The organism is Dysgonomonas sp. BGC7, assembly GCF_001261735.1.
Taxonomy (GTDB): Bacteria; Bacteroidota; Bacteroidia; order Bacteroidales; family Dysgonomonadaceae; genus Dysgonomonas.
Window position 1 is genome coordinate 288,358 of sequence record NZ_CVRP01000001.1, and the last position, 57,671, is coordinate 346,028.

Consider the following 57,671-nt stretch of genomic DNA (forward strand, 5'->3'; position numbering starts at 1 on the left):
TCGGCACAAAAATCTAAAACTCTTTCAGTACAGGGAGGTTTTGAAGGTGAGTTCAAAGTCACAGATTTCTTGAAGGTGAATTCTCGTTTTGGTGCAACTAAATTCTATTATAAAGACCGTCAGTTCGAAAATAAAGAGAACGCATGGTTGGCAGTAAACCCTACTAAAACATCAGCAGATTATCAGGCTAGTAAAGCGGCCAATCCCGGAAAAAATAACTGGGCTAGTAACTCTTTGAGACTTGAAGAACTGGAAACATTCCGTTGGGTATGGGAAGCTTTTGCAACATTCAATAAAGATTTCGACAAACATCATGTTGAGGCTGTAGTTGGTACTTCTCGTGAAAAATCTGGTATAGGTAATAACTCTGTATTCAAAGTTTATGATGTTCCTGAGAAGTCACAATATTGGAGTATTGGTAAGGCTTCTGGTGCATATGCTATGGATGTGGAAAGAGAATATGACTATACTCCTCGTGCTCTAGCTTCATATTTTGCTCGTGTTCAGTATAATTATGATAATAAATATTACCTATCAGGAACGGTAAGACGTGATGGTTCAAGTACTTTTAAATCAAATGAAGATTATTGGGGCACATTCCCTTCTATCGGTTTAGGCTGGACTATCTCGAAAGAAAGCTTTATGCAGGATATTACTGTTCTTAATTATTTGAAATTGAGAGGTACATGGGGAAAATTGGGTAATCAGGATGTACCATTGAATGTTAATCAAATATATACATCTACAGGTAGTGCAAATTACAATTATGTATTTGGTCCTAGTCAGAGTTTAGTATATGGAGCAGCATTTGGTTCTCCTGTAATGCCTTTATCTTGGGAGGTTACCAGAGAGTGGGGCGTAGGTTTCGACTTTTCACTTCTAGATGATAGATTAACAGGTAATTTCGACTATTATAACAAGTTAAATACAAATACTATTCTGAAAGTAAAACCGGTACAAAATACTTGGTATGAAAAAGAATTCTATGCACATGGTGCTAAGGTAGAAAATGCTGGTTTTGAGGTTGGTCTTGGTTGGAGCGACAAATTGGCTAATGGTTTAATCTATGAAATATCAGCAAATTATTCATATAACAAAAATGAAGTAAAAAATGTGACTCCTACTTATGATGGTGATACCGGAGGTAGCTTGAGTGACGGCCAAATTACTAAACGTTTGAGAGAAGGTGAACCTGTATATGCATGGTGGCTGTTAGAAGCTGATGGAGTATGGCAGACTCAGGCTGAAATTGATGATCCAAATAATGCAAAATTAGGAACTCCTAAAGTTGGTCATTTGAGATATAAAGATCAAAATGGTGATGGTATGATTGATGACCGCGACAAAGTTTATATGGGTTCATATCTTCCAACATCTAACTATGGTATCCATGTTGGTTTAGGCTATAAGAGCTTCGACTTTAGTATAGATGGTTATGGTGTTGCCGGAAATAAAATATATAATGGATTGAAACACGGTCGTATAGACGGAGGTGAAAATATCACTTATGAAACTTATAAAAACAGATGGACAGGAGCAGGTTCTACGAATGAGCATCCCGGAGCTAACAGAGATAGCTATTCATCCAGCTATTTCCTAGAGAGCGGAGCATTCTTCCGTATCAATAACATTACTTTAGGATATACACTAAATGATTTGGTATTCTCAGGTTCTAAGTTGAGATTTTATGTAACTGCTCAAAATCCATTTATGTTTACAGGATACTCAGGATTTTCTCCGGAAATATCTGGTTATTCTACCGATACACAGGTGCCTGTGGGTGACCCAAGTAGAACAGCAGGTATTGAGTTAACAGCTTATCCGACAACTCGCAATTTTATTTTTGGTCTTAACCTGCAATTTTAACAACACGCTAAAAGTATAGAATCATGAAAAAAATATACATAGGAATTATATCATTTGCCCTCTTGTTATTTGCCTCAGGCTGTAGCGACTTTTTGGATGTAAATTCTCAGGAGAATGTTGAAGAGGATGATAAAGATGAAGTATATACTCCCGAAATGTTTGTAAATGGAGTATATGGAATGTTTACCGATTGGGATTACGCATTTTCATTTCTTGCCATTACTGAAATGATTTCAGATAATGCTGATAAAGGCAGTTCTCCCGGTGACCCGGGCGGTGATAAAGATTTGTTCGATAATCTAACTTTTACCAGTGGGGCCGGATCAATTGATGCGATGTGGACAAAATGGTATAAAACTATCGGACGTGCTACAAAATCTATCGAGTTTACAGAGAGCACTCCTATTGAGGATGCAAAATATAAGAACAGATTGATTGGCGAAGCTAAATTTCTTAGAGCTGTAAGTTATTTCTATTTGGTCAGAGGTTGGGGTGATGTTTCTATTCAGAATAAAGATGTAACATCAAGAGCTCCTAAAGCAGATGTTTATGCATATATCGAACAAGACCTGAAAGATGCAATGAAAGTATTACCCGAAAAATATACAGATAGCAAAGATCTTGGTCGGGCTACAATGGGTGCAGCACAAGGACTTTTATCTAAAGTATATTTATATCAGGGTAAATGGCAGGAAGCATATGATAATGCATCAGCCGTTATATCTAATACAGCATACGGTTATAGCCTGATAGATTACTCTCTTATATGGAGAGCAGAAGGAGAAAACAGTTCGGAATCTTTATTTGAAATTCAAGCTAGTGGAGGTTCTCCTGCACACGGTATTCAGCAGTATTCAGAAACTCAGGGTGCTCGTGGAGGAACAGGCTGGGGCTGGGGATTCAATACTCCTACTCAGGATTTATTAAATGCTTTCAATGCAGAGACAAGTACTCAATCTGGAGTTACAGGTGATGTTATTCGTCGCAATGCAACTATTATGTTCAACAATTCTATATTGTATGATGGTTATGAACTTAAAAACTGCGAAAACCCGATGTATAATATGAAAGCTTATTCCAGTGCGAATAAAGGTGCAGCAGATGGAGATAAAAACTTAAGATATCTTCGTTTGGGAGAAATCTATCTGATAAAGGCTGAAGCTGCTAACGAATTAGGTTTAGTTACAGGCGAGAATGGAGCATTGGCTGCATTAAATAAAATCAGAGATAGAGTGAAGCTTAAAGAAGTAACTACAACCGATAAAGCTGAATTGCGTAAAGCTATCTGGCACGAACGTCGTCTTGAGCTGGCTTTCGAACACGATCGTTGGTTCGACCTGATCCGTACAGGCGAAGCTGAAACAGTAATGAAAGCTCACGGCAAACCATTTATTCATGGTAGACATGAATTGTTTCCTATCTCGAACACACAATTATTAAATACTCCTTCTTTAGGACAGAATCCGGGCTGGAGCTAATTATAACAGATATGTTGCTGCACATTTAGGCAGTGTGCAGCAATATTCTTTGTCTTATCTATGTCGGCTTGAAAGGAAAAGATTGGTTTTATTAGGTTATTGGTATTCAAGGGTTATAGGTAAATAGGTTTTTTAAGGTATAATAAAGAAAATGATGGTAAAGGTTAAACTACTATTTGTAATCTTTTTGGCTTGCATGGGAGGGGTTATCTCCATGCAGGCTCAAAAGAAAGATCCTAAGATGGATAAGTTTATTAACGACTTGATGGGTAAAATGACGCTGGAAGAAAAAATAGGCCAGCTCAATTTGCCTAGCTCCGGAGATATTACTACCGGACAAGCTAAAAGCAGCAATATTGCTGAGAAAATAAAGAAAGGACAAGTCGGAGGACTATTCAATATAAAGGGAGTTGAAAAAATCAGGGATGTACAGCGTATTGCAATGGAAGAAAGCCGTCTGAAAATTCCATTGATTTTTGGAATGGATGTTATTCATGGATATGAAACAGTATTCCCTATTCCTCTCGGACTTGCTGCTACTTGGGATATGAAGGCTATAGAGCAATCTGCTCGTATTGCAGCAGTAGAGGCTAGTGCAGATGGTATTAGCTGGACTTTTAGTCCTATGGTAGACATTTCACGCGATCCTCGTTGGGGACGTTTCTCGGAAGGAAGTGGAGAAGATCCTTTCTTAGGTGGAGAAATTGCCAAAGCGATGGTATATGGTTATCAGGGCAGAGGAGACAAAATGTATGCTACGAACTCAAATATAATGGCATGTGTAAAGCATTATGCTCTTTATGGTGCCGGAGAAGCCGGACGTGATTATAACACTGTAGATATGAGTCGTATACGTATGTTTAACGAATATATGTATCCATATCAAGCTGCTGTCGATGCAGGTGTTGGTAGTGTAATGGCTTCTTTTAACGAAGTGGATGGTGTACCTGCTACTGCAAGTAAATGGCTGATGACTGATATTCTGAGAAAGAAATGGGGCTTTGACGGATTCGTTGTTACAGACTATACTGGTATCAGCGAAATGATTGATCATGGTATTGGCGATCTGCAAACCGTATCGGCTCGTGCATTAGCTGCCGGTATAGACATGGATATGGTGAGCGAAGGTCTTCAAACTTTGGGCAAATCGCTGAAAGAAGGTAAAGTGACTCAGGATCAGATTGATCAGGCTTGTCGCCGTGTATTAGAAGCAAAATATAAACTCGGTCTGTTTGCCGATCCTTATAAATATTGCGATGTAAACAGAGCTAAAAAAGAGATCTATACGCCAGAGCATCGTGCTGTTGCTCGTAAAATAGCGTCTGAAAGCTTTGTGCTATTAAAGAATGCAGATAATACCCTTCCTCTGAAAAAACAAGGAACTATTGCTGTGGTAGGTCCATTGGCAAATACCCGTTCCAATATGCCGGGCACATGGAGTGTAGCTGTAGATCTTACTAAGCCAGCTACAGTTGTAGAAGGAATTAAAGAAGTAGCAGGTAATAATGCTAAAGTAGTATATGCCAAAGGGAGTCATCTAATAAGTGATGCTGCTTACGAAGAGAGAGCTACTATGTTTGGACGTACATTAAATAGAGATCAGGAAACCCGTTCTAATGAAGAGATGTTGAGAGAGGCATTAGAGATATCTAAGAATGCAGATGTTATCGTTGCTGCTTTGGGCGAATCGTCAGAAATGAGTGGAGAATCTAGTAGTCGTACCGATTTGAATATTCCTGATGTGCAACAGGCTTTGTTGAAAGAACTGTTGAAAACAGGTAAACCAGTAGTATTGGTTCTGTTTACAGGTCGTCCGCTTACGTTGACATGGGAACAAGAAAATGTACCTGCTATACTTAATGTATGGTTTGGTGGAACGGAAGCTGCTCATGCTATTGGCGATGTTCTATTCGGCGATGTCAATCCTAGCGGAAAGCTAGCTGCTACTTTTCCTAAGAATGTAGGGCAGATACCGTTATTTTATAATCATAAGAATACAGGGCGTCCTCTTTTGGAAGGTAAATGGTTCGAAAAATTCCGTAGCAACTATCTGGATATAGACAACGATCCTTTATATCCTTTTGGTTATGGTCTTAGCTATACAGCATTTACTTATAGCGATATAAAACTAAGTTCTTCGAAACTGGATAAGAATGGAAAACTTACAGCGAGTGTAACGGTTACTAATACCGGAAAATATGATGGGGCAGAAGTAGTTCAGTTGTATATCCGCGATATAGTAGGTAGTGTTACACGTCCTGTAAAAGAATTGAAAGGCTTTGAGAAAATATTTGTTAAGGCAGGTGAATCTAAGACTGTAGATTTCTCTATCAGCCCTGAACTATTGAAATTCTATAACTATGATCTCGAGTATGTTTTCGAACTCGGAGATTTCGATGTTATGATAGGAGGAAATAGCGCAGATGTGAAAAGTGCGAGATTTATATTGAATTGATTGTTTGGTAATGATTAACATTAACTCAGAGAAGAGTTTGTAGTGATTTCAAACTCTTCTCTTTTTTTTCAACAAGAGATGAACATGAAAAACTTATATATATACTTAATTCTGTCAGGTTTTGTTCTCACTGCATTTAGCTGTAAGAATAAGAACGATGAGAAAGATTCGCAAGGCGGAGAAGAGACAACAATTTCCGATGAGGCATTGTTGGATAGTGTACAACGTCGCACATTCAATTACTTTTGGGATGGAGCAGAGCCTACCAGCGGTATGGCAAGAGAGAGGTATCATGTAGATGGCGTGTATCCTAAGAATGATAAAAATGTAGTAACTTCGGGAGGAAGCGGCTTTGGTATCATGGCTATTATTGCCGGAATAGATAGAGGGTACGTTACTCGCGAACAGGGATTGGAACGTATGACACGTATCGTTTCTTTTCTCGAAAAAGCAGACTCTTTTCATGGTGTATATCCTCACTGGTGGAATGGTGAAACTGGCGAAGTAAAAGGATTCAGTGATAAGGATAATGGCGGTGATCTGGTAGAGACTTCATTTTTGATGCAAGGTCTGCTCGCTCTTAATCAATATTATATAAATGGTACAGATGCAGAAAAAGCCCTAGCTGCGCGCGTAGATAAACTATGGCGCAATGTGGACTGGAACTGGCATCGCAATTCTCAAAATGTATTATATTGGCACTGGAGTCCCGATCACTCATGGGAAATGAACTTCCCTATAAGAGGGTATAATGAATGTCTTATAACATACATCCTTGCTGCTTGTTCTCCAACTCATGGAGTTCCTGTAGAAGTGTATGATGAAGGCTGGGGCGAAGGTGGTAAAATAGTTGGACCTCACGAACTTGAAGGATATAGATTGAATATGCGCTATCAGAGTAATAGTGGAATCGGGCCCTTATTCTGGGCGCATTATTCTTTCTTAGGTCTGAACCCCAATGGATTGAAAGATAAATATGCTGACTATTTTGAAGAAATGAAAAACTATACCCTTATCAATAGGGCATATTGCATACGCAATCCTAAAGGATATAAAGGTTATGGAGAAAACGCATGGGGGTTAACAGCCAGCTACTCTGTGCAAGGATATGCGGCACATGAGCCTAGCGAAAATGGAGATCATGGAGTTATAACTCCTACTGCTGCACTATCTTCTATTGTGTATACTCCTCAGGAATCTATGAAAGTAATGAGGTATCTGTATGGAATGAAAGATAAAGTATGGGGAGAGTATGGATTTTATGATGCTTATAGTGAAACAGATAATTGGTATCCTCAGCGTTATTTGGCCATAGATCAGGGCACTACTGCTGTAATGATAGAGAATTATCGTTCGCAGCTATTGTGGAGTCTATTTATGAATCATCCTGATGTACAGAAAGGATTGAAAAAGTTAGGCTTTGAATCGCCTTCTTTGAAATAACCATTATATGTTGGAAGGCTATATTTTCTTTTATGGCCTTCCTTTTTCTTTAATAATTATCTATACTCGAGCCTTGTACTATATTAATATATATTCTGACAGGATAAATGGAAGTAACAAAATGAAACAGTAGAAAATCCGTTACTTTCGTTACTTTTTAGTTAAAATTGAAGTCCTTGATCTGAGAGAAAATTGATACCAAGAGAGAACATAATGAGACAAATTAGAAAAAATATACTTCTGCTATTACTGTTAATGGCTGTTTTTTATCTTCCGGCACAACAGAAGACATACTGTAATCCAATAAATATAGATTATGGATACGGTCCTATCCCGAATTTCCTTACTTGGGGAAAGCACAGGACATCTGCCGATCCGACGATTGTAAATTATAAAGGAGATTATTATCTTTTCTCTACCAATCAAACAGGCTATTGGTGGAGCAGCGATATGCTCAATTGGAATTTTGTGTCGCGTCAGTTTCTGCCCGAAGATGTAAAAGACCAGATTCCTAACAAATGGGACGATCTTTGTGCACCTGCCGCATGGGTACAGGGAGATTCTCTTTGTGTTTTCGGATCTACCTATTCTCGCTTGTTTCCTATTTGGGTGAGTACAAATCCTAAAGGAAATGAATGGTCAAAAGCTGTTGAGCATTTTGATATAGGAGGATGGGATCCTGCCTTCTTTGTCGACGATGATCAAAAGCTATATATGTATAACGGTAGTAGCAATGTATATCCGCTATATGGAATAGAACTCGACAGAGGTACATTTAAACCTATTGGCACACGCAAGGAATTATTGCTTCTCGATTATGATAAAATAGGCTGGCATCGTTTTGGTGAACATATGGATAATACCTTCCTAAAACCTTTTATGGAAGGAGCATGGATGACAAAACATAATAGTAAATATTATTTACAATGGGGAGGTCCCGGAACCGAGTTTAGTCACTATGGAGATGGGGTTGCCGTGGGTGATAGTCCACTCGGGCATTTCGAACATGTTTCGTTGCCACTTAGTATGAAAGCCGGAGGATTTATCCGGGGAGCAGGACACGGAGCTACGTTTACCGACCGTTGGGGCAATTACTGGCATACATCTACAATGGTAATAAATGTAAAAAATAATTTTGAACGGCGCATTGGCATCTGGCCTGCGGGATTTGACAAAGATGATGTCATGTATTGCAATACCGCATTTGGAGATTATCCCCATTACATACCGGATGGTAAAACAGATCATCTGAAAAGCCGTTTTACGGGATGGATGCTTTTAAACTATAATAAACCTGTTCAGGTATCGTCTACTCTGGGGGCTTTTTATGCTAATAATATAGTAGATGAAAATATAAAGACATATTGGAGTGCCAAAACAGCAGAAAAAGGAGAATGGTTGATTTCCGATCTGGGAGAGGTTTCTACGGTTCATGCTGTTCAGATCAATTATGCCGATCAAGATGCTGAGTTTATGGGCAAGCAGTATGATATTTATCATCAGTATAAAGTTTATTATTCATTAGATGGGAAAAAATGGCAGTTGCTTGTCGATAAAAGTAAAAATACGAAAGATGTGCCTCACGACTACGTAGAACTGGTAACACCAGTAAGAGCCCGATACCTGAAAATGGAGAATATTCATATACCTACAGGTAAGTTTGCTATTTCCGGATTTCGAGTATTCGGATTCGGATCGGGAGATAAACCAAAATCAGTAAATCAGTTTATGGCTCTTCGTGGCAATGATACTGATAGGCGCAACCTGTGGTTTAAGTGGCAACCGGTAGAGGATGCCTATGCTTATAATATTTATATCGGAACAGAGCCGGATAAATTATATAATTGTGTTATGGTACACAATGTAAATGAATATTATTATCAGGGTATGGATAAGACAAAAGCATACTATTTTGCAATAGAATCAATTAATGAAAATGGTACATCCGAATGGGTAAAGACTGAAGCTTTATAGGTATATTTGTGCTATTAGAGACTACTAATAACTTTAATATTTAGAATATATGAAAAGACATTTATTTACTTTCATTTTACTGATTTGCTCAGTATCTCTGTTTTCTCAATTCCACAGTGCTTCATTTATGGTAAATGGCTATAATTTACCCTATCAGGTAATGTTTCCGGGAAATTATGATGAAACCAAACAATATCCTTTGTTGATATTTTTACATGGAGCAGGAGAAAGGGGGAGTGATAATGAAAAGCAGCTTACTCATGGACGACAGTTTTTGATAGATAATTTTTATTCTCAGAATCCGGCTATAGTTATAGCTCCTCAATGTCCTGAAAATTCATACTGGGCAGGAATAGTAAGACATCAGATAGGAGATAAGATGACTATAACTTTTGGTATGACAGACAGGCCTACCGAACCTATGCAGACTTTGATGTCATTAATCCAAAATTGGCTCTCGTCGGGTAAGGTAGATACAAGCAGAGTATATGTAGGCGGCCTTTCTATGGGAGGAATGGGTACATTGGAGTTGTTATGGCGTATGCCACAGGTGTTTGTAGCAGCATTTCCTATTTGCGGAGGTGGTGACTTGTCTAAACTACCTGTTTATGCTAAGAATACAGCAGTTTGGCTTTTTCATGGTGATTCGGATTCTGTAGTTCCTGTCGAAAATTCCAGAAGTATTTATACAGAATTAAAGCGTCTTGGTTGTGATGTCGAATATACTGAATATAAAGGAGTAAATCATAATAGCTGGGATAATACATTTAAAGAGACACAACTAGCACCTTGGTTGTTCAATCATCAGCGATGAATAGACTAGAATATATCTATACAGTATGTTGGTTTAGTTTTATGTTTTCTTTGTAATTTTATCTTTAACTTTGCGACAAATATATACTAAACCACAATTTGATATATGAATCACTTAGAAAGTGCCTTAACAGATAATAAGAAAGGACAGAAGCTCTTTATCTGTATATTTATACTAGTAGTAACATTTGTTGGAGCCAGTATTATAGGCTCATTCCCATTGATAATAGCTGTTGCTGTGAAAACAGCGCAAGAGGGGTTGGGTTTCGGATTCGATCCTTCCGATCCCTCTACCTTGGGTTTGTCGTCCAATTGGGTGTTTGCGTTAATGGTTTTTCCTTTAGTGTTGGCTTTCTTTATGCTAGTCATATTTATCAAGCTAATAGACAAAAAAAGCATACAGCAGATTATTAATGGAACAAGTAAAATACGATGGAGGCGTTATTTTGTAGGAGCAGGGGTTTGGACATGTTTGATGATTATATCATTAGGTATCTCATATCTGCTCAACCCATCTGTGTTCATTCTTCAGTTCAATATTTCGTCTTTTATCCCGCTTCTAATCCTTTCCTTTCTATTTCTCCCTTTTCAAACAGCTTTCGAAGAATTAGCTTTTCGGGGATATCTTGCTCAAGGTATTGGTGCCTTTACCGGAAGTCGATGGCTGGCTCTTATAATTCCTTCTGTATTATTCGGGTTGCTTCATATTGCAAATCCTGAAGTGAAAGAGTTTGGCTTTGCTATTATGATGCCTCAATATATTCTAATGGGCTTGATGTTTGGTCTAATAAGTATATTCGACGATGGTATAGAATTGGCAATGGGAGTTCATGCTGCTAACAATATATTTATAAGCCTATTTATGACTCATCCATCATCTGCTTTCCAAACTGCAGCAGTATTCAGAGTTACGGAAGTAGACCCTGTGGGCGGACTTATTGAGATCATCGTTTTTGGAGCTATCATATTAGCTGTATTCTATAAGCTTTATGGCTGGAAATTCTCTGTTATGAAAGAGAAGGTAGGATGCGATAAAAGTATAGCTGTTGCTACAGAAGACGATATTTAAGAGATTATACAGTTATAAAAGGAAGGATGACCGACAATCAATCATCCTTCCTTTTCTTATATTAGATCAGTTCCCTGATGATGTATTACCATATGTCTGCACGTTTTTCTTTCGGAATATATAAAGAGTCTCCTTCTGTAATATTGAAGGCATCGTACCAAGCATTGATATGTGGCAAAGTCCCGTTTACTCTCCATTTACCCAAAGAGTGAGGATCAATTTTTGTAAGGCGAAGAATTTCCGCATCGCGAATATTACCCGCCCATAAACTAGCATAGGAAAGGAAAAAGCGTTGAGCTGGAGTAAAGCCGTCTATTGGGGTGCTATTTTTAGCTTCTTCTGTTTTTGTAAAGGCATTGTATGATATTTGCAAGCCTCCGAAATCACCAATGTTTTCGCCTAGGGTAAACTCCCCGTTTGCAAACACTCCCGGCAGTACTTCTATTTTGTTGAAGTGATTTACTAGTACCTGCGCCCGTTCAGTAAACTTCTTAGAGTCTTCTGGTGTCCACCAATTAGCTAAATTCCCATTTTTATCGTATTGACAACCTTGGTCATCGAATCCGTGAGACATTTCATGTCCTATCACGACACCAATTGCGCCATAATTTACAGCGTCATCTTCGTTCAGATAGAAGAAAGGAGGTTGCAGGATTCCTGCGGGGAAGCATATCTCGTTAGTTGTAGGGTTGTAGTAAGCATTTACCATTTGAGGAGGCATATGCCATTCTTCAGTGTCTACCGGCTTATTGATTTTATTCAACATCTCAATATAATTGAATTCATTAACCCTGACGATATTTGCCCAATAGCTATCATCTCTCTTTATTTCGAGGCTAGAGTAGTCTTTCCATTTGTCTGGGTAGCCGATCTTAACATGGAATGCTCTTAGCTTTTCCTGAGCTTTCTCTTTTGTTACATCGCTCATCCATGTCAAATTATTAATACGCTCTCCTAATGTTTCTTGCAGGTTCGAAACCAGCTTAAGCATACGTGTCTTAGCTTCAGCAGGGAAATACTTAGCCACATACATTTGCCCTACAGCCTCGCTTAATGAACCATCTACTGTATTTACAGCACGTTTCCATCTTGGTTGCAATACCTTTTTTCCACTAAGCTGTTTGCCATAGAAATCGAAGTTTGCATTAACAAAATTATCGCTTAATTCTGTAGCGGCTGTATTTATTACACACCAAGAAAGATATGCTTTTGTATCTTCTATATGAGAAGAGTGTATTAATTTAATTGCAGCAACAATTGGCTCTATCTGTGATACATTGAGCTCATCAAATCCTTTTGCTCCTACTGCCCCGAAAAACTCATTCCATTCAAAATCAGTTACTTTCTTGTTCAGATCTTCTACCTTCATTTTATGATAGTTGAGCTCAGGTTTCCTCGTATCTTCTTTTTTGAAGTGGGCTTTTGCTAATTCGGTTTCAATCCTCATAACTGCATCGGCTGCTTTTTGAGCATTGTCGACAGAGTATCCGCTATTTTCAAATTGAGTTTTAATCAACTGAAGGTAACCCTTGCGAATAGCTACTGAAGTAGAATCTGTGGCAACATAATAATCACGTTCTCCGAGTCCCAGCCCATCCTGATAAAGATGAACTATATTCATTGAGCTGTTTTTGTCATCAGGGCCTACATATACGGCAAAAAATGGATTGCTGGCATATTTGCGTATTTCTCCTGTTAGCTTTACAATGTCCAGAACTGTAGATGCTCCGTTTATTTTATCCAGTTGTGGTTGTATCGGACTAGCTCCTTCTTTGTTTAGTTTTACACTATCCATTCCCAGAGCAAACAAGTCTCCTATTTTTTGTTCCGACGATCCTTGCTTATGCTGGGCTTTTCCTAATTCTTCGATAAGTCCTTTAACCTGCTCTTGATTCTTTTCAGCCAACTGATCGAATGAGCCGTAACGGGAATACTCGTCTTTTATAGGATTGGCTTTTGCCCATCCTCCCGTGGCATATTGATAAAAATCATTGCCCGGAACTGCTGTTGTATCCAGATTGGAAATGCTAAATTTAACTTCTTCCATCGAATTTTGATTATTTGTCTTGTCCTTGCAACTGAATGATGCAAAGGCGAGAACTGCAAATGGTAAATAATGAATTGTTCTCATATAATATAATTAAAATATATATTCTCTAATTGTTTGAACTAGTATCTGTTTCCCTTTTTTAAGCAACCTCTTGTCGTTTTCGTAAAATGAAATTTTAACTAAAAACTGACAAAGTTGTACTCTTTTTACTTACTTTTTTATTTGCCATTTTTTCTTTCTATTATCGGTTTGTTTATCTGTATATAGATAAACTTAAATGATTCTGGCGGTAAAATAAAAACTTCGTATTCAACTAAAATCTGATATTTTAAACTCGTTTATTGATTGCCGGATAGCTGCTCTAATTCAACAGTTAACGTCTCCCAACGGTTCATATCTTCTTGTAATTCTTTTGTAAGTAAGCCATGTTTTTCGAATAAAGAAGAATCAGAGGCACCCTCGGGTGTTGTCAGTTTCTCTTCTATATTGCCTATTTCTATTTCTTTATTTTCTATGCTGAGCTCTATTTCCTCTATCTGTTTTTCCACTCGCTTTATTTGTCTGGCAAGTTCCTTTCGTTCTTCGTATGATAGATTGTTTACAGGCTTTGTGGTTTCTACTTTTTCGGAGGTAGCGGAATTTGGTGAAGTATTGTTGTTTACCTCCAATTCTTTTAGGCTATCCATCTTCTTTTTTTCAAGAAACTCATAAATTCCTCCAAGATGCTCAACTACATGCTGGTTGCCAAATTCATATACTTTGTCTACCAATCCGTTCAGAAAATCACGGTCGTGCGATACTACTATCACCGTGCCGTCAAACTCTTTCAAAGCCTCTTTCAATACGTCTTTCGATTTCATGTCGAGATGGTTGGTAGGCTCATCCAATATTAAAAGATTAACAGGTTCTAATAGCAGACGTATCATTGCCAAACGACTGCGTTCACCCCCTGAAAGCACTTTTACCTTTTTGTCGGAAGCATCGCCCCCAAACATGAAAGCTCCAAGAATATCTCTTATCTTGGTGCGTATGTCGCCTACAGCAACATAATCTATGGTTTCGAATACAGTTCTGTTCTCATCCAGCAACTGAGCTTGGTTTTGTGCGAAATAACCTATTTTTACGTTATGCCCCAGTTCTAGTTTTCCCTTAAAGTCTATTTCTCCCATAATACATTTTACAAGAGTCGACTTTCCTTCTCCGTTTTTACCGACAAAGGCGACTTTATCTCCTCTGTGTATGGTGAGTGTTACATTTTTGAAAATGAGATGATCTCCATAGCTTTTCTCTACATTTTCGGCAACGACGGGATAAGAGCCGGAACGAGGCGCAGGAGGAAATTTAAGATTGAGCATTGCATTGTCTTCATCATCAACTTCGAGACGCTCGATTTTGTCAAGTTGTTTGATACGAGATTGTACCTGAACGGCTTTTGTCGCTTTGTAACGAAAGCGTTCGATGAATTCTTCCGTTTTCTGTATTTGTTTTTGTTGATTCTCAAAAGCTCTTATCTGTTGCTCACGATGTTCTTTTCTCAGTTCCACATATTTGCTGTATGGTACTTTATAGTCATAGATGCGTCCGAGCGAGATTTCGACAGTTCGTTGGGTAACAGCATCTAGAAAAGCCCGGTCGTGCGATACTAGCACAACAGCATTGGCTCGTGTGGAAAGAAAATTTTCGAGCCATTGAATAGATTCTATATCGAGGTGATTGGTAGGTTCGTCGAGGAGCAGAACATCGGGGCGTTGAAGTAGCAGTTTGGCTAATTCGATACGCATGCGCCATCCACCGCTAAACTCGCTTGTAGGGCGTTCGAAATCGCTTCTTTTGAATCCTAAACCAATTAGAGTTTTCTCTATTTCTGCCTGAAAGTTATTACCTCCCGACATAAGAAACTGTTCGTTCAGATAGGAAGACCGTTCGATAAGATTGTGATATGCTTCCGACTCATAGTCTGTTCTTTCGGCAAGTTGCTGATTTACATTGTCTAACTCAGCTTCTATCTTGTGGATATGTTCAAATGCGAGCGATGCTTCTTGAAACACGGTGTTACCTTCTTTCAGCGTCATGTGCTGAGGCAGATATCCTATCGTAGTATCTTTGGGAGCAGAAACGTTGCCTTTTGTGGGAGGCTGCATACCTGCAAATATTTTGAGCATAGTAGATTTACCTGCTCCATTTTTCCCGACAAGGGCTATTCTCTCTTTTTTATTTACAACAAACGATATATCATCGAACAGGGTAAATCCGCCAAACTCTACGGTCAATCCTTCTACTGAAATCACAACTAATTCATTTTAAAATCTATGCAAAAGTAGCTATTTTAAGATGAAATGTAGTTACTGTTTCAGCTTTTTCTGGCCTTGCGCCTTTCTTCGGCTTGCTTTTCTTTTTCTTTGCGCTCTTGCTCTCTGGTCTTTTCCTTTTCTTCCCGTTCTTTTTCTCGTTGGCGTAATCGTTCTTTTTGTTCTTGTTCTTTAGTCTTGCGTTCTTCTTCTCTGGCTTTTTCTTTAGTTTTACGTTCTTGTTCTAATTGGCGGAGGCGTTCTTCGTTAGCTCTTTGTCGTTCTTTGCGCTCATCTTCCTTCTGTTTACGCTCGTCCTCCTTAGCTTTTATAGCAGCTTTTTCCGCTTCTTTTTTCTTCTGTTCGTCAAGTTTTATTTGTTGCTTGCGTTCATTCTCTACCGATTTTATCGAATCTTGTATTGCCTTTTCAGCTTTGGCAACGGAATCGTTATATGCTTTTTCTATTTTCTTTATAGAGTCGAGCTTGCTTCTTTCTATTGCTTTCAGCTCTTTCTGTCTTTGTTTTTCTGCTGCTTTTTCTTCTTTAATGGCGGCCTTTTCTTCTTTAGTAAGGTTGTCGCTGTTGTTGAATTTCTTGAAAAGATTCTTAATGCCATCTACCGGATTGCTTATGATATCCTCTACAGTTTCTATAGCATCGTTTACCTTACCTGCTTTTTCCAACTGGTCTTTAGTTAGCAGATCATCTGCGTTTATTTGTTTATCGTTGTCTGTTTTTACAGGTTTTTCATCAACTTCTTTTTGCTTGTTGTTGTCTGCTGATACCGGAGCATCTTTTTCTTTAATTTGCGTTCTATCTTTTTCTTTAATGTCAGGTGCAATTGTTGATTGCTCTTTAGGCGTGTCAACTATAGTTTCCTCTACAGTCTCTACCTCTACATTCTCATTATTCCAATGTCTGACGATGGAAGGCAGGTCATCTTTATGATGCTCGGCGAAGAATATTTTATATTGTTCCATCCCTAAGCGAGGTAACATCTTAGTGTAATTCTCGACAGATATAGGGACAGCAATTATTGTAGTATCTATCTTAGTCATCAATCCGCCCGAAGCAAATGCTTTATATAGATATGATCTGATATTGGAAAACGACTTGAATCCTTTTATTTGTAAAATATCGTATGGAGGTTCTGTGTCGAAGTTAAGGTCGAAGGTCTGAATTACATAATTTGAAAAGTTGTAATCAGCTACTTCGTAGAGTAATTCGTTTCGGTCTATTGTGTTCGATTTGAACATTAGCATCAACAGATACTCTGTGTCGATACTGTCTGAGAAAGCCAATGTCTTTCCTTCTTCATCTGCTGTAGCATTATCAGAGAGATACGCCTTGCTCCAGTCGAATTCTGTGATAGGAGATCCGTCAGATAGTATAATCTTGCCGTCTTTTATTCTGTCTAGGATTTCGTTGGCCAGAGGTGTTACATCCGATTTCGGATATTTTGCTATTAACTCTTTCAGATTATCGCTCAGACCTTTAATATCTTTCGTCTGTGCATAAGATAGCGCGTTGAGAAGTGCAAACTTAGGCATCAGGTCTGTGAACGGATATTTAGTATTTATTGTTTGATAGTTTTCTCTCACAACCTTTGTGTCTGCATTCTGGTAAGCATTGTAAGCCGCATTGTAGAGTGAATCTTGCAAGATAGGCATATGTCTGAAGTTCCATTCATAATCAGGATCTGACAATGGTGTTGCATAATGGCTTTCCGGAAATTCAGATAGTAACCTGTTTCTATAATCAGCCATCATGTCCCTGTTTCCCATCTGCATATATATAAGGAATAGCTGATAATATATTTCTTCGAGATTAGGCGTTTGAGGAAATCGTCTTATATCTGTACTAAAGGCATCTATGGCCAGATACATATCTTCGAGTTTGTTTTTGTAGATTTTCCCCATATTGAACAGGGCATTTTCTATCAATACATTTGATTGAGTTACAGCTTCGGGGGTAAGAGGTAGCTGCTGCAAGTAATAATCGACAGAATATATATCTTCTACAATTGGCGAATCAGATGTTGTCGGAGAAAGATCGTCCTTAATGACAATATCTGTTTGTTTTTCTGCAATAGAGTCTGTTTCATTCTCTACGTCCGATAGGGAAGAAGAAAAGCTTGTTTTGCTACCTCTTCGCCAATCATCTTCTAATTTTCGTTTTCCCCATTGTCTTTGGAATGCTATTTTACCTTGACTGACAGCTTGCTCGTTATAGAAATAAAAAGAAGTTGGGGTACTTTGCTGTTGTCCCGAGGTATTTTGCGGTAGTGTCTGGGCTGGTTTTTGCGGATTGTTTTGTTCAAAAAGAGATGCTTTTTCCAAATCGCCCCACGATCCTATTCTGTTTTCCCTTTCTGCGCTTTGTTTCTCTCTTTCTGCTTGTTTCTGTTTCTCTTCCTCTTCTTTTTTTAGTTGCTCTATCTTTTGGTTAATTATGGTAAGTCGCTCTCCTTCTGGCAAACTAGCCAGATGTTGCAAGCTATCTTGTTCGTATACTGTTTTCACATGCACCACTAGCTCGTCCAGAACATCGGAACGAAGGGCTACTCGAGGATAATCGGGATGAGACTTCTTTAATACAGAAAGAGGATCCTGATAGCAAGGTTGAGCTTTTACAAACTCACGTTGATTGAAGTAAATGTCGCCAAGTACTACTTGTGCAATAGTTTTGTCGTATCCGTTGCGTGTGCTTTCCTGTATGGCCTTTCTGTAGTTCTCTATAGCTCGGGTAGTATCGGAATTGTTGATGTATATATTTCCTATACTGTAATATATCTGATCTAGATAATCTTTGTTTTTAGAGCTTTTGGCCATTTTGTTCAATGACGAAACAATGCCATCTTTTCCTTTCGATGTGTCTAACTGAGATTGCTGCAATTTGGCATTGAAAGTAAATTTGTAAGGGGTATTCATGCCTTGTACAGAGCTGAAAGCATTGTTGGCTTTTTCTTTATCTCCGATTTCTGCATACAGTTGCCCAAGCAGATATTTCATCCTTAGCTTCTGATACTTGTCCTTCTCCTTCTTTATGGCATATTCCAAAAATGGGACAGATCCGGCTAGCTCATTTGTGCGAATAAGAAAATTTGCTTTAACTGCCGAATAAAGAGCTTTTTGTTTTTCGGGAGCACCTCCGGCCAATTCCATTTTGTGCAAAATGTTTCCGGCTTCGTATATCCATCCCATTTCTGTGTAAGCACGGGCTATCCACAGATTACATTCAGCAACAATATCGGGGTTGGAGCTGTATATTTTGGTTATATACATAAAAGTAGTGATTGCCCGTAGATAGTTTCCATCATGAAACTCGGCTCTTGCTAGTAACAGCCAGACCTTATCCATGAAGGGAGTGTATTCTTTTTGTTGCAGCCAAGCCTGATATTCTGCATCGTTGCGGCGATTGGGATCTCGCTTAGGCTTGGTTTTTATCGAATGTAGTTTTATCGCTTTCGTCGTTTTATCTATTGTTGTTGTAAAACTACCTCCGCCAGATTGGATGTCGGTTGTGTCCGAGTTGTCAGGAAATATGTAAAGCATTTCCGACAAATTCTCATCACTATTTTGTTGTTTTGCTTTTAGGGCTTCCTTATATGCCTCTTCGGCATTGAAATGTATATTGTAGCGGGTATTTACGGAGTGATATAAACGTGTCAAACTTGTGTTCTTTTGGTTAGAACACGATAATGAGAAAATAACTAAGAATACACCAATACAAGAGAGAAGTGTATTTATTATTTTATTTTGTGACACGTAGAGATCGCTACCTAATTTCGTTATTATTAATAAAACACAAAAATAAGCATTTTATTGTTTCTTCACCTATCAAAGCTAAATACTCCTTGTCTTGATATAGCTGAGAATGGAACTTTGCTCTGATTTTTCAGTGTTTTACATTACATATATTTTTGTAATGTAGGTTTAATGGATATGTTTGCATATCTAATGTGGATGTTTTGTGAAAAAATGTTCTTTATTTAATAATTTATAATAGCGCGGGTTTTAGATTTTCATTACATTTGCAGGTATCACTTTTAGAATGAATCTATGGAAAATAATAAATTTTTGACGCTCATCAGAGATGGAATATGTGACAACTGGGAGCGTCCTGCTCTGACCGATTATAACGGGGAAACCTATTTATATAAAGATTTTGCTAAGAAAATAGCTCAACTTCATATTTTATTCGATGATATGGAAGTACAGAAAGGCGATAAAATAGCTATTTGCGGACGAAATTCGGCGAATTGGGCTGTCGGTTTTTTTGCATCGCTGACTTACGGAGCTGTTATTACTACTATACTGCACGACTTTAGTGGAGAAAATATACATACTCTTGTAAATCACTCAGATGCTAGGGTTGTCCTTGCAGACGAATATGTGTGGTCGAAGATAGATCCTGTACAAATGCCAAAGGTGGAAACAATCTTGTTGCTAGACGATTTCTCGGCTCAAAAATCCAGATCGGCACAGTTGTTAAACTCATGTTCTGATTTAGAGCAAGCTTTTCTGAAAAAATATCCAAGAGGGTTTGGGCAGGCTGATATAATATATCATGACGAGTCTCCTGACGAACTTGCTGTCCTCAATTATACATCGGGTACAACCAGTAATCCTAAAGGTGTTATGATTCCTTACCGCAGCCTGTGGTCTAATACAAGGTTTGCAATAGATAGTATAGAATTTGTAAAGGCGGGAGATGGAATAGTTTGTATGTTGCCGATGGCTCATATGTACGGGTTGGCTTTCGAAATATTATTGTCTATTGCCAAAGGGTGTCATATCCATTTCTTAACCCGTGTGCCTTCTCCACAGATCATAATGGACGCTTTTGCCCGGGTAAACCCTACGTTGGTGTTGGCTGTACCTCTTATTATAGAGAAAATAGTGCAAACGAGAGTTTTCCCCGAATTTAAGAAGCAACCAGTGAAAACCCTATTGAAGATCCCATTCTTTAAGAAGCAAATATACAAGAAAGTGGCAGAGAAACTTATTCCTGTATTCGGCAATAAGTTAGTTGAAGTTGTTATTGGTGGAGCTGCACTAAATAAGGAAGTAGGAGCTTTTCTTTCGGAAATAAAGTTCCCTTATACTGTTGGTTATGGAATGACCGAATGCGGGCCTCTTATTTCGTATGAATATTGGGAAACTTATAAACAAGCATCTTGTGGGCGTCCTGTAGATAGGATGAATGTTCGTATAGATTCTTCAAATATGGAAACCGAAACAGGCGAAATAATAGTAAAAGGGCAGAATGTAATGCTCGGATACTATAAAAACGAAGAGGCTACCAAGCAGGTATTGGATGGAGCAGGTTGGTTAAATACGGGAGATCTTGGTATAATAGACAGAGATGGTTTTATTTTTATTAAAGGCCGCAGTAAGACTATGATACTAGGACCTTCGGGACAAAATATATATCCTGAAGAAATAGAGGACTTTTTCAATAATTCACCTTATGTTTCAGAATCATTGATTATAGAAGAAAATGGAAAACTTGTGGTTCTTATATATCCCGATAAAGATTATTTAAAGAAGCATGATGTGAAAGAAGCCGATTATTCTTCTATTTTTGTAATCGAAATGAAAGCTATAAATAAGCGATTGCCAAAATATAGTCAAGTCGTTAACTTCAGGTTGCAGGACGAAGAGTTTGAAAAAACTCCGAAACGTAGTATAAAACGTTTCCTTTATCAGAAGTAAAAAAAATAGCTTGATTATGACTCATATCGTTAAGGTTTTCTTTACAATAGTTTCAGTATTAGTATTTATCAGTTGTAATGATGGCACGACGTTGAAGGGCGAAATTGTACTAAAAGCATATCGAGAAGGTACTCAAAGTCAAGATGTGTTGTATTTAAGTAATAATGGAGAGTACGAGGTGCATAGTTCAGGTGCATTCTTCTATGATAATCGAGTAAAAGGTAAGTATAAGAAGAGCTTTGATACACTTTTTCTATACAATGTGTCGGAAAAAAACCGTTTGTTAAGTGATACAATGTTGGTGAAAAAAAGCGTGTTATATATAATAATGAATGATTCTATATGTCAAAGTTATTTCAAATTAATAAAATAAAAACCTAATAATAAAAAGTATCCATGTCTGTAGACGATAAAAAAATTATTTTTTCGATGATTGGGGTTGGTAAAGTCTATCCACCGCAAAAACAAGTACTAAAAAATATCTATCTCTCATTTTTTTATGGAGCAAAAATTGGTATTATCGGGCTCAATGGTTCCGGTAAGTCTACTTTGCTGAAAATGATTGCTGGACTAGATAAAGAATATCAGGGTGAAATAGTATCAGACAAAGGTTATTCTGTTGGTTATCTCGAACAGGATCCTAAATTAGATCCTACCAAAACTGTAAAAGAAATTGTACAGGAAGGTGTGCAGCCTATAATAGATCTGCTCAACGAATATGAAGGCATTAATGAAAAATTTGGATTGCCCGAATATTATGAAGATGCAGATAAGATGGATGCTCTTTTTGCTCGTCAGGCAGAGTTGCAAGATAAGATAGATGCTTCCGATGCATGGAATATAGACAATAAATTGGAGAGAGCGATGGATGCCCTTCGTTGTCCGCCGGAAGATCAACTGTGTGCTAACCTATCGGGAGGAGAGGCGCGCCGTGTAGCTCTTTGCCGCCTATTGTTGCAGGAGCCTGATGTATTATTGCTGGATGAGCCTACCAACCACCTGGATGCGGAATCTATCGACTGGCTGGAACAACATTTGCAACAGTATAAAGGTACAGTTATCTGTATTACCCACGACCGCTACTTCCTCGATCATGTTGCCGGATGGATTCTCGAACTCGACCGTGGTGAAGGTATTCCTTGGAAAGGTAATTATACTTCTTGGCTTGAGCAAAAGACTAAACGCATGGCGCAGGAAGAGAAGCAAGCCAGCAAACGCCGAAAAACTCTCGAACGAGAGTTGGATTGGGTGCGAATGGCTCCGAAAGCCCGACAGGCAAAAGGTAAAGCCCGTTTGAATGATTATGAGAAACTGCTAAATTCGGACGAGAAAGAGCGCGAAGAAAAACTCGAAATATTTATACCTAATGGCCCGCGTTTAGGTAATAAGGTGATAGAGGCGCATGGCGTAAGCAAGGCTTTTGGAGATAAGCTGTTGTTTGACAATCTTGAATTTATGTTGCCTCCATCGGGTATTGTAGGTATTATTGGCCCTAATGGTGCAGGAAAGACGACTCTGTTTCGTCTTATACAAGGTATAGAGACTGCTGATAAAGGAACATTTGAAGTTGGCGAAACTGTAAAAATAGGTTATGTAGATCAGTCACATGCAGATATAGATCCTAACAAATCGGTATATCAAACAATATCGGGAGGAAGTGAATTTGTTAGAGTAGGAGGGCGTGAAATTAATGCGCGGGCATACTTATCCCGTTTCAATTTTTCGGGAGGAGATCAGGAAAAGCTTACGGGAGTACTTTCCGGAGGAGAGCGTAACCGCCTTCACTTGGCTTTAACCTTGAAGTCTGAAGCAAACGTATTATTGCTTGATGAGCCTACCAACGATATTGATGTGAATACCCTTAGAGCATTAGAAGAAGGTTTGGAAAACTTTGCCGGTTGCGCAGTTGTTATTTCCCACGACCGTTGGTTTCTCGATCGTATTTGTACTCATATACTTGCTTTCGAGGGCAACTCGGAAGTCTTTTTCTTCGAGGGTAGCTATAGCGAGTACGAAGAAAATAAGAAAGCTCGTATGGGTAATGTAGAGCCTAAACGGATACGCTATAGAAAGCTTATTAATTAAAAAATGATAATTTTGTGCAACGAATAATGAGTTGTACAATCTAATATAATGAAAAATTGAGAGTGGCTAGGGTTGTCAACAATACTGCTCTTAATTTTTCATTTCTGATAAAGTAAAGTATTTCAAAAAGAGAGACAATGGGGCAGGCATCGCAATGTATTATGAACATAAAAAGAGCTTATTTTTTATTTCTCTTTCTTATGGCTTGCTTTGCTGCATTAGCACAGTCTCCTACCATATTAAAAGGGGTGGTGAAGGATGCTTCTACACGCGAAAAACTTCCTTTTGTATCTGTTGTTTTCGACAATACATCTATAGGAACCTTTTCTGATGAAGAGGGGGAATTCAGAATAAGTAACAGAAATAATCAGACATCGGTTACAGTCTCATTGTTGGGGTACACATCTAAGAAGTTTGTAATACATCCCGGTGTGATGACTACCGAAGAGATATATCTGGAGCCTGCAGACAAGCAGCTGAATGAAGTTGTGGTACGTCCACATAAAGAGAAATATTCGAAGAAAAACAATCCGGCTGTAGAATTGATCAAAAAAGTAATAGCTCATAAAGACAGTAACAATATAACCTCAAATGATTACTATCAATACAAGGAGTATGAACGAATCTTTTTTGCTTTAAATGATTTTAAGCCTGATCAACCTCAATTTAAGAGATATAAATTCCTTCCTCAATATGTAGATACCTCGCTTATTGAGAGTAAGGCTATTTTACCTGTTTCTGTCAGAGAGAAAATCACGGATGTGTATTATAGGAAAGATCCGAAAGCAGATAAGCGGATAGTAAAAGCCTATCAGATTCAAGGGCTAGACCAGGCATTTGAGACCGAGGGGCTGGATGCTATTATAAAAGAAGTCTTTAAAGATATTTCGTTGTCGGATAATTCTGTGTTTTTTCTTTTTCAGGAATTTATAAGCCCTCTTAGTTCAAGCAGGTCTATTGATTTTTACCGATGGTATATTTCTGATACTGTAAATATAGATAGTGAAAGGTACGTAAAGCTGGATTTCGCTCCGTTCAATTCACGGGATATTGGTTTTACAGGTAATCTTTATATATCGTTAGATAGTGCATATGCAGTAAAAAAGGCAGTGCTTCGTACACCCAAAAAAATGAATATCAACTTTATTGGAGATCTTGTTATTATACAAGATTTTGCGAAAAGGCCGGATGGACGATGGATACCCAAAGAACATAGGATGGCTATTGATTTAACAATGCTTGATGCTGTCAAATTCTATGTAGATAAAACGATTTCTTATGAGAATGTAGTGTTGGATAAGCCGATGAATCCTATCTTTATCATAGCTGCACCCGAGGCTTTTGAGAAAGATTATACTAAAAGGAGTAAACTCTACTGGTCTTCGAACCGTCCTCCCGATCATCAGAAAGACTATAAAATGGATCAGATGATGGAAGATGTAAATAAGGTATTGTTGTTTAAAGTATTACTCAACGGAGGAAAAGTTATTGCTTCGGGTTATGTACCAACATCGAAAGACCCGGAGGAAAACAAATTGGATATAGGTACTCTTCCTACATTATATAGTTATAATTCTATAGAAGGTAATCGGTTGCGTCTGACCTTTTCTACTACTAAAAATTTACACCCTCATCTCTATTTTTATGGTTATGGTGCATATGGTACCCGCGACGAGAAATTCAAATATTATGCAGAGGCAACCTGGGCTTTCAATAAAGTGGAGAATCATAAGGATGAGTTTCCAAAAAGTAATATTTCAATAGCGTATAAGTACGACATAAATACGTTAGGTCAAAGATATACTCAGGCCGAAAGAGACAATATATTTATGTCATTGCAGACATCGAGCAACAAAAAACTAACATATAACCGCCAGACTCAGATTGCTTATCAGAAAGAATATTATGGTGGATTTTCTTTTAAACTTACCGGACAAACATTTGATGAATCTCCTGCTGGTACGCTCTCGTTCGAGAAACAGAATGATGCCGGAGATATTTATCGTATAAGGAGAATAAGAACGACAGAAGCGATGTTAGCTCTGCGCTATGCCCCAAACGAGAAGTTTTTTCAGCAACGGCGTAAGAGGAACTCTCTGACCTCAAAAAAGATGATTTTCAATTTGTCTCATACAATAGCTTTAGAAAATATATTCGGGGGGCAATTCCATTACAATAAGACTTCTTTTTCTGTGTTTAAGAATTTCTGGATTTCTCCTTATGGAAAAGTGAATCTATCCGTTCAGGCAGAAAAAATATGGGGCGAAACTCCGTTCCCTTTTTTGATTACACCAAGTGCCAATAATTCATACACAATACAAAATGGGAATTATTATTTGATAGAGCCTCTAGAGTTTATACATGATTCTCAGGTTTCGTGGGAAGTGTATTATTATATGGGAGGATGGCTGTTTAACCGGGTACCTTTATTGAAAACTCTGAAATGGAGAGAAGTATTTGGTTTTAGAGGATTTCTGGGAGAACTGAGCAATAGAAATAATCCTTTACACAATAGGAATTTGTTATTATTCCCTCAAGAAACATATTCTACTGAAAAAGGGAAGCCATATATGGAATATAATATAGGTATAGAAAATATACTGAAGTTTTTCCGTATAGATTATGTGAGACGTGTAAATTATCTGGGACATCCGAATGTAAGTAAAAATGGATTTCGGATTTCGTTCGACTTTACATTTTAAAGAGATTTTATATGAAATATATATTATAGAGGGTTGCTGAAAAGCAACCCTCCTGTTTTTATTATTCTTTATAATAATGTACTTGCGATTTCTGATAAGCGGCTCCGTTCTCCTTTCACAAGATTTACATGAGCAAATAAATCCTGCCCTGTCATTTTATCTATTACATAAGCCAGACCGTTCGACTGAGCATCCAGATAGGGCGAGTCAATCTGTTGCAAATCTCCTGTAAATATCATTTTGGTTCCTTCTCCGGCTCTGGTAATTATTGTTTTTATTTCGTGAGGAGTAAGATTTTGTGCCTCATCAATAATACATATCATTTCAGAAAGACTACGTCCTCGTATATATGCTAAAGCCTCTATTTCCAGCTTTTTCGACTTTTGCATTTCTTCTATATTTCTCGATTCTGCTCCTCCATAAGGAATATGGGTTTTAATAACAGAAAGATTATCGAACAAGGGTTGCATGTACGGGGCAATCTTTTGCTTTTCATCTCCCGGCAAAAAACCAAGTTCTTTATTTCCCAGTGCTACGATAGGGCGAGCGAGTAGAATCTGTTCAAAATTTTCGCTTTGTTTCAGGGCGGCGGCCAGAGCCAAAAGAGTTTTTCCTGTTCCTGCTTTTCCGGTGATGGCAACCAACTTTATTTCAGGATCCATCAATACCTCTATTGCAAAACTTTGTTCGGCATTGCGGGGTTGTATCCCATAGCAAATTTGTTTCTCTATACGGCTTATCTTGTTTGTAAAAGGATTGTAGCGTGTGAGTACACTCTTCTTTCCATTCTTCATCACAAAACATTCGTTAGCTGTGACAGCCATATCCAGATCGAATTCATCAAGACTTATACCCTCAGGTGTAGAATATAGCCTGTCGATAACAGAAGAATCCATATCTTTGAATGTCTTGTGTTGCTTTTCGAACAATAGTACATCTACAACTTTGTCATTGATATAGTCTTCAGCTGTCAGTCCAATAGCTCTGGCCTTCATCCTCAGATTGATATCCTTAGTTACCAGAATGGTTTTTACCTTTGCGTCTCTTTCCGATATTTCTATTACAGCAGAAAGAATCCTGTGATCGGGAATTCTTTCAGGAAATATCTGATAGACCCGCTCCTGCGCTTTTATTCCTGTTTCTACAAATAATTTACCTAAGCCGTTACCTAGTGGGGTACCTTCTGTAAATAAGTTATCATCGGTTATAGCATCTAATTGGCGAAGAAACTCGCGAGCATTGTAATTTATCTGATCGTTTCCTTTTTTAAATTTATCAAGCTCTTCCAACACTACGATGGGAAGATATACATCGTTTTCTTCAAAATTATCAAGGCACCTGAAGTCGTGCAATATTACATTAGTATCCAGAACAAAGTTCTTCCTTTTCCTCTTAGCCATATATTATACCTATTTAGAATATAAACTAAATATAGTGAATTTGGTTCACCTATTTAATGTTTTTACAAAGTTTAAATTAAACAAGTGCCTAAACTTTTTCTATATTTCCTTTTTCTCGTAATACGAAATGTAAGGAAGCTATAATATTTGTACCTTTGAATAAAATATTTGCAAATAAATTTATAATCAAACGGATTAATATGAAAATTAAGGATTTAAAGAATGATAACTTTTTTCTATTAGCAGGACCTTGTGTTATAGAGGGTGAAGAAATGGCTCTTCGTATTGCAGAAAAAATTATGAAAATTACTTCAGATTTGAATATACCATACGTCTTCAAAGGTTCTTATAAAAAAGCGAATCGCTCACGCGTAGACTCCTTTACTGGTATAGGAGACGAGAAAGCTCTCAAAATATTGAAGAAAGTAGGAGATACGTTTGATATACCAACAGTTACAGACATACACGAAACGCACGAAGCTGCTATGGCAGCCGAATATGTAGATGTGTTACAGATCCCAGCATTCCTGTGTCGTCAGACAGACTTGCTTATTGCTGCTGCTCAAACGGGGAAAATTGTAAATATAAAGAAAGGACAGTTTCTTGCTCCCGGCGGGATGAAGTTTGCTGCACAGAAGGTTGTAGATTCGGGCAATGATAACGTTATCATCACAGATCGTGGAACGTCATTTGGCTATTCAGATCTTGTAGTCGATTTCAGGGGGATCCCCGAAATGAGAGAGTTTGGTTTTCCGGTGGTACTCGATGCTACTCACTGTTTGCAAAAACCGAATCAGGCTTCGGGCGTTACAGGAGGACAGCCACAGTTGATAGAAACAATGTGTAAGGCTGGTATTGCAACAGGTGTAGACGGACTATTTCTCGAAACGCACTTTGATACAGCAAACGCACTTTCCGATGGAGCAAATATGTTGCCGCTTGATCAGTTGGAAGGATTGCTTGTTAAATTGACTAGATTAAAGGCTGCACTATAATGAAAGTTGATGTCTGTTTTTCGCCCGCACTTTATCCGTATTATAGCGAAAATGATAATCAGAAAATTGTCGTTGTTGTAGATATATTCAGAGCTACTACAACTATGTGTGCTGCTCTGAATAATGGTGCAAGATGCATTATTCCCGTTGCCAGTATAGAAGAAGCGAAGGAATATAAGACTAAAGGCTATCTGGTAGGAGCCGAAAGAAATGTAAAGCGCTGCGATTTTGCCGATTTTGGTAATTCTCCTTTCGATTACACTAAAGAAGCTGTACAGGGCAAAGATGTAGTTTTTACAACAACCAATGGTACGCAAGCAATAGAAAAAGCCCGTAATGCAGAGTATCTGATAATAGGAGCTTTTTCGAATATAAGTGCGATTGCCGAATTTTGCTCGTCGAGGCAAAAAGATGTTATTGTACTATGCGCCGGATGGAACAATCGCTTTAATATCGAGGATTCACTTTTTGGCGGAGCTTTGTCTGCTCTATTGGCACAGAAGGGCTATCAGACATCTTTCGATGCTACACTTGTAGCTATGTCTATGTGGGCAGAAGCGAAAGTCAATGTACGCGATTATATAAACAAGACCGAGCATATCAAACGTCTTGAGGCAAATAATCTGCAAGATTCAGTCGATTATTGTCTGAGTGAAAATACAATAAACAAAGTGCCGGTCTATGACAGGGAAACAGGAAAGATTACAATAGTTTCTTAATAAAGAGTATGTTATGGCAGATCATAATATCTTAGGGCAAAAGGGAGAAGAGGTTGCGGTAGCTCATTTTATAAACAACGGATATAAAATTCTTAAGCGAAATTGGTTCTACCAGAAATACGAAATAGATATTATTGCCTGTAATGAGGATTTTATTGTGTTTGTTGAAGTAAAGACCAGAAGTTCTGATCAGTGGGGGAATCCGGAAGATGCCGTATCAAAGAAGAAGATTAAGCATATAGTTGATGCCGCCGATTATTTTCTGAAAGAAAATGATATTGATCTTCCCGCACGCTTCGATATAGTTTCAGTTATCTGGACAGGGAAAAATTTCGAAGTAGAACATTTGGATGATGCATTTTTACCTCCTATAAATTGAAATGAAATAGATATGAATATAGAAGAAGCCAGAGAAGCATGCCTAACGATGAAAGGTGCAACCGAATCTTTCCCTTTTGGAGAAGATACATTGGTCTTTAAGGTAATGGATAAGATGTTTGCATATATGGGACTTGAATCCAGAGATGGTGAAATATGGTTGAACCTGAAATGCGATCCTGAAGTAGCGATAGAGATACGCGAGAAATACACAGGGATACGTCCGGGTTATCACTCGAATAAAAAATATTGGAATACAATAGTTATAGAAAGCGATGTGCCTGACAATCTTATAAAAGAACTTGTTCAACATTCGGTAGATGAGGTTATCAAAAAGTTGCCAAAAGTAAAACAACAAGAATATTTAAAAGCGAAGTAATGTCCCTTGTTATTCATCTCGGCGAAACCGATTCTTCAAATAATTACCTGAAAAAACTATTGCAAGAACAAGCTGTAGAGGAGTATACGATTGTCTCTACCGATTTTCAGACAGCAGGTAAAGGACAACGTGGTAATGGCTGGGAATCGGAGCCTGAAAAAAATCTCCTTTTCAGTATGTTGTTATATCCTGTGAGAGTGAAGGCAAACGAACAGTTTATAATATCGCAAATAGTCTCTTTAGGGGTTGCAAAGGCTTTAGGAAAATACACATCTGATATCTCTATCAAATGGCCAAATGATATATATTGGCAGCAAAAGAAAATCTGCGGAATACTTATGGAGAACTCCTTAAGTGGTGAGGAAATAAAGGAATCTATTGCAGGTATTGGTATAAATATCAATCAGGAAGATTTTAGGAGTAATGCACCCAATCCTGTTTCTCTAAAACAAATTACAGGAGTTGAACTTGATAGACAAGCTATATTGAATGAAGTCTGTAACAATATAGAGCTGTATTATAATTGTATGTTGCAGGAGAATAACGAATATATTATCTCTGCATATAAAGATCTATTGTTTAGACGTGAAGGATTTCATCTATTTAATGATAATACAAAAGACTTTCATGCCCGAATTAAAGATGTTCGGCCAGATGGTATCTTAGTCCTCGAAACAGAAACCGGCACAGAGCGAAAATTTGCATTTAAAGAAGTGAAGTACGTTCTTTCCTGAAATTATACTTTGTGTGCTCTATTTTATCATTTTTTGTCTGCAATTAATTTTTAATATGCAATATTATGTATATTTTTGCATCATTGTTGTATATTTATACATTGATGACTAAAAACAATAGACATAAAATAATAAAAGAAGTACTGCAAACTTCCGACATCAACAGTCAGGAAATGCTTCTGAAAATATTGATCGAGAAAGGCTTTAGTATCACTCAGGCTACTCTGTCTCGCGATATTAATGAGCTGAAAATAGTGAAAGTACCCACGGCCAAGGGGAGCTATACATATCAGCTACCCGAAAACATTCAGAATATTCAGCAGGAAGAATTACCACCTCTTTCTTCGTTCGGCTTTTTAAGTATCGAATTTTCCGGAAATTTGGCAGTAATCAAAACCCGACCGGGATATGCAATGGCTATTGCCGGAGAAATAGATAATAAAGCAACCCAATATATCTTGGGAACTGTAGCAGGTGATGATACCATATTGCTCATTCCCAGAGATAATGTAAGTAGAAATGAGGTGTTGGCATCCCTGTCTGCATTTATACCCAATATTCAATAGAAAAAGAGTGATGAATAATATAGATCAACTTGTGTTAGAAAAACCAATGGAACAAGACCAACAGCTAACTATACAAATAGCTAACGAAAGCCACTTGAAATATGTACAAACTATACTGGATACCATCGAGGCAGCAGCCAAGGTGCGTGGAACCGGTATTGCAAAACGTTCTCCGGAATATCTTGAATTGAAAATAAAAGAAGGTAAAGCTATTATAGCTCTTATGGACGAGGAGTTTGCCGGATTTTGTTACATAGAGTCGTGGGGAAATAAACAATATGTAGCTAACTCCGGACTTATTGTTGTGGAGAAATTCAGACAGCACGGTTTGGCTAAAAAGATAAAGCAACACGCATTTTCATTGGCCAGAGCAATGTTTCCTACCGCAAAAGTATTCGGGTTGACCTCGGGAGCTGCCGTAATGAAAATTAATACAGAACTTGGTTATGTACCTGTGTCATTTGCACAACTGACCGATGATGAGGCTTTCTGGCGTGGGTGTCAGGGCTGTATCAATTATGATGTGCTTACTCGTACCGAGCGCAGATATTGTATCTGTACAGCAATGCTTTTCGATCCCGAAAAACAAAAAGATAAAAAAGAAATAAAAGCAATAATCAAAGATATAAAGAAGCAATTGAAATGAAAAAGAAAGTAGTTTTAGCGTTTAGCGGAGGTCTCGACACTTCTTTTTGTGCCAAATACCTGTCTGCAGACTTCGGATATGAAGTATATACAGCTATAGCTAATACCGGAGGATTTACTCCCGAAGAGCTGAAAGTAGTAGAGGAAAAAGCGTATAAGCTGGGTGCAGCCAAGCATGTAAGCCTCGACATTACACAAGAATACTACGAGAAAAGTATTAAGTACATGATTTTCGGCAATGTCCTTCGTAATGGTACATACCCTATATCTGTAAGTTCGGAACGTATTTTTCAGGCGATTGCGATTATCAATTATGCAAAAGAAATAGGAGCAGATGCCGTCGCTCATGGAAGTACAGGAGCGGGGAACGATCAGGTGCGCTTCGACCTCACATTCGACGTACTGGCTCCGGGTATAGAAATCATTACTCCTACACGCGATATGCTCCTTACCCGCGAATATGAAATAAACTACTTGAAAGAGCATGGCTACGAAGCCGACTTCACTAAAATGGAGTATTCTATCAATAAAGGTTTGTGGGGAACGAGTATAGGAGGTAAAGAGACATTAAAGTCAGATCAGACTTTGCCCGAAAGTGCCTATCCGTCTCAGCTAAAGAAGCAAGGCTCGGAAAAGTTGCTTATCGACTTCGAACAAGGAGAAATTTCGGCCGTAAATGGAGAAAAATATACAGATAAAGTAAAGGCTATTCAGAAAATAGAAGAAATAACTTCGGCTTATGCTATTGGGCGCGATATGCACATCGGCGATACTATTATTGGTATCAAAGGTAGGGTAGGGTTCGAGGCTGCTGCACCTTTGGTTATTATCAATGCACACAAAATGCTGGAAAAGCACACATTGACCAAATGGCAACAGTATTGGAAAGAACAGGTTGGAAACTGGTATGGCATGTTTCTTCACGAAGCACAATATCTGGAACCTGTAATGCGTGATATAGAAGCAATGCTCGAAAGTTCGCAACGCAATGTTACAGGACGTGTAGAAATAGAACTACATCCTTACCGTTATGTTCTGGTTGGTATAGAGAGTAGCTTCGATCTGATGAAAGCCGACTTCGGTGAGTATGGTGAGATAAACAAGGCTTGGACATCAGACGATGCAAAAGGGTTTACTAAGATATATGCTATGACAAACAAGATATACCACAGCGTACAAAAGAAAAACGAAAAATGAATTTAACTCCGTGGTGGAAAATTAAAATAAAACAATGATTAAAACAGGAATAATAGGTGGGGCTGGTTATACTGCGGGCGAGCTGATACGTATACTGCTCAATCATCCTAAAGTAGAACTTGTATTTGTGAACAGTACAAGTAATGCCGGAAATAAATTGACAGACGTACATGGCGGATTGCTGGGCGAAACAGATATGAGCTTCACAGATCAATTGCCTTACAACGAGATCGATGTACTCTTCTTTTGTACAGCTCATGGCGATACTAAGAAGTTTCTGGATGTGAATAAAGTACCCGATCATCTGAAAATTATAGACTTGTCTACCGATTATCGGCACAAGGCAGAGGGCAATAAGTTTATTTATGGCTTACCCGAACTAAATAAGGAAGACATAAGAAAATCTTCTTACATAGCCAATCCGGGTTGTTTTGCTACAGCTATACAATTGGGGCTGTTGCCTTTGGCTAAAGCTGGATTGCTGAATAGCGAAATTCATGTAAATGCCATCACAGGTTCTACCGGAGCAGGAGTAAAACCATCGGCTACATCGCATTTCAGTTGGCGCGAGAATAATATATCTGTTTACAAGGCATTCGAGCATCAACATCTGACCGAGATCAGACAATCTTTAGTGCAATTACAAAAGAGTTTCGAAAAAGATATTAACTTTATTCCTGTAAGGGGGAATTTCACAAGGGGTATTTTTGTTTCCTCATACACTGATTACAGTGGTTCGCTTGCAGATGCAGAAAAGTTGTATAAAGAATATTATGATGATAGCCCCTTTGTAGTGGTTACAGAAAGTAATATAGACATGAAACAGGTGGTGAATACCAATAAGTGTGTATTGCACTTAGAGAAACATGGCAGCAAGCTGTTGATCCTTTCTTGTATAGACAACCTTGTGAAAGGCGCATCGGGACAAGCTGTACATAATATGAACCTCATTTTTGGATTAGAAGAAACAGAAGGCTTAAGGCTGAAAGCAAGCGCATTTTGAAACTATAAAACCATAATAAAGTTTTAATAAAGGCAATTCTGATAAAAAAAGAAATAAATTTATGGGGTTATATATGGAAATGGAGATATTCTGATCTCTATGCAATATAAACCTTATAATACAGAAGCTTATGAATTTTGAAGTTGACAACCAGACATTAAAAGATTTAGAGATTTTCGACACTGTCAAAGATGGTAAATCCGTATTCAGTTTGTACGACTTCACTCAATGTCAGGGCGGGAGAAAGAAGCTTTATAAGTTTCTGGCAAATCCTCTTACAGATCGGTCTGCTATCAGCGAACGGAAAGATGCTATTCTGTTCTTTCAAACACATCTGCCCGGAGGCTTAGATATAGATAAGGATGCTTTGGACTTCACTGAATTTTATCTCAGAGATATATACCATCCCACACGATTACCTTCAAAGACAGTGGCCTTTGAAAGAATAATTATGGATAAGTTAAGTTCTGGAAAAGAGTACTATATAGTAGAAAAAGGTGTTCGGTCGACGATCAATTTACTAAAAAATATACATCAGTTTTCTCAGATACTTGCGAAAAAGCTAAAGAGTACTGAAAATCCTCCTGCACTTCTTGTAAAAAACAAGGAAGAAATAGAGCGACTGTTTTCTAAGACCGAATATCAAGAGATTTGGACTCTGTCTAAGTTGAAGGCTTATGACATTGCCCGTCTCGATTATATGTTTCGCAATACAAATAAAACAGACATATATTCCTTTGTCAATCTGATATACGAATATGATGCTTATTTTTCGATAGCAAAAGCTGCCGAAAAATACAATTTTGGTTACCCCGAGGCTGTAGCTGCCGAAGGCAATCTGTTGGAAATAAAAGAATTATTTCACCCATTTGTAGACAATGCCATAGCTAACGATGTCAGATTCGATGGTTCTTCGAATATCTTGTTCATTTCAGGGCCTAATATGGCCGGTAAGTCCACATTTCTCAAGTCACTCGGAATTGCAGTTTATGTTGCCCACACAGGGCTTCCTGTTCCGGCTAGGGCAATGAAATTCAGTGTTTTGTCAGGGCTGTGTACTACCATAAACATATCAGACAACCTGAGTTCTGGATATAGTCACTTTTATGCAGAGGTGATGCGAATAAAGAATGTTGCAGAAAGGTTAAAAGCCAATAACAACATGATGGTCATTTTCGACGAATTGTTTAGAGGAACAAATGTGAAAGATGCGTACGATGGTACTCTAGCCATAGTAAATGCGTTTGCCCATATTCGTAGTTCGTTTTTTGTGATTTCAACTCATATCGTAGAAGTGGCAAAAGAGTTGCAGGTCAACAAGAATATAAATTTCAGTTATTTTGATATTCTCGAAGAAGGAGGACACCCTCGATATACTTACAAGCTCAAAGAAGGTGTTTCCGATGTCAGGTTGGGAATGTATATAATAAGAAAAGAAGGAGTGATAGACCTGATAGAAAAAATAAAGGCATAGAAATTATAAAAGAATTATATAAAATGAAACTATTTGATGTATTCCCGTTATTTGATATAAATATTGTAAAAGGAAATGGTTGTTATGTATATGACGATAAGGGGAATGAGTACCTCGATCTTTACGGAGGACATGCTGTTATCTCGGTAGGACATACACATCCGTACTATGTAGAAAAAATAACCGACCAATTAAATAAAATAGGATTTTATTCAAATTCGGTAATCAATAAGCTGCAACAGGAAGTGGCTCAAAAGCTTGGTGAACAATGTGGATATCCTGATTATTTTCTTTTTCTTATTAATTCCGGTGCAGAGGCAAACGAAAATGCGATAAAGTTGGCTTCGTTTCACAATGGAAGAAAGAAAGTATTGGCTTTTAAAAAAGCTTTTCACGGACGTACATCTGTTACAGTTGCTACAACCGACATTCCTGCATATTCTGCTCCGGTAAACGAAAACCTGAATGTCGCATTTGCGCCTTTCAATGATATAAACTTTATCAGAAAAGAATTGGCGACTAAAGAATATTGTTCTGTTATTATCGAAGGAATACAAGGCGTTGCCGGAATACAAGTTCCAGACGATAGTTTTATGAAACAGTTGCGTCAGGTTTGTACAGAGACCGGAACTATTCTTATTCTTGATGAAATACAATCGGGATATGGACGTAGTGGTAAGTTTTTTGCTCATCAATATGCAGATATAGAGGCTGATATAATCACTGTGGCCAAAGGGATCGGAAATGGGTTTCCTATGGCAGGGGTTCTGATCAACCCGATGTTCAAGGCTGTATATGGACAACTAGGTACTACATTTGGAGGCAATCACCTTGCATGTGCTGCTGCAATAGCTGTTTTAGACATTATGAAGAAAGAAAAACTTGTAGAAAATGCATATAATGTAGGTGAATTCTTAATGGAAGAATTGAAGAAGATTCCTCAGATAAAAGAAGTGCGTGGACGAGGTCTTATAATAGGTATGGAATTTGATGAACCTATAAAGGAAAAACGAACTAAACTTCTATTCGAAGAAAAAATATTTACAGGAGCTACAGGTACAAATGTATTCCGTTTATTACCTCCACTTTGTCTGACAATAGAACAAGCAAAAGTATTTCTTGATAAGTTCAAGAAAATCATATAACTGAATTCAGAATTTTTATATAAAAAAAGTCGAAAGCCCTAGCTTTCGACTTTTTTTTGTTTTTATAGGTAGAGAGCTTCTCTAAAAGAAGGTGTCTAATATTCTTAACACTACCTCTTGAGGATCTAAAGGATTTCTTTTAGGCGCCTCTTTGGGAACAAGGACCTTGAGACCTCTGGGTATTATTTTTACATTAATCTCTTTTCCCATTTCTACGGGATCGCCATCAATATGCATTAGCCCTGCACGCTCTCGTTTTATAGTAACCTCATTGGTTATGAGCTCTATCATCTTATTGCTTTCATCTATCTTTTTTGTAAATAATTGTATAGATGTTTGAGGTACATCCAATATAGACAGAGGTTTCAATATGGCGACATTCATCATACCGTCCTGTATATCTGCATGAGGTGCTATATGAGCATTATACCCATACTGAGAAGCATTAGCACATGTTACAACAAATGCTTTATCTTTGATAGTGCCTTCCGGACAAGTTATTTCATAAGTCTGAAGTTCTTGTTTGAAGAAAGTTTCCAGCATATTCTTTAAGTACATAAAAGAGCCCCTGTTCTTTTTTCCAGAAGATTTTGCCGCAACTTCTGCGTCGAAGCCAACTCCACATGTGCAGAAGAAAATACGGTCGTTTACCTTTCCATAATCTATGGATATAATATTTTCTTCTTCGATAACAGTCAGAGCTTTTTTTACATCTATCGGAATATTTAAATCTCGTCCAAGACCATTGCCCGATCCCATTGGAATAATACCCAATGTAGTGTCTGAACCGACAAGTGTGCGGGCAACCTCATTCACAGTACCATCTCCACCCGCAGCTATCACATAGTCCACCTTATCCTTAATCGCCTGCTGGGCAATCTCAGAACCATGTCCTGCATATCCTGTTATGAACATATGAACATCAAACTTATGAGCATCTAGACCCTCCGCTATTTTATGAGGAAGATTCTGTTTCGAAGAAGTACCTGATTTAGGGTTGATTATCACATAAATCTTCTTTTTCTTATCTTTCATTCCGGTTACAAAAAAGTTTGCTATACAAATATAGTACAATAACGAGTATTAGCCAAATAGGAGGAATAAAGCATACTTACTAATCAAATAAACCCCTTACTTTTTCGGTTATATTTAACGAAAAGAAAGAAAAAGAAGCCATATCTTTGCATGTATAATAACTAATCTTTCATGGAATTATGCTTACTCAAATAGATAAAGATCAAATTGTCAACCTTGTGAAAAGGGAGGTCGTACCTGCAATCGGATGTACCGAACCTATTGCTGTCTCGCTTTGTGTAGCTAAAGCCACCGAAATGTTGGACAAGAAACCTGAACAGATAAAAGTCTTTCTTAGTGCTAATATCCTGAAAAATGCGATGGGAGTAGGTATTCCGGGGACAAAAATGGTAGGCTTGCCTATAGCTATTGCATTGGGGGTACTTATAGGTAAAAGCGATTATGGATTGCAGGTTCTGAAAGACTTGACGCCTGAAGATGTAGAGAAAGGTAAGCAATACATTGCAGATAAACGGATAGAAATACTTCTTAAAGAAGATATTGCTGAAAATCTATATATCGAAACACACTGTATTGCCGCAGATGAAGAGACTATAGCAATAATAAAAGGCACTCATACCCATTTTTCTTATTTGGCTCGCAATGGAGAAGTTATTATCTCAGAAAATATAGAAAGTAAATCTGCTGTAGAAAAGGATGAGATAATCCTTAGCTTTGCTAAAGTGTATGAATTTTCTACTACAGTTCCAATTGTTGATATACGATTTATCTTGGAAGCTGCGGAGCTTAATAGAACAGCATCCAGACTGTCTCAGGAGGGAAATTATGGACATAATGTGTCGAAAACGGTTACAGGGAAGTTGGGTAAACAGATATTTGGAGATTCTATGCTTTCGCATATGATGTCTTATACAGCTGCAGCATGTGATGCCCGCATGGATGGAGCCATGATACCTGTAATGAGTAATTCGGGTAGTGGCAATCAGGGTATTACGGCAACTCTTCCTGTCCTTACTTTCGCTGAGGATATGGAGTGTAATGAGGAACAGCTCATTAGAGCATTGATGCTTAGCCATCTTACTGTAGTGTATATAAAACAGAAACTTGGACGATTGTCTGCTTTATGCGGATGTGTGGCTGCTGCTACCGGAGCTAGCTGTGGAATAACATATCTGATGGGTGGAAATTATAATCAAATAACATTTGCTGTGAAAAATATGGTAGGGAATATTACAGGGATGATATGTGATGGGGCAAAGCCTAGTTGTGCTTTGAAAATATCGAGTGGAGTATCTACTGCTGTACTTTCTGCAATTATGGCTATGGAAGATAAGGTTGTTTCATCTATGGAAGGTATTGTAGATGATGATGTAGATAAAACTATAGAAAACTTAACCAGTATTGGGGCTATAGGAATGCAGGAAACCGATAAGTTGGTATTAAAAATAATGACAAATAAATAAAAAATATGATGAAATATACTTTAAAGATAGCTATTGCTATAGGAGTGGTATTATTGTCTGCTTTTTTTGCTTGCTCACCTAAATCGAACAAAACAGCAGAAACTCCGGATATAGAAACTCCTGATACTATGAAATTGCAGATTAATTTTTCTATAACTGATACTTTGTCTGTAATTACTGCACAAAACGAAAAAAGACTGGTCGTAAATAAAGAAGATAAAAACAAGCTGCAAGAACTTTTGTCACTATCTGTAAATGATACATTATGGAATGATAGTGGTATTATGGTTAAAATGGTAGCTCCTGATTATACTTTAATAGCACATAATAAAGAAGGGAAAGCTGATGAAGATATCTGGATGATGATCTGGAAAGAGAACGGTAGGCTTAAAGTCCGAAACAAATGGTATTTTCTTGTAGAAGAAAACAAGAACGAGATATTTACTATATTAGATGCTTATAAGTGAATAAAAGAGAAAAGCCGTTCTATCAACAGAACGGCTTTGAACCTAATGATAACCAAATTGTCTTTTGCCCCTTTACAGATTCTTTAGCCCCTTAATCTGTGATCTATCTGCTTCGATCACGCTAACTGCATACCCTCCTGCGGGTGCGCACAACTGAGAAAGTTTAGACTTGCTTGTTACAACTGCCTTGCGAATAGTGTATGCCTGAGGATTAGTTTTATAATGAGCTCCTTTGGCATCACTGTATATTGTTGCTATATATGTCTTGTTCGGGTCGAGAAAATCGAAAGATATATTGGATGTACGTCCACTTTCGTCACATACGCTACCTATAAACCAATTCTCTGCATTTTTTGCTTTGCGGGCAATTGTTATGTAATCTCCCGGTTCGGCTTCAAGAATTTTAGTTTCGTCCCAATCTACAGCTACATCTTTTATAAACTGAAACGCATCAAGATGTTTATTATATGTTTCGGGAATATCAGCAGCCATTTGCAACGGGCTGTACATTGTTACATATAATGCTAACTGATTTGCCAGAGTGCTGTTCACATGAGAATTGTTCTGAGGATTATATTTGCTCACATCCATTTGGAAAATACCCGGAGTATAATCCATTGGGCCACCGATAAGACGTGTGAAAGGTAGGATAGTAACATGATCAGGGTTACTGCCTCCAAATGCCTGATATTCGGTTCCACGAGCCGATTCATTACCTATTAGATTAGGCCATGTGCGACATACTCCGGTAGGGCGTACTGCTTCATGTGCATTTACCATAATTTTGTAGTCTGCTGCTTTTTCAAAGGCATATTGGTAATGGTTTACCATCCATTGGCCATAGTGGTGTTCGCCACGAGGAATAATGTTACCTACATAGCCACTTTTTACAGAATTATATCCGTTGTCTGCCATAAATCGGTATGCTTTATCCAGATGACGTTCATAGTTCCTTACAGAAGAAGATGTCTCGTGGTGCATAATGATCTTTACGCCTTTACTCTTAGCATAAGCACTTAATTCTTTTACATCGAAGTCTGGATATGGGGTAACAAAGTCAAATACATAGTCTTTTGAATTTCCAAACCAATCTTCCCAGCCTACATTCCAGCCTTCTACCAATACTCCATCGAAACCATGAAGGGCAGCGAAGTCTATATATTCTTTCACATGTGCAGTATTAGCAGCATGTTTTCCATTCGGTTTTGTTTTTGTATAATCGGTAACGCCTAATTGCACGCTATATACATCATCTGTATATGCCCACGTACTTTTACCTGTAATCATTTCCCACCAAACGCCAATATATTTTACTGGTTTTATCCATGAAGTATCCTCGATCTTAGATGGTTCGTTGAGGTTCAGTGTTATGTGAGATGCTAAAACTTCACGGGCATCGTCGCTCACTATGATTGTACGCCACGGAGTATTGCATGGAGCTTGCATATAGCCTTTATACCCTTGTGCATCGGGAGTAAGCCAAGACTCGAATACCATGTTCTTATCATCAAGATTGAGATGCATACATGAATAGTTAATCAATGCAGCTTCGTGCAGATTGATGTATAAACCATCGTCTGTTTTCATCATAAGTGCAGTTTGCACTCCTGTCGGAGAAAAAGGAGTCTGTGAAGAATTGGGAGTAATTGCTTTACTCATCAATCCTCTTATTTCCGATAGTTTAGAAGTTGTGTAATCATACTCCTGTGTGTCGTAATCTCCCGGTATCCAAAATGCTTTGTGATCGCCGGTCATAGCAAATTGAGAGCGCTCTTCTTTAATGACAAAATAGGTGAGATTCTTTTGTTCAGGAAACTCGTATCTAAAACCTAGTCCATCGTTGAACAGTCGAAAACGTATGAGTATACTTCTGTCTGTCGATTTCTGAGTGAGAGTTACAGACAGCTCATTATAATGGTTGCGTATCTCTTTAACTTCTCCCCAAACGGGCTTCCATGTTTCGTCGAAAGCTGTTGTTTTAGTATTGGTTACTGTAAAACCATTAAGTAACGAAACTTTATCGTCTTTTTCTTTTCTGCTATCGGTTCGTTTTACCGAAAAGTCGCTGAAATCATTGTTTACATCACTGTTGTCTTTCAGTTCTAGTCCAAGTTTACTGGGTTTGATGACATCCCTATTTTTGTATTTTAAACTATATGTAGGAATACCTCCATTTTGCAAAGAGAATGATAAACTTAAGTTTCCGTCAGGAGATTTAAGTTCTTGTGCTTTTGCAATGTTTGTAATAAAAAAAATGCTGATAAAAAATAAGTAGTAAGTTGTTCTTTTCATGATTCCATATAAAATATTCATGGTACAAAGAAATGATTTTATATACTAACTTGCCATTTATTTATAGGACAAACAGATTGAAAATACCTGCAATCGTTTGCAAAAAATAAAAGAGAAAAGAGGACGGATAAATTTTTATCCGTCCTCTTTTCTCTTTTGCTTAAAAACTTCCTATTTAGGTAGGTTCTTAACAGGTATTATTATATAATGTCCGGTTAAACTGTTTAATGCTAAGAAGTATTCTCCAGGCTCTTCTATTATAAAGTTTTCTCCTCCTGTTTTTCCGAAAGGAAACTCTTGATCAGATTTAGTTGATGCACCCCAAGCATTAGTCCAAGTTTTGTCTTCTCTAAACTTTAATTCTCCTGCCTTGAGGGTAATACTCTTAGCTATCCAAACATGTGTTGCTACATTGACCATTGCTGTACCATCATTGTCGCCCCATCCTTTAGCTGCGGTTCCGATAACTTCCATGGTAGAGTAAGTTTTTACTGTACCTCCGTAGGTTTCCATATTTACTGTTGCAGCCTTCAAATCAACAGACAGAGTATATAGACCTGCTCCTGCAGTTGAATAATCTCCTCCATTTACCACAAGTTTACCGCCTGTATACCCATATGCCTTATCCCAATTACCAGCGGCTGTAGGGAATTTTAATGCCCCACTGTTAAATGTACCAGTATATACATATTTTAATTCTGCATCACCGCTATTATCTGCAAAAAATAATTGAAGATCGGCTCCAACATTTGCAATATCATTACCCCATCCTACTAATCCATTTCCAACAATATAAAGAACAGACTTTATAGATGGACGACAAGTAAATGTTACCTGTTGTGTTTCCGATAAAAGAAGGCTTCCTTTTTCGGAAGTTCCTAAACTAGCTCTAATTCTTGTATATAAAGTTAATTTCTGAGACTTTGTAACAAATCCAAGTGCTGCATCATTCAATGTCTTATAAGTAATCTTCATGTATTTATCCGGAGACTTAACAATACTATGTGCAGTTTCGAATGTCGGTAATGTATCCACTTGCAAATTATACGAAGCAGGAGAATCTATAAAGTAATCTGCTGCTGTCCATTTCCAATAGCCAATAGAATCTTCTAGATTTGTTTCTTCTGTTATAACAAAGTTTTGCAATACATCTTGTTTTAAAGAAGGTGCTATGTAATCTTTGTCAGCTAACTTTGTATGCTCATCTTCATCAGTACAAGCCATAAAAGCAAACAAAGAGAAAATAAAAAGATATAATATATTAAATTTTTTCATGTTCTTATTTCTTAATGTTTTACAAATTAATATCCTGTATATTGAGTTAAGTTAGGATTAGAGCCTATATCATCAGCAGGGATAGGATATACATTGAACTTCTTATCGACTGCAATACCATTAAATGCTCCACCTTTCCATTGCCATACATAAGAACTTGTTGTTAATTTGTCGAAGCGTACTAAATCGGTGCGGCGTTGTGCTTCGAAGAAGAATTCTCTTCCTCTTTCATCTAAAATAAAATCGAGTGTAAGATCAGATGATGAGATCGTAGCAGATGAACTATTGTTGTATGCTCGTTTGCGTAAGTCGTTTACATATGTAAGAGCCATAGCTGATGTTCCTCCCGAACCTCCACGAAGAACAGCTTCGGCATAGTTCAGATATATTTCACCAAGGCGCAATAGAGGAAAGTCAGTATAAGCAATATTACTTGCCGGTTTAGACCCATCTTTGTTCATGTTCGAGTATTTTACTACGGGTATACCATCTTTATATCTGGAAGGTGTCAATATATCAATATTATCAGCCAGATCTGGTTTGAGCATAGAATAACGGCTGTCGCTACTCAATACATTTTCTTTTTCAAAAGTTTTTTGAAGAGAAACGCGAGCACGATTACCTTGCCATGCTCCCTGTGCATTGATACTCTCTTGTAACGATGATGGAACAAAGCTACATAATAAGAATGTCATACCTCCCCATGTTTGGGTATTGGCACCTTCGTAGCGTATAGGGAATATCATCTCTCTTGATTTTCCATTGTCGGCTTTGAACATATCTGCATATTTAGTCTCCAGTTCGTATCCTACACCTAATACCTTATTACTGTAAGTGATACTTTCTGTATACTTAGCTTCACCTATGTATGCCTGAGCATTTAAGTAAAGACGCGATAATAGAGCCCATGCCGCAGCTTTAGTTGCACGACCATAATATTTAGAATTGTAACCAACAAACGGTTCTATCAGATCTTTATCACAATCTATCAATTCTTGTTCTATATATGTAAATAGATCTTTAGCCATTATTTGTTTAGGGGCTACTTTTCCTACTTCATCAGCTTCTGTAACAAAAGGAACATTACGGAACATGTCTAACAGATAGAAGTAAGCCAAAGCTCTCATAAAACGTGCATCTGCACGATAAGTGGTTATTTCAGCTTTTACACTGCTTTCCACTCCCCGGCTAGCCAGTTTTTCATCTGTAGTTTCGCGTAAATATTCATTAGCCAGATTCACTTGATAGTAGAGACGATAATACATTCCTTTAATGAATACGTTACCAGCGTCCCATGTCATATAATTGAAACGGTCGATACCAACATCATTCCAACAGCAATGAGCCTCGTCGGTTGGTAGTTGTTGCAAATTCCATAGAGCTCGAAGAAATGAAGCCTGACTACCACCGTCTACTCCGGCAACATCAGATTCTCCATCACCGGCTTCGTTTCCGGAAATAGCATATCCTGCATAAATTTTGGCCAAAGCTGACTTATAGGCTCCCAATTCTTTGCCATATGTAGTTTCTCCTACAGGTTCGTTGGGGTCGATAGGGAGAGTATCCAGATCTCCCAGACAGGATGTAAGAAATGTTGTAAAGCCGAACAACATTACTACTGTCATCAATTTATATCTTATTGTTTTCATATTTCTTGTATTTTCAGGGAATTAAAAGTTTAGATTCAAACCAAACATGAATATACGAGGACGTGGATAAATATTATTATCTATACCTTCATTGTTAAATTCAGGATCTAGTCCATCATATTTAGTTATAATAAATGGATTTTGAACGGTGCCGTATATGCGTGCTGAACTTAACCATTTTGCTACATTCTGGAATGTATAACCTATTGAAATATTATCCATACGCAAGAATGATGCATTTTGTACATAATAGCTTGACAAATATTGAGGTTCGCTAAAGTTGGTATAAGATGCAGAACTGATACGGTTTTTCAGGAATCCTGTAGGGTCTAGCATCGAAGAGCCTCCATAAGCTTCACGATTAGACTGAATATTATTGTAAGCATAATTACCCAAGCTAGCGCGCAGCGCAAAATTAAAGTCCCAGTTTTTATAAGAAAGTTGAGATGTAAGTCCCATGAATACATCCGGTGCAGATTTCTTATAAGTTATCAGGTCATCAGTATCAATCACTCCATCCTTATTCTGGTCTACATATGCTCCTTCGATAGGTTTACCGGCAGAATCATATATTTGTTGGTAAACATAAAATGAATTAAATGGTTGATTCAGAGCATGTATAAGAACATTGTTTCCTGTACCTCCGGTTATACCTCCATGTATAATTCCCTTATAATTAGGATTGTCGAAGTCTAACATTTTAGAGATTTCGTTCTTATTATATGAAACGTTATAACCAAGAGTCCAGTTCAGATCTTTAGATTCAATGACATGTCCGGTTATATTAAACTCTATACCTTTATTTGTAAGCTCTCCCTGATTAGTTAGTAATTGGTTACTAAAGTTAGTTCCGGCAGCAATAAATATATTATTCAATAAGTCTTTAGTCTTACGATAATATGCATCTACGGTTCCTGTTATACGATTTCCTAAAAATCCATAATCTAATCCAACGTTATAAGTTGTTGTTTCTTCCCATTTCAAATCTTTGTCGTAAGCATTAGGTCTTAGTAATTGGATCATTTCATCTCCCCAGAAATAATTAGCTCCCGGTTTGCTATACATATATTTATTGAGATATGGATAATTATTCGGATTTCCGTTTACATCAGGAAGATTTTGCTGACCTGTAATACCATAACCTAAACGTATTTTTAGATCAGACATCAGATTCTGGTTTTTCATAAAGCCTTCTTCCGATACTCTCCATGCTAAAGCAGCTGAAGGAAATAGTCCCCAACGATTGTCTTTAGAGAAACGAGATGAACCGTCGTTACGTAATGTCAGAGTCAATAAATATTTGTTATTGAAAGTATAATTGAAACGTCCAAAGAAGGAAATTAAATAATTCTCAGATTTATAGCTTTTTCCATCTTGATAAGTTCCTGCTCCTTTTTGTTTTTGCATAGCAAGAGAATAAGGATATACTGTAGAGTCCCATCTGTAGAAGTATTGCCATGAATAACCTCCCATTATGTCGAAGCGGTGTTTGTTATTTATTTCTTTTGCATAATTGAGGTAAAAATCCATTAAATAATTCTTTTTGCTCTGTTCATAGTTCTCGTTTTCTCCAAATCCGCTTTTGAATTTTCCGGTTACCCATGATAGCACAGAGTTGTCATCAATAGTATTCCATTCCATACTACGAGATATGTCATAACCCAAATTCAGATTTGCTCTTAAATCCGGTAGAAAGTGCATTTTATAATCAAACTGTACATTTCCCACGCTTCTTCTTACTCTTGCTGTATTATGACGAGAGTTTAATGCGTCCACCGGGTTAGATAAACCTATGTCGATAGGGGTTTTTCCATCAGCTTTTAATGATAGATAATATCCGTTACCCGGATCTCCATCTTTGTAATCCGGCATATAAACAGGTTTTGTTGGATCAAATTCTGCTGCCGCACCAATAGCTCCGGTGTTGGCAAATCTATTTAGATTATAAACGCCTTTTAGGTTCAACTGTACACTTAACATGTTGTTGAAGAATTTTGGATTCAGGTTAATCGCACCTGTCCAACGTTCAAGGCTAGAAGTCTTTAAAATACCTTCCTCATTAGTATATCCCAAAGATACACGATAAGGAACTGATCCCGCAGCACCTCCTACACTTATGTTATGATCTGAACTAAATGCAGTTTTGAATATTTGATCCTGCCAATTTGTTTTTGTATTTCCTAGCGCTTTATAAGCATCGCTTTCTGTTCCATATTTGTCTGTAACAAATTGACGAAACTCATCTGCACCCATCATATCCACTTCTCCTGTTTTGGTGCTAACTGAGAAAGTCCCATTGTAGCTAACTTTAGGTTTAGATCCTATAGCTCCTTTTTTAGTCGTGATTATGATTACACCGTTAGATGCACGGGATCCATAAATAGCTGTAGCAGAAGCATCTTTTAGAACAGTAAAACTTTCTATATCATTAGAGTTAATAGTAGATAGAGCGTTACCCATACCTTTTACTCCGGCACTATTGTCTACAGGCACTCCGTCAATAACTATCAGAGGGTCGTTAGTGGCTGACAATGATGATCCACCACGAATACGAATAGTAGCTCCGGCACCGGGAGCTCCACCATCTGAAACAACGCTTACGCCGGGAGCTTTACCAACCAACAGGTCTGAAGCCGAAGTAGCCATACCTTTAGCTAAATTATTAGCTGAAACAGTGGTGACAGCTCCTGTCAGATCTTCTTTTTTTACAGTTCCATAGCCAATTACAACTACTTCTTGCAGAAGTTCGGTATCTTCGGCTAAGGTTACATTTATACTTGTTTTTCCACCTACAGGTATCTCTTGGTTCTTATATCCTACATAGGAAAAAACCAATATTGCATCGGCTGGTGTATTAATAGTATAATTACCGTCTATATCGGTTACTGTTCCGATAGTCGACCCTTTGACAACAACGCTTCCGCTTATAATAGCTTCACCATTATTATCTTTCACATTTCCTTTTACTGTAATGTTTGAGCCACTTTGGCCATACATACTAGATGAAAAAGAGAGCATGCTTACTATCAGTAGTAAGAATACTTTCATACATCTGTTCTTAATCTTCTTTTTCATTTGAATAATCATAAGATTAACATTAATATTGATTGATTTGCTTTATTAAGAATTTGTTTTTGTAGATATATACAACGAATTTCCCCACTTTAGGATACTCGTATTTAGACACACATACACTCTAAATTTTTAAACGATATTTTTTATAGATGAGACGATTTTATATTTCTTGGCTATTATGATCAGTCCATTTAGTTGACAAAATAAAATATCAGTAACTATTGTATTTTGTATTTCCTTAGGTATAAAGTTTAAGTTCACTCCATTCATTATATTCATCACAGGTACTTATCATGGTTATCCTTTTCTCATGGCACTTATGCTTTGTACTACAAATATCAGAACAAGTATTATCTCCTTTGATATAAAATTTTACAAATATTAGGTTTTTGTTATGCAAACGATTGCGTAAATGTGAAATATTATGTATTGTTATAAAGCTATAATTTATAGCTTTTTATAATTGGTTTTAATAATTTAAAAACAATTTGTGTTAAAAAGAAATTTGGATTTAATACTTTTGTTTGGTATTAATGCCTTATCGGAAAATAAAACAAATACATACTATAAACTGTTAATTACCTAAAACAAAGCAGTTCTGATTATACCTGTTTTCGAATTGAACAAACTTATAGTGATAATAGTTTAAAAACAAAGACTATAAACAATCTATCAATATATAATGAATAGAAAAAAAACAATCTGCCTTATAGCTGCACTTTGCTTATTAGCAAGTGCGTGCAAAGAAATGACAGAAAATCTGCCAATAGTAGAAGTAGAACCTGCCGCTATCGACAATATTGAGATATATGGAGAATATGTTGGTTTAATAGAAGCATCTCATAGGGTAGAAATACATGCCCGTGTAGAGGGGTTTCTTGAACGGATAACTTTTAGTGGAGGCAAAAGAGTGACAACCGGTGAGCCTCTTTTCTATATAAACAATGCTACATATAAAGCCAAAGTAGAAAAGGCTAAAGCTCAACTGAAAAGAGATGAAGCCCAAGCTCTGAAAGCGGAGGGAGATTTGGCTCGAATAGAACCTCTCTACAATCAGAATGCAGCAAGCCGTTTAGACTTGGACAATGCTATTGCTGCTCTTAATATGGCAAAGGCTAATGTTGCTATGAGTAAGGCCGATTTGGAACAAGCTGATCTGGAGTTGGGATATACAATAGTAAGGTCTCCTTTGTCCGGATATATAAGCGAGTCGTATGTTGATATAGGAAACCTTGTGGGTAAGTCAGGAACTTCTTTACTGGCTACTGTCGTTAGTCGGGATACGGTATTAGTCGATTTCAAAATGACATCTTTAGATTATTTGCGTAGTCAGCGCCGGAATGTACACCTAGGAGAGTTGGATAGCACTCGTTCGTGGCAGCCTACAGTCACCGTTACTCTGGCCGATAATTCTGTATATAGCGAAAAAGGTATTGTCGATTTTGCCTCTCCTCAAGTAGATCCTAAAACCGGAACATTTGGAGTAAGAGCCAAGTTGCCTAATCCTAATCAGGTTTTACTGCCTGGGCAGTTTACCAGAGTAAAGCTGTTGTTGGACGTTATGGAAAATGTAGTTGTAGTACCTAGAAAAGCTATATCTATAGAAAAAGGCGGAGCTTTCATCTTTGTTATATTACCCGATAGTGTTATAGAAAAAAGATATGTGGAAACAGGCCCTGAACAGGAAAATAAAATTGTAGTAACCCGTGGATTAAATGTTGGTGAAAATATTGTAGTAGAAGGATTCCAAAAGTTAGGACATGGACAACGAGCTATTCCTCGTACTAAGGAGGAAGAGCAAAAAATAGAGGCTTTGCAAAAAGAGCAAAATTCAAAAGGGGAGGATAAAGAATGAAGCCCGGATTCTTTATAGAAAGACCAGTCCTTTCAACAGTCTTATCTTTGCTGATAGTAATTCTTGGTATTATTGGGTTGGTATTGTTACCTATCGAACAATATCCGCAGATAACACCTCCTGTTGTAAAGATTAGCGCTTCTTATCCCGGTGCAAATGCGACGACTGTTTCGCAGGCTGTAGCTACACCCATCGAACAAGAATTGAACGGTACTCCCGGAATGATATATATGGAATCGAGTAGTTCTAACTCGGGGGGGCTATCTATCACTGTTACATTTGATGTAAATACAAATGCTGATCTTGCCGCCGTAGAAATACAAAACAGGGTGAAACTTGCTGAATCCCGACTTCCGGCAGAAGTTTTACAGAGTGGAATTTCTGTAGAGAAACAAGCTCCCGGTCAGTTGATGACTATAGCTCTAACATCGGACGATCCTAAATATGACGAAATATATTTGAGTAATTACGCAACTATAAATATATTGGATGTAATCAGGCGTATTCCCGGGGTAGGGCGTGTGTCGAATGTTGGTAGTCGCTATTATGGTATGCAAATATGGGTTTACCCCGATCGTTTAGCGAGCTTTGGGCTTACAGTCAAAGACTTGCAAAATGCCTTGAAAGATCAGAATAGAGAATCGGCTGCGGGTGAGTTGGGTAAACAACCTATTGTAAATGTAGATGTGGCCATGCCTATTACAGCACAAGGGAGATTGTCGACAGTAAGCCAGTTTGAAGATATTGTAGTAAAAGCAGATAACGATGGCTCTTTTATCAGAATGCGAGATGTGGCAAGAGTATCTCTTGAGGCTTCTTCGTATAGCACCGAAAGTGGACTGAATGGAAAATATGCTACAATGCTGAGTATATATATGCTTCCCGGAGCTAATGCTATGGAAGTTGCTGACGAAGTGAAGAATGCGATGACACAAATAAAGGAAGATTTTCCGGAAGGACTTGATTATCTTATTCCGTTTGATATGACAGAATATATAGGAGAATCTATTCACGAAGTATATAAAACCCTGTTAGAAGCACTTACTTTGGTAATAATTGTGGTATTTCTTTCTTTACAAAACTGGAGAGCATCAATAATTCCCATAGTGGCCGTTCCTATATCCTTGATTGGTACATTCGGCTTTATGTTGGCAATGGGCTTTTCACTGAATATGCTTACTCTTCTCGGGCTAGTTTTAGCCATTGGTATAGTTGTTGATGATGCTATTGTTGTCGTCGAGAATGTGGAACGCATAATGGAAGAAAAAGGAGTTAGTGCCCGTGAAGCTACGCACCGAGCTATGAACGAACTGGCAGGCGCTTTGATTGCAACCTCTTTAGTTCTTGCCGCAGTGTTTGTGCCTGTTAGCTTTCTCGATGGAATAACAGGATCACTTTACAGGCAATTTTCTGTTACCATAGTTGTATCTGTTCTTATTTCGGCAGTAGTAGCTCTCACATTGAGTCCTACCATGTGCGCACTGATACTTCGTCCATCACAAAAAGAGGAGAAGAAGAATGTAGTATTCAGAAAAATAAATCAGTGGTTAGCTAAAGGAAACAGTAAATACGCTAATATACTGATGAAGGTGATAAATAATCCTCGTCGTATAATGGCAGGATTCGGTATGGTACTTGTTTTCATTTTTGTATTAAATAAAGTTATTCCAACCAGTTTTATTCCACAAGAAGACCAAGGGTACTTTACGGTAGAACTTGAGATGCCTGAGGGAACTACTCTCGAACGGATGCGTATAGTTGCCGACCGAGCTGTAGAATATCTGGATCATCACTCGGCAGTGGAGTATGTACAAAATGTCACCGGATCGAGTCCTCGGGTAGGAACTAATCAGGGTAGAACTACTCTTACCGTGATTCTTAAATCGTGGAAAGAAAGAAGTGTCGGAGTAGATCAGGTTATGCGCGATGCCCAGAAAGAATTTTATAATTATCCTGAAATAAGAGCTTTCGTAAGCCGTCCACCGGCAATACCGGGCTTGGGATCTGCCGGTGGTGTAGAGATGAAACTACAAGCTCGATCTGATGCAAAATGGGATGATCTTGTTGCTGCAACTGATACATTTATGTACTATGCAGGAAAATCAAAAATATTGTCGAATGTGTCATCTTCCTTGCAGCCCGAAATACCACAGCTTTATTTTGATGTAGACAGAGATCAGGCTATGTTGTTGGGAGTACCTATGTCCGATATATTCTCTACAATGAAAGCTTATCTGGGTTCGGTATATGTTAACGACTTCAATATGTTTAACCGTATATATAAAGTATATATACAAGCCGATCAAAGTTTTAGGGCTACTCCTAACGATATCAATCTGTTTTACGTAAAAACAGCTAATGGCTCAATGGTTCCTCTTACAGCTCTGGGTAAAACCAGTTATACTACAGGTCCCGGAAATATTACACGTTTCAATATGTATACTTCTGCATCTATGCAGGTTACTCCTGCTTCAGGGTATAGTTCCGGAGAGGCTATGAACGAGATACAAAAAATATCAAAAGACCATTTGCCTGATAATATTGGAGTAGCATGGAGTGGGCTTTCTTTTCAGGAACAAAAAGCCAGCGGACAAACAGGTGTTGTGTTAGGATTAGTGTTTTTGTTTGTATTTCTTTTCCTTGCTGCTCTTTATGAAAGCTGGACAATCCCTATATCGGTATTGTTATCTCTGCCTATAGCAGCATTGGGTGCTTTTCTCGGAATATGGGTGCTGGGGCTGGAAAATGATATTTATTTTCAGATAGGTTTAGTTACCCTTATTGGTCTTGCGGCCAAGAATGCTATCCTTATTGTCGAGTTTGCCAAGGTACAGGTTGATGCGGGTATGCAACCCGTTTTTGCAGCCATGCAAGCAGCAAAACTTCGCTTTCGCCCTATCCTGATGACTTCTCTTGCATTCGTGCTTGGTATGTTGCCTATGGTTATTGCATCAGGGCCGGGATCGGCAAGTAGACATTCTATCGGTACCGGAGTCTTTTTTGGTATGATTGGAGCCATTACTTTGGGAATAATACTTGTTCCGTTCTTCTTTGTAATGGTATATAAAGTGAAAAATAAATTTAAAATACCGGAATTGAAATTTCCACGATTCTTGAAAATCAAAAAGCTAATCAGAAAGAATGAAAATGAGTAAAACAAAATATATTTTAATCCTTGCACTGATCTTGATGGCTTCTTGTAAGATCGGACAAAAGTATCAGAAGCCGGAGATGGATATTCCTCAGTCTTTCGATAAAAAAGGTATGATGGAGGGAGATGCTTCTATCATAGGGTGGAGTATTTTATACCCTGATACTATGTTGCAGGGGTTGATATCTAAAGCTCTGGATCACAATAAAGACTTACTTATTGCAACAGCCCGGATCAAAGAAATGGCCGCAAATAAACGTATTGGTTTTGCAAATCTATTTCCTGAAATAGGAGGTGAGGTTGCAGGACAGAAAGAACATCTTAACTATGGGGGAGAGAATAGTAAGTATTCACCCGAATTGAGAGCAAATTTTAATGTATCGTGGGAATTAGATATCTGGGGAAAGCTTCGCTGGGCTAATGATGCCGGAGTAGCAGCATACTTGCAGTCTGTACAAGCTCAAAGGGCATTGCAACTCACTATAGTAGCACAGGTTGCACAATCTTATTTCGAACTGAAAGCTTTGGACAGAGAGTTGAATATAGTAAAACAAACGCTTGATGCCCGACGCGAAGGCGTGCGTTTTGCCAAATTACGTTACGAAGGAGGGTTAACATCCGAAATACCTTATAAACAAAGTCTGGTAGAGTTGGCTCGTACCGAAACACTTATTCCTAATTTGGAAAATGAACTTAAACTAAAAGAGAACGATTTATTTGTTCTTATAGGAGAGTTTCCTTTCGGAGTTATAACTAGAGGAGAGGATATAAGCCAACAACAAATTCCTCAAAATCTACCTGTAGACTTGCCTTCATCTTTATTGCAACGTCGTCCTGATATGATACAGGCTGAGCAGAAACTGATTGAAGCTAATGCTAAGGTCGGAATTGCTTATACTGAGATGTTTCCCTCTCTGAAATTAACTGGGAGGCTGGGAGGAGAAAATACCGAGTTGACAGATTTTATAAAAAGTCCGACTTGGTTTATCTCAGGAGTGCTGACAGGTCCCATCTTCAATATGGGAAAGAATAAAGCAAAACATAATGCTGCCAAAGCTGCTTATGAACAAGAAGTATATGCTTATGAAAAGTCTGTATTGGAGGCTTTTAAAGAAGTAAATAATGCTATTCTTACATTTAACAAAATGAAGGAAGTTTATCGTTCACAGGAGGCTCTATATAATTCTGCTAAATCGTATCATGAACTGGCCACAATACAATATGTGAATGGAGCTACCAGATATATTGATGTATTAGATGCTCAAAGACAATTATTTGATGCCGAAGTAGCTCTAAATAATGTCTTGTTGAATGAGCTTATATCTGTAGTAGTATTATACAAAGCTTTAGGTGGAGGTTTGCATAAATAGAATAGACAATAAAATACAATAAGATCAAAATTTTTCGGAGAAAGAAAATGGCACGAAGTTTCGATAAAAAAGGTATATACTTCGAAAAAACAACATTTATCTCTCTTTTTGTAGATGAGACCTAAAAAACTTCATCTGTAGGCTTCTGTATACGAAAAAAAATCATTAATTTGCCGCGTGAAAAACATGAGGTATAACCAGCCATAATAAAAAGTATACCTTTCATCTTAAAAAAACTGACTATATGAATGAGAACCTAGACCCCGAATTGCCTGTGGAAAAATCGACAGAAGAAGTCAATATTGAAAATGCAAGCACTGTAGATGCTGCATCTGAAGCTGCTGTACAAGAAGCGGTAGAAGACAAAGCCACTGACCATTCTGACGCCGAAGAAGATGCGCAATCGGAAGCAACTACAGAGTCTTCTGTTGCAAAGGATACACCTTTGGCAAAAGAAGAGACCACCGAAAAACTTGAAGAGGAAGAGCCCGATGTGGAAATGCCTGAAGAAAAGGCTATTGAAAAGCATGCCTCTTTGTCGAAAGAAGAAGTAATTGAAAAATTGAAAAATCTGTCTTTGCAGAAAGAAATCCCTCCACGCTCGGAAGTAGAAGCTTTAAAGCAGGCATTTTATAAATTACGTTCGGCGAATGTAGAAACCCAAAAAGCAGAATTCATCGAAGCGGGAAATGATCCGGCAGCTTTTGTGCCGTCATCGGATCCATCCGAAGATGTAGTAAAAACATTCCTGAACGATATTAAAGAGAAACGAGCGAATAATGCTGCCGAAGAGGAAAGGCTGAAGGAAGATAATTATAATAAGAAACTTGGTATAATAGATTCTATAAAGAATCTTACCGAAAGTTCCGATGACTTTAATAAGCTGTATAAAGAATTTAAAGACTTGCAGCAAAAATGGAATGAAATTACATTAATACCACAATCGAAAGTAAAGGAATTGTGGAAGTCTTACCAGATATATACAGAAAAATTCTATGATCTGATTAAGATAAATAATGAATTTCGTGATTATGACTTCAAAAAGAATCTGGAACTTAAAAATGCTATAATAGAATCGGTAGAAAAACTATTAGAAGACTCTGATGCTGTTTCGGCATTCCATCAATTACAGAATTTTCATCATCAATGGAGAGAGATTGGACCGGTATCCAGAGAACTCAGAGAAGAAACATGGACTAGATTTAAAGATGCTTCTACTGCTATAAATAAAAAATATCAGACTCACTTCGAATCCCTCAAAGGAAGAGAAGAAGAGAATTTAGCTGAGAAAACTGCTATTTGCGAACAACTGAAGACGATAGATTATAGTGTTCTCTCCTCATTCAAAGAATGGGATGAAAAAAGTAAAGAAGTTATAGAATTGCAAGCTAAATGGAAGACAATTGGCTTTGTTCCTAAAAAAGTGAATACTCAGATCTTCGAAGAATTCAGATCTCTTTGTGATGCTTTCTTTGAAAAGAAAAGTGAATTTTTTAAGGGAGTCAGAGAAGATATGGATTCCAATCTGGAGAAAAAAAGAGCTTTGGCTGAACAGGCTGTGGCTTTGAAGGATAGTACCGATTGGAAATCTACTACCGATAAACTTATTGCGATACAGAAAGAGTGGAAGACAATCGGGCCTGTACCTCGTAAGTTTTCAGATATTATATGGAAAGAGTTTGTAACAGCTTGTGATTATTTCTTCGAGCAGAAAAAGAAAAATGATTCTTCTCAAAAAACAGAAGAACAGGAAAATCTTACTGCAAAAAAAGATATTATAGAGAAAATAAAAAATGTGGATATAACCAAAGATCCTTCAGAAGTGATAGCTGAGGTTAGAGATCTGGCAGATCAATGGCATAAGATTGGGTTTGTTCCATTCCGTGAAAAAGATAAAATCTATAAGGAATTTCATCAGGCTGTAGATGCTCATTACGATAGATTGAAGATAGATAAAACAGAACGTAGGTTTGAATCGTTCAAGTCTAATATCAAAGATAATCTATCGAAACAGGATAATCCGAGAAGAGCTCTATATCGTGAACGTGAACATTTGATGCATCAGTTCAATAAAGTGAAGGCTGATCTTCAAACATATGAGAACAATATGAATTTCTTATCGATATCTTCCAAAGGAGGTGGCGGTCTGCTAAAAGATATCAATCATAAAATAGAAGATCTCAAAAATGAGTTGGATTTACTTGTGAAAAAGGTGGAAACGATAGATGAACAGCTAAACGAACTGGAATAATCTGACAAATAACACTTAGATATAAAAAGGCTTTTTGAGTCTATATATAGTATAGTCGGAAGAAATATCTTCCGACTATTTTTTTGTTATCTGCTTGGCTGTTATCCGATATTGAGTAATACAAAGTATTATTATTTACTCCTCATACAATGCTTCCTTTCTTTAATCCAATGGATAGCAATGTCAATTGGTTGAGTAGAATCTGAAAATGCAACATTATGTCCTAATGAAGGAAAAAAACAGTATTCGTAAGGTTTACTCTGTGTTTTAAGTGTGTTGAGACGTTCTATTGATAATCCTACGGGAATTTGTATATCTTTGCCGCCTAAAAGCCAAATGCCAGGAACAGATAGCTTACTAAGGGTATCGTAAGGGTCAGTATTTTCAAATTGGTAACGATCTGTAGCATTGAGTATGTGTTCACGGACTTCTGCTTCGGTATGATTATCCCAAAAATTAGGATTTCCATCTGTGAAAAACTGAAAACGAAGCTGTTCGAGAGTAGGTACTACAGGCCCACAAAAAATCACCATAAAATCTACAAGCGGATTTATATTTGTCGCAATAGGAATTATCCACCCTGCCTGACTAAAACCAATCAACCCAATAGGTATATTTTTGTTTTGTTGATGAAGTATATTTATGGCAGCACTTGCGTCTTTTGCCAATAGGTTGAGGTTAAAAGAGTCAACATTGTTAGTGCTTACTTCCGGGCCGGCATACACTCCGTCCGACTCACCAACTCCACGTTTGTCATAGGTGAACACCGATATTCCGTTTTTAGCCAATAACAATGCAAAGTCTCTCATTCGTGACTCTTGACCCGAACCATGTACAAGAACTACTGCTGCATGCGAATATTGAGGAGTATAGACTGTTCCAGCCAGACTAACTCCTTCACTCTCGAATTTGATATCTTTTGTAATTATATCCGATGATTGGGCTTTTATATGATTGAAGGACACTAATAATAAGAGTAGAAAAAAGCCTGTCCGATAAAAAATGGAGATATTTTTTAATCTATCGACGCTTTTGGTGTTACAATTTATTGAATAATTATTTTTTGCCATATTCTGTGGTTCTCAATTATTTGGTTTTATAGTAAGACGTAATAGATAAAGAAAGGTTACAGATTTTTGATAAGTATATAATTCAACATAGAAAAACAAGATACAATTATCTAAATAAAAGAGGTCGGAAAAAATTTTTT

At 37.7% G+C, this 57,671-nt stretch carries 38 protein-coding genes (1 of these 38 running past the window's edge); 28 read left to right on the top strand and 10 right to left on the bottom strand.

What is annotated here, in order from left to right; all coding sequences use genetic code 11:
* From BGC7_RS01150 to BGC7_RS01180, 7 genes are all read left to right on the top strand, one after another.
* On the top strand, positions 1-1,866 hold the 3' portion of the coding sequence (locus tag BGC7_RS01150; RefSeq protein WP_082206395.1) for a SusC/RagA family TonB-linked outer membrane protein. 1,344 nt of this gene lie to the left of the window's left edge; only the last 1,866 of its 3,210 coding nucleotides appear in the window; its start codon lies beyond the left edge, outside the window; it ends in the stop codon at positions 1,864-1,866.
* Positions 1,867-1,889: 23 nt separating this feature from the next.
* A complete protein-coding gene (locus BGC7_RS01155; protein WP_050699707.1) occupies positions 1,890-3,344 on the top strand; it encodes a RagB/SusD family nutrient uptake outer membrane protein in 1,455 nt (484 codons plus the stop codon).
* 154 nt (positions 3,345-3,498) lie between these two features.
* Positions 3,499-5,799: a beta-glucosidase BglX gene (bglX, locus tag BGC7_RS01160; protein WP_050699708.1), complete on the top strand. Its 2,301-nt coding sequence runs from the start codon at positions 3,499-3,501 to the stop codon at positions 5,797-5,799.
* Between the two features lie 84 nt (positions 5,800-5,883).
* The gene (locus BGC7_RS01165) at positions 5,884-7,242 is read left to right on the top strand and encodes a glucoamylase family protein (protein WP_050699709.1); all 1,359 of its coding nucleotides are present in this window, start codon (positions 5,884-5,886) and stop codon (positions 7,240-7,242) included.
* 213 nt (positions 7,243-7,455) lie between these two features.
* Positions 7,456-9,216: a family 43 glycosylhydrolase gene (locus BGC7_RS01170; protein ID WP_185112931.1), complete on the top strand. Its 1,761-nt coding sequence runs from the start codon at positions 7,456-7,458 to the stop codon at positions 9,214-9,216.
* A gap of 49 nt (positions 9,217-9,265) precedes the next feature.
* Positions 9,266-10,030: a carboxylesterase family protein gene (locus tag BGC7_RS01175; protein ID WP_050699710.1), complete on the top strand. Its 765-nt coding sequence runs from the start codon at positions 9,266-9,268 to the stop codon at positions 10,028-10,030.
* A 105-nt stretch (positions 10,031-10,135) separates the two neighbouring features.
* A complete protein-coding gene (locus BGC7_RS01180) occupies positions 10,136-11,098 on the top strand; it encodes a CPBP family intramembrane glutamic endopeptidase (protein ID WP_050699711.1) in 963 nt (320 codons plus the stop codon).
* An 85-nt stretch (positions 11,099-11,183) separates the two neighbouring features.
* Here BGC7_RS01180 and BGC7_RS01185 read toward each other — a convergent pair whose 3' ends face one another.
* The 3 genes from BGC7_RS01185 to BGC7_RS01195 all read right to left on the bottom strand — a co-directional run bounded on the left by BGC7_RS01185 (position 11,184) and on the right by BGC7_RS01195 (position 19,110).
* Positions 11,184-13,229, bottom strand: coding sequence for a M13 family metallopeptidase (locus tag BGC7_RS01185; protein WP_050699712.1), 2,046 nt, complete (start codon positions 13,227-13,229; stop codon positions 11,184-11,186).
* 257 nt (positions 13,230-13,486) lie between these two features.
* A complete protein-coding gene (locus BGC7_RS01190) occupies positions 13,487-15,436 on the bottom strand; it encodes an ABC-F family ATP-binding cassette domain-containing protein (protein ID WP_050699713.1) in 1,950 nt (649 codons plus the stop codon).
* A 62-nt stretch (positions 15,437-15,498) separates the two neighbouring features.
* On the bottom strand, positions 15,499-19,110 hold the full coding sequence (locus tag BGC7_RS01195; RefSeq protein ID WP_199318976.1) for a type IX secretion system periplasmic lipoprotein PorW/SprE: 3,612 nt from the start codon (positions 19,108-19,110) through the stop codon (positions 15,499-15,501).
* Positions 19,111-19,500: 390 nt separating this feature from the next.
* Here BGC7_RS01195 and BGC7_RS01200 point away from each other — a divergent pair, with 390 nt between their 5' ends.
* The 4 genes from BGC7_RS01200 to BGC7_RS01215 all read left to right on the top strand — a co-directional run bounded on the left by BGC7_RS01200 (position 19,501) and on the right by BGC7_RS01215 (position 25,943).
* The gene (locus tag BGC7_RS01200) at positions 19,501-21,156 is read left to right on the top strand and encodes an AMP-binding protein (protein ID WP_050699714.1); all 1,656 of its coding nucleotides are present in this window, start codon (positions 19,501-19,503) and stop codon (positions 21,154-21,156) included.
* Between the two features lie 16 nt (positions 21,157-21,172).
* Positions 21,173-21,529, top strand: coding sequence for a hypothetical protein (locus BGC7_RS01205; RefSeq protein ID WP_050699715.1), 357 nt, complete (start codon positions 21,173-21,175; stop codon positions 21,527-21,529).
* 23 nt (positions 21,530-21,552) lie between these two features.
* Positions 21,553-23,241 (top strand): energy-dependent translational throttle protein EttA, encoded by a 1,689-nt coding sequence (gene ettA / locus BGC7_RS01210; protein WP_050699716.1) that lies wholly within the window; start codon positions 21,553-21,555, stop codon positions 23,239-23,241.
* Between the two features lie 161 nt (positions 23,242-23,402).
* Complete coding sequence (locus BGC7_RS01215) at positions 23,403-25,943, top strand: DUF5686 and carboxypeptidase-like regulatory domain-containing protein (protein ID WP_242034401.1); 2,541 nt, start codon at positions 23,403-23,405, stop codon at positions 25,941-25,943.
* A gap of 68 nt (positions 25,944-26,011) precedes the next feature.
* On the opposite strand, the gene BGC7_RS01220 is transcribed toward BGC7_RS01215, so the two are convergent.
* Positions 26,012-27,343, bottom strand: a complete 1,332-nt coding sequence (locus BGC7_RS01220) for a PhoH family protein (protein ID WP_050699718.1) — start codon at positions 27,341-27,343, stop codon at positions 26,012-26,014.
* A 200-nt stretch (positions 27,344-27,543) separates the two neighbouring features.
* Between BGC7_RS01220 and kdsA the strand changes: the two genes are divergently transcribed.
* From kdsA to BGC7_RS01275, 11 genes are all read left to right on the top strand, one after another.
* Positions 27,544-28,338 (top strand): 3-deoxy-8-phosphooctulonate synthase, encoded by a 795-nt coding sequence (kdsA, locus tag BGC7_RS01225; protein WP_050699719.1) that lies wholly within the window; start codon positions 27,544-27,546, stop codon positions 28,336-28,338.
* Positions 28,338-29,057 carry a 2-phosphosulfolactate phosphatase gene (locus BGC7_RS01230; protein WP_050699720.1) on the top strand — a complete coding sequence of 240 codons (720 nt, stop codon included), beginning with the start codon at positions 28,338-28,340 and terminating at the stop codon, positions 29,055-29,057. The genes kdsA and BGC7_RS01230 overlap by 1 nt, the downstream gene beginning before the upstream one ends.
* Positions 29,058-29,070: 13 nt before the next feature.
* On the top strand, positions 29,071-29,436 hold the full coding sequence (locus tag BGC7_RS01235) for a YraN family protein (RefSeq protein WP_050699721.1): 366 nt from the start codon (positions 29,071-29,073) through the stop codon (positions 29,434-29,436).
* Positions 29,437-29,448: 12 nt separating this feature from the next.
* Positions 29,449-29,814, top strand: a complete 366-nt coding sequence (locus BGC7_RS01240) for an MmcQ/YjbR family DNA-binding protein (RefSeq protein ID WP_050699722.1) — start codon at positions 29,449-29,451, stop codon at positions 29,812-29,814.
* Complete coding sequence (locus BGC7_RS01245; protein WP_050699723.1) at positions 29,814-30,548, top strand: biotin--[acetyl-CoA-carboxylase] ligase; 735 nt, start codon at positions 29,814-29,816, stop codon at positions 30,546-30,548. The genes BGC7_RS01240 and BGC7_RS01245 overlap by 1 nt, the downstream gene beginning before the upstream one ends.
* Positions 30,549-30,613: 65 nt before the next feature.
* Positions 30,614-31,114, top strand: a complete 501-nt coding sequence (gene argR / locus BGC7_RS01250) for an arginine repressor (protein ID WP_050699724.1) — start codon at positions 30,614-30,616, stop codon at positions 31,112-31,114.
* A gap of 46 nt (positions 31,115-31,160) precedes the next feature.
* On the top strand, positions 31,161-31,760 hold the full coding sequence (locus BGC7_RS01255; RefSeq protein ID WP_199318977.1) for a GNAT family N-acetyltransferase: 600 nt from the start codon (positions 31,161-31,163) through the stop codon (positions 31,758-31,760).
* A complete protein-coding gene (locus BGC7_RS01260) occupies positions 31,757-32,956 on the top strand; it encodes an argininosuccinate synthase (protein ID WP_050699726.1) in 1,200 nt (399 codons plus the stop codon). The genes BGC7_RS01255 and BGC7_RS01260 overlap by 4 nt, the downstream gene beginning before the upstream one ends.
* A gap of 34 nt (positions 32,957-32,990) precedes the next feature.
* On the top strand, positions 32,991-33,959 hold the full coding sequence (gene argC / locus BGC7_RS01265; protein WP_050699727.1) for an N-acetyl-gamma-glutamyl-phosphate reductase: 969 nt from the start codon (positions 32,991-32,993) through the stop codon (positions 33,957-33,959).
* A gap of 130 nt (positions 33,960-34,089) precedes the next feature.
* The gene (locus BGC7_RS01270) at positions 34,090-35,433 is read left to right on the top strand and encodes a MutS-related protein (protein ID WP_050699728.1); all 1,344 of its coding nucleotides are present in this window, start codon (positions 34,090-34,092) and stop codon (positions 35,431-35,433) included.
* 23 nt (positions 35,434-35,456) lie between these two features.
* Complete coding sequence (locus BGC7_RS01275; RefSeq protein WP_050699729.1) at positions 35,457-36,578, top strand: aspartate aminotransferase family protein; 1,122 nt, start codon at positions 35,457-35,459, stop codon at positions 36,576-36,578.
* A gap of 81 nt (positions 36,579-36,659) precedes the next feature.
* Here BGC7_RS01275 and BGC7_RS01280 read toward each other — a convergent pair whose 3' ends face one another.
* Positions 36,660-37,613 (bottom strand): diacylglycerol/lipid kinase family protein, encoded by a 954-nt coding sequence (locus tag BGC7_RS01280; protein ID WP_050699730.1) that lies wholly within the window; start codon positions 37,611-37,613, stop codon positions 36,660-36,662.
* A 179-nt stretch (positions 37,614-37,792) separates the two neighbouring features.
* Between BGC7_RS01280 and BGC7_RS01285 the strand changes: the two genes are divergently transcribed.
* Positions 37,793-39,076: an L-cysteine desulfidase family protein gene (locus BGC7_RS01285; RefSeq protein WP_050699731.1), complete on the top strand. Its 1,284-nt coding sequence runs from the start codon at positions 37,793-37,795 to the stop codon at positions 39,074-39,076.
* A gap of 5 nt (positions 39,077-39,081) precedes the next feature.
* A complete protein-coding gene (locus tag BGC7_RS01290) occupies positions 39,082-39,543 on the top strand; it encodes a hypothetical protein (protein WP_050699732.1) in 462 nt (153 codons plus the stop codon).
* 72 nt (positions 39,544-39,615) lie between these two features.
* Here the strand turns inward: BGC7_RS01290 and BGC7_RS01295 are convergent, their stop codons facing one another.
* The 4 genes from BGC7_RS01295 to BGC7_RS01310 form a co-directional block, all read right to left on the bottom strand.
* Positions 39,616-41,835, bottom strand: a complete 2,220-nt coding sequence (locus BGC7_RS01295; RefSeq protein WP_050699778.1) for a glycoside hydrolase family 97 protein — start codon at positions 41,833-41,835, stop codon at positions 39,616-39,618.
* A gap of 171 nt (positions 41,836-42,006) precedes the next feature.
* Entirely contained in the window at positions 42,007-43,110 is a 1,104-nt protein-coding gene (locus BGC7_RS01300) for a SusE domain-containing protein (RefSeq protein ID WP_050699733.1), read from the bottom strand.
* A 26-nt stretch (positions 43,111-43,136) separates the two neighbouring features.
* Entirely contained in the window at positions 43,137-44,759 is a 1,623-nt protein-coding gene (locus BGC7_RS01305) for a RagB/SusD family nutrient uptake outer membrane protein (RefSeq protein WP_050699734.1), read from the bottom strand.
* Positions 44,760-44,780: 21 nt separating this feature from the next.
* Positions 44,781-47,834, bottom strand: a complete 3,054-nt coding sequence (locus BGC7_RS01310; protein WP_050699779.1) for a SusC/RagA family TonB-linked outer membrane protein — start codon at positions 47,832-47,834, stop codon at positions 44,781-44,783.
* A gap of 682 nt (positions 47,835-48,516) precedes the next feature.
* Here BGC7_RS01310 and BGC7_RS01315 point away from each other — a divergent pair.
* The 4 genes from BGC7_RS01315 (at position 48,517) to BGC7_RS01330 (ending at position 56,461) form a co-directional block, all read left to right on the top strand.
* On the top strand, positions 48,517-49,689 hold the full coding sequence (locus BGC7_RS01315; RefSeq protein ID WP_050699735.1) for an efflux RND transporter periplasmic adaptor subunit: 1,173 nt from the start codon (positions 48,517-48,519) through the stop codon (positions 49,687-49,689).
* A complete protein-coding gene (locus BGC7_RS01320) occupies positions 49,686-52,844 on the top strand; it encodes an efflux RND transporter permease subunit (RefSeq protein WP_050699736.1) in 3,159 nt (1,052 codons plus the stop codon). Before BGC7_RS01315 ends, BGC7_RS01320 begins: the two co-directional genes overlap by 4 nt.
* On the top strand, positions 52,837-54,210 hold the full coding sequence (locus BGC7_RS01325; RefSeq protein ID WP_050699780.1) for an efflux transporter outer membrane subunit: 1,374 nt from the start codon (positions 52,837-52,839) through the stop codon (positions 54,208-54,210). The genes BGC7_RS01320 and BGC7_RS01325 overlap by 8 nt, the downstream gene beginning before the upstream one ends.
* Positions 54,211-54,454: 244 nt before the next feature.
* Positions 54,455-56,461 (top strand): DUF349 domain-containing protein, encoded by a 2,007-nt coding sequence (locus BGC7_RS01330; RefSeq protein WP_087880027.1) that lies wholly within the window; start codon positions 54,455-54,457, stop codon positions 56,459-56,461.
* A gap of 131 nt (positions 56,462-56,592) precedes the next feature.
* Here the strand turns inward: BGC7_RS01330 and BGC7_RS01335 are convergent, their stop codons facing one another.
* The gene (locus BGC7_RS01335) at positions 56,593-57,531 is read right to left on the bottom strand and encodes an alpha/beta hydrolase family protein (RefSeq protein WP_050699737.1); all 939 of its coding nucleotides are present in this window, start codon (positions 57,529-57,531) and stop codon (positions 56,593-56,595) included.
* Positions 57,532-57,671 lie beyond the last annotated feature (140 nt).

Bases quoted from the DNA above. Each gene is read 5' to 3' on its own strand.
- BGC7_RS01155 (WP_050699707.1), top strand. From the start codon at position 1,890: ATGAAAAAAATATACATAGGAATTATATCATTTGCCCTCTTGTTATTT.
- bglX (WP_050699708.1), top strand. From the start codon at position 3,499: ATGGTAAAGGTTAAACTACTATTTGTAATCTTTTTGGCTTGCATGGGA.
- BGC7_RS01165 (WP_050699709.1), top strand. From the start codon at position 5,884: ATGAAAAACTTATATATATACTTAATTCTGTCAGGTTTTGTTCTCACT.
- BGC7_RS01170 (WP_185112931.1), top strand. From the start codon at position 7,456: ATGAGACAAATTAGAAAAAATATACTTCTGCTATTACTGTTAATGGCT.
- BGC7_RS01175 (WP_050699710.1), top strand. From the start codon at position 9,266: ATGAAAAGACATTTATTTACTTTCATTTTACTGATTTGCTCAGTATCT.
- BGC7_RS01180 (WP_050699711.1), top strand. From the start codon at position 10,136: ATGAATCACTTAGAAAGTGCCTTAACAGATAATAAGAAAGGACAGAAG.
- BGC7_RS01185 (WP_050699712.1), bottom strand. From the start codon at position 13,229: ATGAGAACAATTCATTATTTACCATTTGCAGTTCTCGCCTTTGCATCA.
- BGC7_RS01200 (WP_050699714.1), top strand. From the start codon at position 19,501: ATGGAAAATAATAAATTTTTGACGCTCATCAGAGATGGAATATGTGAC.
- BGC7_RS01205 (WP_050699715.1), top strand. From the start codon at position 21,173: ATGACTCATATCGTTAAGGTTTTCTTTACAATAGTTTCAGTATTAGTA.
- ettA (WP_050699716.1), top strand. From the start codon at position 21,553: ATGTCTGTAGACGATAAAAAAATTATTTTTTCGATGATTGGGGTTGGT.
- BGC7_RS01215 (WP_242034401.1), top strand. From the start codon at position 23,403: ATGAACATAAAAAGAGCTTATTTTTTATTTCTCTTTCTTATGGCTTGC.
- BGC7_RS01220 (WP_050699718.1), bottom strand. From the start codon at position 27,343: ATGGCTAAGAGGAAAAGGAAGAACTTTGTTCTGGATACTAATGTAATA.
- kdsA (WP_050699719.1), top strand. From the start codon at position 27,544: ATGAAAATTAAGGATTTAAAGAATGATAACTTTTTTCTATTAGCAGGA.
- BGC7_RS01230 (WP_050699720.1), top strand. From the start codon at position 28,338: ATGAAAGTTGATGTCTGTTTTTCGCCCGCACTTTATCCGTATTATAGC.
- BGC7_RS01235 (WP_050699721.1), top strand. From the start codon at position 29,071: ATGGCAGATCATAATATCTTAGGGCAAAAGGGAGAAGAGGTTGCGGTA.
- BGC7_RS01240 (WP_050699722.1), top strand. From the start codon at position 29,449: ATGAATATAGAAGAAGCCAGAGAAGCATGCCTAACGATGAAAGGTGCA.
- BGC7_RS01245 (WP_050699723.1), top strand. From the start codon at position 29,814: ATGTCCCTTGTTATTCATCTCGGCGAAACCGATTCTTCAAATAATTAC.
- argR (WP_050699724.1), top strand. From the start codon at position 30,614: ATGTATATTTTTGCATCATTGTTGTATATTTATACATTGATGACTAAA.
- BGC7_RS01255 (WP_199318977.1), top strand. From the start codon at position 31,161: ATGGAACAAGACCAACAGCTAACTATACAAATAGCTAACGAAAGCCAC.
- BGC7_RS01260 (WP_050699726.1), top strand. From the start codon at position 31,757: ATGAAAAAGAAAGTAGTTTTAGCGTTTAGCGGAGGTCTCGACACTTCT.
- argC (WP_050699727.1), top strand. From the start codon at position 32,991: ATGATTAAAACAGGAATAATAGGTGGGGCTGGTTATACTGCGGGCGAG.
- BGC7_RS01270 (WP_050699728.1), top strand. From the start codon at position 34,090: ATGAATTTTGAAGTTGACAACCAGACATTAAAAGATTTAGAGATTTTC.
- BGC7_RS01275 (WP_050699729.1), top strand. From the start codon at position 35,457: ATGAAACTATTTGATGTATTCCCGTTATTTGATATAAATATTGTAAAA.
- BGC7_RS01280 (WP_050699730.1), bottom strand. From the start codon at position 37,613: ATGAAAGATAAGAAAAAGAAGATTTATGTGATAATCAACCCTAAATCA.
- BGC7_RS01285 (WP_050699731.1), top strand. From the start codon at position 37,793: ATGCTTACTCAAATAGATAAAGATCAAATTGTCAACCTTGTGAAAAGG.
- BGC7_RS01290 (WP_050699732.1), top strand. From the start codon at position 39,082: ATGATGAAATATACTTTAAAGATAGCTATTGCTATAGGAGTGGTATTA.
- BGC7_RS01295 (WP_050699778.1), bottom strand. From the start codon at position 41,835: ATGAAAAGAACAACTTACTACTTATTTTTTATCAGCATTTTTTTTATT.
- BGC7_RS01300 (WP_050699733.1), bottom strand. From the start codon at position 43,110: ATGAAAAAATTTAATATATTATATCTTTTTATTTTCTCTTTGTTTGCT.
- BGC7_RS01305 (WP_050699734.1), bottom strand. From the start codon at position 44,759: ATGAAAACAATAAGATATAAATTGATGACAGTAGTAATGTTGTTCGGC.
- BGC7_RS01310 (WP_050699779.1), bottom strand. From the start codon at position 47,834: ATGAAAAAGAAGATTAAGAACAGATGTATGAAAGTATTCTTACTACTG.
- BGC7_RS01315 (WP_050699735.1), top strand. From the start codon at position 48,517: ATGAATAGAAAAAAAACAATCTGCCTTATAGCTGCACTTTGCTTATTA.
- BGC7_RS01320 (WP_050699736.1), top strand. From the start codon at position 49,686: ATGAAGCCCGGATTCTTTATAGAAAGACCAGTCCTTTCAACAGTCTTA.
- BGC7_RS01325 (WP_050699780.1), top strand. From the start codon at position 52,837: ATGAGTAAAACAAAATATATTTTAATCCTTGCACTGATCTTGATGGCT.
- BGC7_RS01330 (WP_087880027.1), top strand. From the start codon at position 54,455: ATGAATGAGAACCTAGACCCCGAATTGCCTGTGGAAAAATCGACAGAA.
- BGC7_RS01335 (WP_050699737.1), bottom strand. From the start codon at position 57,531: ATGGCAAAAAATAATTATTCAATAAATTGTAACACCAAAAGCGTCGAT.